Below are 42,316 nucleotides of genomic sequence, written 5' to 3'. Positions count from 1 at the left end.
ACCCCCCGCCTGGGTGCGTCCTTGGGGGCCGCCATCCCTGGTGATACGGGGGGGGGGGGGGGTGGGGGGGGGGGGGTGGGGGGGGGGGGGGGGCCGCCCCCCCCCCACTTCGCGGATCACGTGGATCGGATGAGCGGTGCGGCTCAGGCCTCGTTCTCGGGGACCACGTCGCCCGTGGGGGCTTCGGTCTCGCCCTCGGTGTCACCGAGGTCCTGGGCCTGGGGCTCGGAGACGTTGATGACCAGCAGCTCCGCGTCGGAGACCATGGTCACGCCCTCGGGCAGGCGCACGTCGGCGGCGTAGACGTGGTCGCCCACGCCATGGCCGTCGAGGTTGATGGTGACTGAGTCGGGCACGTTCAGGGCGTCGGCCTCGACGGTGAGGGTGTTCTCCTCGACGTTGTGCACGGCGGTCGGGTCGACCTCGCCGATGACGTGGACGGGGATCTCGACCTCGACGCGCTCGCCGCGGCGCACGGCGAGCAGGTCGATGTGCAGGATCTCCGGGCGGGTGGCGTGGCGCTGGATGTCCTTGACCATGACCAGCTGAGTGCTGCCCTCGACGTCGAGCTCGAGCACGGCGTTGGAGTGGCGCACGGCGAGCATGGTCTCGTGGCCGGGGATGATCACGTGCTGCGGCTCGGCGCCGTGGCCGTAGACGACCGCGGGGATCTGGTCGTTGTTGCGGATGCGGCGGGCGTAGCCCTTGCCGAAGTCGCTGCGCGTGGTGGCCGGGATGCGGATGGTGTCAGCCATGGGAACTCCTCGAAGTCGGGTCTGTCGTCTGAATGGCCAGGCGATACCGGCCGCAGACCCTCCCCCGCGTTTCGAACGCCGTGCGACGCGCCCCGAAGGGCGCCACCGCACAAGTGGGGACGGGAACGTTCAACCAGCCGTCGTCGATCACGGGATCCACAAGGATCCCCTCGCCTTGGCAACCGGACAAGGCTAGCACGACCGGTCACAGAGCTCCGTCGATCGTTGATACCGCGCGGTAGGACCAGGGCCGACACCTTCCGCGCACGACGACGCCCGGCCTCCCCCGAGGGGCCGGCGTCACCGACCGCGTCCGCTGCGCATGTCCCCCACCCGGTGGGCATCACGATCCAAGGGTCCGCCGGCGCCCTTGTCACCCGTTGTGCACCCTGTGTTTTCATCGATGTGCAGTTGTAAAGTCATCGATGGGGGCCGGAACCACGCCGGGGGGCGAAGGGAGTGTTCCGGCCCCCGCACACTCGGGGGGAGTGACCAACGTGCTCAAGAAGAACATGACCGTACGACCCGCCGCCTGGCGGGAGGCCCACATCCGGAGCCTGCGCCGCGTGGACGCGGTGGCCCTGGCCGCCACGATCGTGCTGACACAGCTGATGCGTTTCGGCCTGGAAGAGGGATCGCTGCCGTTCGGCGGAGTGCCTGTGCCGTACTGGCTGGTGGGCATCGTCCTCGGGACGGCCTGGTGGGCCTGGCTGGAGCTGCGGGGCGCCCGCGACGTGCGCCTGATCGGTTACGGGGTCGAGGAGAGCCGGCAGGTGGTCAGCGCCACCCTGGTGTTCTTCGGGTCCCTGGCCATCCTGTCCTACGTGCTCGACGTCCCGATGGCCCGCAGCTACATCGTCATGGCCCTGCCACTCGGCGCGCTCCTGCTGCTGGCGGGCCGTGGCGCGGTGCGGCGGGGCCTGACCCGCCGCCGGCTGGCCGGCGAGGCGATGTCCCGGACCCTGGTGGTCGGGCGCGTGCCGGGGGTCGTGGAGATGCTCAAGTCCCTGCAGCAGAACCCGGCCGCGGGCTTCGATCCGGTGGCGGTCTACGCGCCGTCGTCGTCCCGGGTCCTGCCGCACCACCTGGCCCGGGTGCCGATGCCCCAGAACATGCTGCCGGCCGGGGAGGCGCCCAGCGTGGAGGGGATCGTGGCCGCGTGCCGGGCCCACCGCATCGAGACCCTGGTGATGGCCGCGTCCGCGCCGCTGAGTTCGGAGGAGGTCCGGCACCTGTCCTGGTACCTGGCCGACGAGCGCATCCGCCTGGTCCTGGACACCGGGCTCACCGACATCGCCGGCCCGCGCATCCACACCCAGCAGATGGCCGGCCTGCCACTGATCCACGTCTCCACCCCGCGGCTGAGCCGGTCCCGGCGGATGCTCAAGCGCTCGGTCGACGTCATCGGGGCGCTCACCGCGCTGGTGGCCCTGTCCCCCGTGATGCTCGTGCTCGCCGCGATCGTCAAGGCCCACGACGGCGGGCCCGTGCTCTTCGCCCAGGAGCGCACCGGCCTGGACGGGACGACCTTCAGGATGCTGAAGTTCCGCTCCATGTACTCCGACGCCGAGGAGCGCAAGGCCGAGCTCATGGCCGCCAACGACGCCAAGGGCGGAGTGCTGTTCTTCATGGCCAACGACCCCCGGGTCACCACCCCGGGGCGGTGGATGCGCAAGTACAGCCTCGACGAGCTCCCGCAGTTCCTCAACGTCCTCAAGGGCGAGATGTCGCTGGTGGGCCCGCGCCCGCCGCTGCCCTCGGAGGTCGCCCAGTACGAGGAGCACGTCCACCGCCGGCTGCGGGTCAAGCCCGGCATCACCGGCCTGTGGCAGGTCTCGGGCCGGGACGACCTGGACTGGGAGCAGGCCGTGCGCCTGGACCTCTACTACGTGGAGAACTGGTCCCCGGTCCAGGACTTCGTGATCCTGCTGCGCACCGTCAAGGCCGTGGTCGCCAAGGAAGGCGCGCACTGACGTCATCCGTCAGGCCGGACCACCTCGGCGGCCGGCCTGCACGGACGGCGCCCTCCCACGACGACGGGACAGCAGGAACTGCAGCCCGTACATCACTGCGGCCATCGCCAGCAGCCCTGTCAGATAGGTGTCGTCGGCCCACGGCGCCTGCACGCCCGTGACCGTCACGCCCGAGCCCATCACCGCCGCCCCGGCCACCACTCCAGCCATGCCGGGCAGGGTGACGGTGCGCAGCGCTTCCCGCCAGCCGCGCCGCACACCGGCTACCACGCTGAAGACGGCGTAGAGCGCGGCGAACAGCCCCAGCACCGCCGGGGCCGTCGGCACGCCGACGCCTTCGAGAACGAACAGCGCAAGGACGAGACCCACCGGCACGGCGACCACGACCCACCAGGGCGGCCCGCCGAAGTAGGCGCGGGAGCCGGTGGCAGAGCGGGACATGGCACACCTCGGGAGATCGACGACGAACGAGCGGCTACCCCACCGTAGGCACCGCGGGGCCAGAACCCCAGGGACGAAAGTCTGCACCCGGGCGCCCACAGCCGGCCGCCCAGGGCCTGGCAGCGCAATCACGTCGTGGACGCGGAGCGGCCCGGGACGCAGACTCCGACGCACTCCCGTCCCCATCACGGTGCGTCGCATGAGCACCTCTTCTCCGTGCATCGAGAACGAGGAGAACGCAGCGGTCGGCAGGGGGAGACAGGCCGGCTCCCATGGGGTACGACATCAATCGAACCGCATACGTCTCGGTATTTTCGACTCGTGACGCACCTGGTGCTTGATCTTGACCGCAACTCCGAAATGGCCTCTGACCAGCGGCGTAGTCTCGACAGTGTCCACTCATTGGGGGGGAAAATGAAAAATCTGCGCGGGAGGATCGCCGCCGCCATGATGGTCGGGGCGCTCATGACCGGAGCGGTCGTTGCACCGGCTTCGGCATCGGCAGACGTTTCGGAAGCCACATCCGTCAGCGCCGCGGCCAGTCTGCCGTTCGCTGACCAGAGGGCCAACAAGAAGTACGAGAAGCATGACGAGTACATCCAGGTCAGCCACTGGAAGTACGACCACCAGTACAAGAAGTGGCACGCCGTGGAGCACTACAAGCACAGCCACCACAACTGGGCCGCGAAGTACGCCGCCGACAAGTGCCACGTCAAGTACGACTGGGCGCACAAGCACGCCAAGTACGTCGAGAAGCACGACGTGAAGCACTGGTACAAGGTCTGCCAGTACAAGAAGCACAACACCTGGTACAAGGTCCAGTACGTCGACAACAAGCACTGATCCACCGGTCAGTCCCGAGAAAGGTCCCGCCGGAACACCAGCGGGGCCTTTCTTCGCGCAGGGTCTCAGCCGGGTCCGGAGCTCACGTTCCGGCGGCGGCGCTGCGCTCGGCGCCGCGTCCTCCGCTCACGGCGGCCGGAGCCACGTCCTGCGGTGAGGTCTTCGGCAGAGTCAGGGTGAACACGGTGCCCTCGCCCAGGGTGCTGTGGCAGGTCAGGGTGCCGCGGTGCTGCTCGATGATGGCCTTGCTCAGGGCGAGCCCGATGCCCAGCCCGGGGGTGGTGCTCATCCGGGCGGTGGCGCCGCGGTAGAACTTCTCGAACACCCGGCGGACGTCCTCCGAGGACATGCCGTGGCCGTGGTCGATCACCTGCACTTGGACGGCGTCGGTCGACTGGATCCCCAGCACGAACACGGTGCTGTTGGCGGGCGAGTACTTGATGGCGTTGGAGATGAGGTTGTCCAGCACCTGGCGCATGCGCACGAGGTCGCAGTCGACCACCAGGGTGTCCGGCGCCCAGGCCTTCACGGTGATCCCGGCCCGATCGGCGTGGGGCTGGGCCGCCTCGGCGGACTGTTCGAGCAGCGCCACGAGATCCGCGGGGACGACGTGCAGATCGGCGGCGTCCCGGTGGGAGTTCAGGAGGTCGTCGACCAGACTCAGCAGCTGGTCGGCGTTGCGCTCGATCACCTCCAGACCGGTCTGCGCGGAGGCGGGCAGCCGGTCGTCCATGGCCAGCAGCTCGGTGTACCCGCGGATGGATGTCAGCGGGGTGCGCAGCTCGTGGGAGATGCCGGCCACGAACTCGTCCTTGGCCTGCAGGGCGTCCACGAGCTCGGTGACGTCGCTGAAGGACAGCACGGATCCCTCGGCCCGCCCGTGCTCGTCGCGCATGACGCGGGCGGTCACGGACAGCACCTGCTGAGCGGGCGGCTCCCCCACCCGCACCAGGTCCGCGGAGAAGGACTCGCCGGCCACCGCGCGGGCGATCGGCCGGGCCGTGGAGGACAAGGGGGCGCCCGCCCCGTCGTACAGCACGGGGAGCGCCGAGGACGACGACGTGCGCGCCAGGCGCTGCTGGGCGTGGGCGTGCAGGTGCCCGTTGTTGGTGAGCAGCGGTCGGCCGGCCTCGTCCAGAGCCAGGACCCCGACGTCCACCGAGTCCAGCACGGTGCTGAGCAGTCGCTCCCGGCGGGCGCCGGCAGCCAGCAGGTGGCGCAGCTGTGCATCCTTGGCTTCGGTGCTGTTGGTCAGGATCTGGGCCATGGTGCCGATGGCCAGCATCATCAACGGGATCAGCAGAGGATTGCCCAGGGCCGTGAGGGTGACCGGCCCGGGTCGCAGCAGCAGCGGCACCCACAGCATCGCCACGGTCAGCAGCGCCCCCAGCGGGGCGGCCGCCCGGGGAAGCTGCGCCGAGGCGACCAGCCAGAGCACGGGCAGGGCCGCCAGGAACGGCACGCCGAGCACCTGCGGGAACAGGCCCTCGAACAGGAGGCCGATCGGCACGAAGTCCATCACCGGGATCACCAGGTAGGACCGGTAGGGCAGCCGGTCCCAGGGAACCAGGGCGCACGCCAGCGTCAGGGCGAGAGTCAGTCCGCCGGCCCACCGCACCAGGGGGTCGGCCAGCAGGGGTGCCTGGACGACCGCCAGGACCAGGAAGAGCAGGAACGTGGTGACGGCCTGCGGCAGCTGGCTCACCACCACCCGCCCGCGCAGGGACAGCTCGTGGAACTGCCACGGGACCGGTGAGGGGTGGGCTGCGAGGGGGTCCACGGCAGGGCTCTTCCGACGGCGGGGGGCGCCACCCCGGGGTAGGTGACCATCGCAAATGCTAGCGCGTCGGGGCCGCCATCGGCCCGCTCAGGCGGCGGGGATCAGGGTCCCGTCGGCCGCACCGGGATTCGCTGGTTCGACCAGCACCGCTCGGCCCACCTCGTGGTCGGCCACCACGGACACGAGATCCACCCCGTGGAACCCGGTGATCCGTCCGTGGCTGATCTCCGCGTCGTGCTCGGTGTCCAGCAGGCAGGCCGGGACCAGCTCGACCGGGACCCGGTAGTCCGCCCACACGTAGGTGTGCCCGGGGAGGCGCCGGCCCTCGGTCATGGACTCCAGCACGGCCTCGAGGCCCGGGTCGTGGCCGGAGGGCAGCTGGTAGGAGAACAGGCGGGCCCACTCCACCGCCCCGGTGGGAGTGGAGGCGGTGAGGATGCTGAGGGTCACGGTCATCGTGGAGTTCCTTCCGGGACGCTGCGTGGACCGGCGGAGACACCTGCCCGGTCCCAGCCTCCGTGAGCTGAGTAACAGGGGCGTGTCCCGCACCTGCCAGCTTCCCGTGCCTTCGCCGCCCGCAGTGGGATGTCGCTCCGGCAGCCCGTTGCCTACCGTGGGAGGTAGGAACGAGCGAAAGGGATGACGGATGACCGCTTACCCGCACTTGCAGACCACCGTGCTGGACGCGACGGACGTCCGGGGGCTGGCGGAGTTCTACCGGAAGCTGCTGGGCCTGCAGTACCGGCCCGGGGACGAGCCGCCGGCGGACGGTGCCACGGACGACCACGACTGGCTGGTCCTCACGAACGCTGACGGTGCACGGCAGCTGTCGTTCCAGGCTGTCCCCGTCCTCCCCCGGGTGACGTGGCCCGACGCTTCGGGCGTCGCGCAGCAGTTGCACCTTGACCTGACCGTCCCGGACGCGGAAGCGCTCGAGCTCCAGCGAGAACGTGCCCTCGAGCTGGGCGCCGAGCAGCTGCTCGATCGCTCGGACGACCCGGACGAACCCCTGTACGTGTTCGCCGATCCCGCCGGGCACCCGTTCTGCATCTTCGTCGCCTAGACCCGCACAGCAGGCCACCGCGTCACGCGTGGCAGGAGGGGGCGACGACGACGGAGATCCGCGGTCGCGGCGAGATGCTGGGCGCGCCGAGGCGGGACACCTCCCCGGACATCCCAGCTAGTGTTCCGAGGTGTGCGGACGCAGCCTCGCCTCCTCGACGTCCAGGACGCGCTGGGCGTCGGCCAGGATCCTCGAGGGGTACTTCCCCTCCCGTCGGGCGGCGAGCAGGGCCTCGCGCTCCGAGCGGACCACGGCCAGGCGCAGCTGCCGGTACTGGTGGTGCGGGGTGGGGGCGTCCTTCTCCTCGCGGACGTGGGCCCGCTCCCAGGCGGACTCGCTGCGCAGGAAGGTGTCCTGGCGGACGCGCTCGACGACGTCGGGGTCCGCGGCCGCGCCGTCGCCCAGGACCGCACCCGGCGCGTCGAGGACCCGCAGCCCGGCGTCGGCGATCTCGTCGAAGAGAGCCGCGGACTCCCGCAGATCCGCGGTGGTGTCCACACCGCGGATGCCCAGCACCCGGATGAGGGCGGGCAGCGTGCCGCCCTGCAGCAGCAGGGTGGCGACCGCCACGGTGAAGGCGATGAGCACGAGCTGCTCCCGGTAGGGCACGGAGGCGGGCAGGGACTGGGCCGCCGCCAGGGTCACCACCCCGCGCATGCCGGACCAGCCCAGGACCACGGCACCCCGCCAGCCCAGTCCTTCGCGGCGTTCCTGCTCCAGGTCGGCCCGCCGCTGGGCGTAGAGGCGGCGGAGCAGGCGACTCCGGCGCTGCTGCCGGGGGTCGGCGGGGCGCTCGCGCACCTGCTCCAGGCGCAGCCACAGGCGCATGATCCGGCGCTCGGCGCGGCCGGCGCGCCGGCGTAGGAGGAACACCAGCGGAAAGACCCAGGCGACGCGGATCACGATGAGCACCGCCGTGACCAGCAGGCCGATCAGCGCCGTGTGGGGAATGCTCAGCAGGTCCTGGTCGATGTCGTCCACCAGGTCGTGCAGCTCCAGGCCCATGAGCAGGAACACCGCGCTCTCGAGCAGGAACTGCACGGTGCGCCAGTTCACGTCGTCGCCGATCCTGGCCTGGGCACCCAGCACGGCCACGCCGCGGTGACCGGTGCACAGTCCGGCCACCACCACGGCCAGCACCCCGGAGGCCCCGAGCTCCTCCGCGGGGATGAAGGCCAGGAACGGCACGACGAAGGACAGGGCCGTGTCCAGCACGGGGTCGTCGATCCTGGCGCGCACGGCGACGGTGACCACGCCGACGAGCAGGCCCACGGCCACGGCGACGACCACGGCGTAGCCGAAGTCGGCAACCCCGCTCCACACTCCAGACATCGTCCCTGCCGCCACGGCCAGGGCACTGCGCAGCAGCACGAGGGCGGTGGCGTCGTTGACCAGCCCCTCGCCCTCGAGCACGGTCACCAGCCGCGGCGGCAGGCCCAGCCGCTTGCCGATCGAGGTGGCCGCCACCGCGTCCGGCGGGCTGACCACGGCCCCCAGGGCGATGGCCGCGGCCAGGTTCAGGTCCGGGAGCAGGGCGTAGAGCACCAGCCCCGTGATCAGGGCGGACACCAGCACCAGGACCACGGACAGGCTGGTGATGGCTCCGAGGTTGCGGCGGAAGTCAATGACCGGGACCTTGATCGCGGCCGCGTACAGCAGCGGGGGAAGCACTCCGGTGAGGATCCACTCGTGGGGCACCTCGATGTCCGGCACCCCAGGGGCGTAGGACAGCGTCAGCCCCACCACCACCAGGAGCAGCGGCGCGGCGACACCGAGCTTTTTCGACAGGCCGGTGACCGCCACCATCAGGACGATCACCAGGACACCCACGATTGCCATTCCCATCCCCGCACTCTAGCCAGCGCCGCGAGCGCGGGCGGCGGTGCGACCAGGGCAGGGCCGTACCGGCAGGCGTCAGGATCGGGCGGCGACCTCGTCCCGGGCGAGGGAGATGTCGCCCGCTGCCGCGAGGACCTCGTCTCGGTCGACGAACGGCACCCGGCTCCCCCGCGGGCCGATCTCCATCCACTCCTCGTGCCCCCTGCCGTTGAGCACCACCGTGCCATCTGGTCCGGCCGTCTCGAGGGCGAACCGGATGGCCTCCCGCCGGGTGGGCAGCTCGACGACCTCGGGCACGGACAGACCGGCGGACCGCCGCGCCGCCACCGCACGGCGGACGCCCCGCAGCACCGCGGCGCGGATGGCGGCCGGGTCCTCCGTGCGGGGGTTGTCGTCCGTCACCAGGACCACGTCGGCGCCGGACTCCACGGCCGCCGCTCCGGCGGGTTCACGTTTGGAGGGGTCGCAGTCCCCGCCGGAGCTCGCGGTGACCACGAGCCGCCCGCGCGTGCGCGCCCGCATCGCGGCGGCGGAGGACGCGAGCGCATCCGGGGTGTGGGCGAAGTCGACGACGACGGTCGGCCACCCAGGCCCGAGGTCCACGTGCTCCATCCTGCCGGGAACGCGCACCGGCCCGTCGAGAGCGGCAGTCACCTCGGACGGCGTCATCCCGAGCTCGAGCAGCATCAGCGCGGCCACCGCGGTGTCGGTCCGGTTGTGCTCGCCGGGCAGCGGCGTCCGCAGCGACAGACTGCCGGCCGGGCCCTGGAGGAGGAACGCGTCCTCACCCCACTCCCCCATGATGTGCCACTGCGCGTCCACCCCGGGATCGTTGGCCAGGCTCACCACGGGCACCCCGCGGCGGCCGGCCATGTCGCGGAGACGGCGGCCGGCGTCGTCGTCGACCACCACCACCGCCCGGGACGCGAACTCGGGGGTGAAGAGACGCGCCTTGGCGGCGAAGTAGGACGCCATGTCCCCGTGGTAGTCCAGGTGCTCGTGGGTGAGGTTGGTGAAGGCAACCACGCTGTAGTGGATGCCGTCCACCCGGTGCTGGTCCAGGGCGTGGCTGCTGACCTCCATGACGCAGGAGTCGTTGCCCGCGTCACGCATCTGCGCCAGCAGCTCCTGCAGCCGCGGGGCGGCGGGGGTGGTGACCGCGCTGCGCCGGCGCCGGTCGCCCACCACGGTCTCCGGGGAGCTCAGCAGTCCGGGACGGCGGCCCAGGCGGACCAGGGCCGCCTCGAGGAGATAGGCGGTGGTGGTCTTCCCGTTGGTGCCCGTGATCCCCAGCATCGTCAGATCCGCGGCGGGGTGGCCCTGCAGCCGGGCCGCCACCGGGCCCAGCACGGCGCGCGGATCGTCGACGACGACCACCGGCACCTCCAGCGAGCGCCCCAGGATCTGCGCCCCACGGCCGTCGGTGAGCACCGCGACCGCACCGGCTCCGACCGCCGCCGCGGCGTGCTGAACCCCGTGACCGCGACCGCCCTGCAGCGCGACGAAGAGGTCCCCCGGGCCGGCCTCGCGGTGGTCCTCCACCACCCGGCGCACCACCGGGTCCTCGAGCACATCACATGCGGCGAGGGTCCCCCCGATCTCGCGCACCAGCTCGGCCAGGAGCACCGCTGCGGACGACGACCGCCCACCCCGCGCCCGCTCAGGAAAATTCACCGTTCCAGCGTATCCGCGCCCGGAAAGAAGTCAGTACACGTATGAATTCAGGCAGTCCCGCTGCGACGGCCAGGGTGTCTCGTGTGGCCCCCGACACACTCCGGAAACACCGCCTGGACAATCGTCTACACCGAACCACTCTCCGCATAGGAACAAGGGGCTGACAATAGACTTTTGTCCGGTCCGATGGGGACCATGTGGGGACAGAAATCGCCCCCCACTAGGGCCGTAGCCCCGATACGCTCGGAGGACCCGAAGATCCGTACCCCTCGACGGACAAGAGAGAAGCCAATGCGCACCTCCCCCCTTGCCACTGACATCCAGCACTACCTGGAGTCCTGCTCCCCCGCAGGCCTCACCCTCCTGGAGCTCGACATCGTCGAGGACGTCGCCGAGCTGACCCTGGCCTTCACCCCCGAGGCCCTCGACCGCGTGCTGCGCACCCAGCTGCGCACCGCCGGCACCCCCAGCGACTGGGACTGCCCGAAGGCGTCCATGGAGGTCGGCACCCCCACCTGGGCCTACGCCCTGGAACTGGCCGATCTCTTCAACGAGCACTACTTCGGCCACGTGGTCCTCGAGCGCCACGAGGCCGCCCTGGGCGAGATCCTCGCCGCCCACGGCCACGAGGGCACGCCCGTGGTGATCCGCCCGGCCTATGCCCCCAGCTGCCTGGCCCTGAACCTCCGCCGCCTCAAGGCCGAGCACCTCCGCACCGCCGGCCACACCGCGCCGGAGGCCCGGGCCGCCTGAGCAGTCGGCACCAATCGCCGCCGTCCCCCGAGTGGGGGACAGAAATTGGCACCGTCACCGTCGGGCCGACTTCCCCGCCCGACGACGTGATCCCCGTCACCACCAGGTACGACGCCATCCCGCGAGTTCTCGGCACAGGCAAGTGCAGGTGCAAACACCTTTCGTCATAGAGCCGGTTTCATCGATTTGCGTCACTAAACTGGCCACAAGTGCAACGCAGCGCGCGGTCCACCGTCTCCCTCACGGGCTGGGAGGAGATGCCCCAGGTGGCCGCGTGCTTTTTCGGGGAGGGAGCACCACGATGCTCAAGGTCAACGAGATCAGCCGAGCGGACGACCACCGGCGTCCGCAGCTCAGCAGCACCCGCACCACCGCTCGCGACACCGCCTCCCGTTCCGGATGGCGCTCCGCCTACCTCACCCGCATGCGCTGGGCCGACGGCCTGGCGCTCGTCGTCACCCTCATCGGCACCCAGCTTGTCCGATTCCAGCTCGAGAACGCCGGCCTGGACCTCGGACCCCTGTCGGTCCCCTACTGGATCGTGGGCATCACCCTGGCCCTGGTCTGGTGGATGCACCTGGGCGCCCGCGGCGCCCGGGACGTCCGGCTCATCGGCCACGGCCTCGAGGAGACCCGGCAGGTGGTGCACTCGAGCCTCATCCTCTTCGGCGCGATCGCGATCATCTCTTTCGGCTTCAATCTCCCCACAGCGCGTAGCTACGTCCTTTTAGCCCTGCCCCTGGGACTGGGTTTCCTGATCCTCGGGCGCTTCATCGTGCGGGACCGGCTGGTCAAGGCCCGGTACAAGGGTGAGGCGCTGTCCAGGACCATGGTGGTGGGCCGGCTGGCCGGCACGTGCGACCTCATCAAGTCCCTGCGCCAGCACCCGACCTCCGGGCTCGACGCGGCCGCCATCTACGTCCCCGAAACCCGCAAGCCGGTCCCCGCGGAGCTGCAGCGCATGAGCCTCCCGCCCAACGCGCTCGCCCCGGGTGCACGCCCCACCGTGGAGGGCATTGTCGACGCCTGCCACGAGCGCGACATCGAGACCGTCGTCCTGTCCTCCAACGTCCCCCTGAGCACCACGGAGATCCGCCACCTCAGCTGGCAGCTCGCCGACGCCCACATCCGCCTGGTCATGGACACCGGCCTCACCGACATCGCCGGCCCCCGCATCCACATGCAGCAGGTGGCCGGACTCCCCCTCATTCACGTGGCCACCCCCAAGCTGAGCCGCAGCCGGGCCATGACCAAGCGCCTCATGGACATCCTCGGCTCCGGCGCCGCCCTGCTGGTCCTCTCCCCCGTCCTGCTCGCCCTGACGCTGATCGTCAAGGCGCACGACAAGGGCCCGGCCTTCTTCGCCCAGGAGCGCATCGGCCAGGACGGCAGCCGCTTCAAGATGCTGAAGTTTCGTAGCATGCGCACCGACGCCGAACAGGTGCTCCAGCGCCTCAAGGAGCAGAACGAGGGCGCCGGCCTGTTGTTCAAGATGAAGGACGACCCCCGCGTCACCGGACCTGGCAAGTGGATGCGCCGCTACAGCCTGGACGAGCTCCCCCAGTTCCTCAACGTCCTCAAGGGCGAGATGTCCCTGGTGGGCCCCCGTCCCCCGCTCCCCGCGGAGGTGGAGCAGTACGAGGACTACGTCCACCGCCGGCTGCGCGTGAAGCCCGGCATCACCGGCCTCTGGCAGGTCTCGGGCAGGTCGAACCTGGATTGGGAGCAGTCGGTGCGCCTGGACCTCTACTACGTGGAGAACTGGTCGCCGGTACAAGACATGCTGATTCTTGGGCGGACACTTAAGGCGGTCGTGGCCAAGGAAGGCGCATATTAGACGTCAAAGGCCGACAGGCCATGAAAAACCTGACGACATAAAGGCCACTGCCATCTCGGCGTGCTGTTGACGGCAACATCTTGCCCTTGACACGAATCCAGACGTTAGACTCAATAAGTTGTGGCCGCGAGAAACTTTATGCACACTAGACGCGCTCCAGAACTTGAAGGTTAGGAACCTTTTGTCTACGCTATTTCTTTTACTGAGCACACTGCTATTGGGGTATACCGCAGTGTGATCGGCCATGGTTAACCGAATTAGAGAGACGATCGCAGTAAAGGTGTAAGAGGCCCAATCGACCCGTTCGGGGTTGGAGGGTCGACATGAGCGAGAACATCAAGACACTGGTGGACGTGAGCCCACCGACACCCGGCGAGCAGCCGGAAGAGACACCGGAGTTGTCTCCGGCCGAGCAGGACACGGTCCGGGAACTGGTCCGCGCCGCCCGCGCCAGCGGGGCGGCGTTGACCGGCCCGGGCGGGCTGCTGAAGCAGCTGACCAAAATAGTCGTCGAGGCCGCCCTGGACGAGGAGATGAACGAGCACCTCGGCCACCAGCACGTCGAGCCCGAGGGCCGCAACCAGGAACTCCCGCAACGAGAAACGGGCCAAGAAGGTCATCACCGACAACGTCGGCCCTGTGGAGATCAAGGTGCCGCGGGACCGGGAGGCGTCCTTCGAGCCGGTAATCGTCAAAAAGCGCCAGCGCCGGCCGACGGACCTGGACCAAGTCGTGCTTTCGCTCTCAGCCAAGAGCCTTACCACCGGGGAGATCAGCGCTCATCTGGGCGAGGTCTACGGTGCGGAGGTCTTCAAGGACACGGTAACGAGGATCACCGACCGGGTGATCGAGGGGATGCAGGCGTGGTGGGCCCGGCCCTCGGAGGAGGTCTACGCGGCCGTGCTCATCGACGCGATCATGGTCAGAGTCAGAGACGGGCAGGTCCGCAACCGCCCCGTGTACGCGGCGATCGGGGTGGATCTGGCCGGGCACAAGGACACCCTGGGCATGTGGGCCGGGCACGGCGACGGGGAGTCGGCGAAGTTCTGGTACGCCGTGCTGACCGACCTGATGTCCCGCGGGGTGAGAGTCATCTTCTTCGTCGTGCGCGACCGGCTCAAGGGCTTGCCCGACAGCGTGAATGCCGTGTTCCCGCTGGCCACGGTCCAGACCTGCATCATCCACCTAATCCGCGGCACCTTCCGCTACGCGGCCCGGCAGTACTGGGAGGAGTTCGCGAAGGACCTCAAGCCCCACAACACCTAGACGGTATGTAGTGACCGCCCGGGTTCGCTGGGGGTTGCGGGCCGGGGCCTCACTCACACAGATTCGTGGGTTACCGAGCAGGGGCCGCCTGCTCGGCCTATCCGACATGTGTGGGAGGCCCCGGTGTTTACAGAGCGTACGAGCGTCGGCCTGGATGTGCACGCACGATCGGTCGCCGCCGCGGCGATCGACGGGGCCACCGGGGAACTGGTCCAGGCGAGACTGACCCCGGACCACGACCACATCCGCACCTGGATCCGGGAGCTGCCCGGGCCGGTGGCGGTGGCCTACGAGGCCGGTCCAACCGGATTTGGGCTGGCCCGGGCCCTGGAATCCGACGGGGTCCGGTGCGTGGTCGCGGCCCCGTCGAAGCTGCAACGGCCCTCCGGGGACCGGATCAAGACCGACGCCCGTGATGCGGTGCACCTGGCGCGGTTGTTGCGTCTGGACGAGATCACCGCGGTGACGGTTCCTGGTGTGGAGCAGGAGGCCGCTCGGGACCTGGTGCGGGCGAGGGAGGACTGCCGCGGGGACCTGATGCGGGCCAGGCACCGGGTGTCGAAGCTGCTGCTGCGCCACGGCATCGTCTACACCGACGGGGCGGCCTGGACCGGTGCCCACCACGCGTGGCTGGCCCGCCAGCACCTGGGAACACCGGCGACCCGGATGGCGTTCGATGCCGAGCACGAGGCCGTGCTGGCCACCCTGGCCCGCCGTGACCGGTTGGATGCGGCGATCACCGCGATGGCCGCCGACTCCCAGTTCACTCCCGTCGTGCACCGGTTGTGCTGTCTGCGCGGGATATCTACGCTGACCGGGTTCGGGCTGGCGGTCGAGATCGGTGACTGGGACCGCTTCACCGGCAACACCATCGGCGCGTTTGTTGGGCTGGTGCCCAGTGAGCACTCCTCCGGAGCGAGTCGGGTGCAGGGGCCGATCACCAAGACCGGCAACACCCATGCCCGCCGGTTGCTGGTCGAGGCCGCTTGGCACCACCGGCCCCAGTACCGGATCGGGGTCACCATGCGCGCCCGCTGGGACAACGCCCCGGCCGCGGCCCGGGCCCGCGGGGATGCCGGCAACCGCCGGCTGCACGAGCGCTGGGTGCGGATGCTCGAGCGCAAGAAGCGGCCCACCGTGGCCAATGTGGCCATCGCCCGGGAACTGGCCGGATGGTGCTGGTCCTTGGCGGTGATGGAGGACTGATCGGCCACCCTTGAGCTGGTCCCTCGACGCTTGATCCGTAGGCAGCGCGTGGAGCGATCCGCGATACACCTATGAGCAGCCCCGCAGTGCCCTGTCGCGGTGCGACGCTCGATGCTAGACACGCGGTCCGCTCCAGCCGAACACCGTCCTGCGGTACCCAACCCGCGCATATCAGTCTGACCGCGCGTCGCCACCGACACGCTTGCCGGACCAGTGTCGAGACGGACCAAAAGAGGCGCCGTCCGGAAGCCATCCGGACGGCGCCTCACCCTGCCCTCTTGACAGGAAACCCCTACATATCAGATGTGATGTCCAGGGAGGGGGTGAGGCGCTTCCGGGCAGGGAGTTGAAGGCTGTCAGCTTCTGATTGCATGTGGGGCAAGCCGGGCCTCGCCGAACCGGAACAGCCAGGAAACCGGGGCCAGCCTGGCAGCAGCAAGAGCCATCGCAGTGGAGGCCACGAACGCGATGACGATGCCGACGCAAAATGTGACCAGGTCGGGCACCCCGGGCATCGTCTGCCGCAGGGCGACGAACGACACGAGGATCACCGGCCAGTGGACGACGTAGTAGATCAGGGATTCCCTGCCTACGTACCGCAGGTGATGCAGAGCTTGAGGGCTGCCGAGAGCGCGGCCCGCAATGCAGGCGGCCACCACGCAGACGAGTACAAGCGGTATGACGGCGGGCTCGTAACGGAGTTCACCGATCTGCGTCGAGATGCGGAGCAGGACGAGGAACATCACGGTGCCGGCCCATGCCCATGCGGTCTGGTTCAAGATGCGTTCCCACCGGTCACCATGGCGGGCCGCGGTGATCCCAAGCATGAAGAAGCACAACAGCACCCAGAAGCGCGGCCATTCCCCACCGAGGGGTATGAACGCGATCAGGCCAGCCGGCACGGCGACGAGCAGCGGCTCCATGCTCTTCGTCGCCAGCGCGACGGCGTAGAAGACTAGGAGGTAGGCGATGAACCACAGGTGTTCGATCGGCCAGTAGAACACCCGGAGGATCAGGGCAGTGTCGAACGGCCGGCCGATCAGGACGCTGGCCGCGGCGAGAATCAGGATCATAATGGCCGACCACACCAGGTAAGGGTGCAGGACGTTTTTTAGTTTGCCGGCTGCGTATCGGCGTGTGCTCTTCCTCAGCGACAGTGGGACGAGTAACCCAGAGAGGAACACCATGAGCGGCATCCTCAAGGGCGAGAACGCCGAGTTGAAGGCCACCAGCCAGGCGGGTGCCGAGGCCAGGTCCTCGTAGGTGAACACGAACGAGTGGTTGATCACGACCAGGACGATCGACAGTCCCCGGAGGGTGTCCATCCACTCCATCCGCGTCTTCGACGATCGGATGGCAGGCGCGACAACGTTTCGTGTACCCATGCGATGGACTGTAGTTCACGGTCCGGCGCACGAGGCCATATGACCACCCGGGCTGTTTCGCCGTCGTGTCATGTAGGCGGTTCGGGGGACGGTGGCCGGTAGTCTTTAGCGCATGCACAGCACCCCCCGCTCTGCTGGTACGCGCCAGGAGAAGAAGCCCACGCCCAGGAACAAGAAGCTCGCCAACGTTGCCATTATCGGCGCGGTTATGCTCCTCGTCGTGGGGTTGGGCGCAACCTTCGTGAGGGCTGAACAGGCACAAGCGCGCAGTGTCGCTGCAGCGGAGAACTACGTTGCGCCGACCTACACCCCTCCGACCGACGACCGGCCCGTCGCGGCGTTCCTGGGTGACTCCTTCACGGCCGGCACGGGGGCCGGGTCACAGAGCAAGCGGTGGACCACTCTGGTTGCCGCGTCGCAGGGGTGGCGGGAACTCAACTACGGCTCCGGCGGAACGAACTACGGAACCGACGGGCCCACCTCAACTGCACAGTCATACGCAGAACGCCTCACCAGCTTGACCATGTCGGCGCCTGACATCGTGATCGTGTCATCGGCTGGGAACTCCATGAACCAGGAGCAGCAAGAAGGCATCACCACCACCTTTGAATCTCTTCGCGAGAAGTTGCCCGACGCACAGATCCTAGCCACCTCGCCTTACACCAGGTCAGGGGTGTTCCCCGAGCACCTCGAGGAGTTCGGGGAGCAGATCGAAGAAGCAGTGGAGTCCGTCAATGGTCGGTACCTGGACATTGACCACCCGTTGGGGGACCGTCCCGGGGTCATGTCTGACGACGGGGTGCACCCCAACGCCGAGGGCTACCAGCTAATCGCCGATGCCGTCGAGGCGGCGCTCTAGGTGTCGACCGCCCAGACATCGCCGGTAGGGCGACAGAACTTGTGGATCATCTCCGCACTGGTGCTGTGCATCGTCATACCCCTGTTGCTGCACAACGCCACGGGGGGACCGTCGAACCAACGCAACCCCTGGTGGGCCACGGCAATTATTGTGACCTCCGGACTCGCCTATTCCGCAGTGATCGCTTCCCGGGGGCGACAGCTGTTCGGCATGGTGCTCTGGCTGTTCACGTACATCTTCATGGGCATGGCCCCCTACGTGCAGTTCCGACTCGATGTCCTGCCCGGCACCACCCCAGAGGTCGACCAGGACCTGTACCCCGCGGCCGGGGCACTCGTGATCGTGGCATCGCTAGCCGTGATGGCAGGTGCCATTCTGGCCCGCAGGCGCCCCGCCGGGACCAGCATGCGGCAGCTGCGCGTCGACCCGACGCGAGCCAACATCCTGACACTGTTCGCTCTGGCCGTTTTCGCGTACTACGGGTCCACCATCGGGTTCGGCTCCTTCCTTCTTAGTCGGTCCGAGCTATCAGCGATTCGCGAATCAGCCTGGGGAGCTTCTCCGCTACGCGTCATCCTCACGGGTGGGCAGAATATGCTCCTGCTCGTGGGCTTCATCGCGCAAATGACCGTCCGCCAGCAAGCGAAACTCGCGGGCCGGAAGCCGCAGTGGTTGTTGCCGCTGATTAACGGCGTGGTGCTGATCTACGCCGTCAATCCGGTCAGTAGCGCCCGGTACGTCGTCGGCACCGTCATCCTCGCCATGCTCGCCACCTTCGGCGCCTACGCCACCCTCCAACGATTCCGAATGATGGCCGTAGCATCTGTGGCGGGGATGCTGTTCATATTTCCCTTGGCCGACCTCTTCCGGCGCAGCACCGACGTGTCGGTGCAGGTCGAAGGGCCGATCCGGGCGCTAACGTCCGGGGACTTCGACGCGTTCGCGCAACTCACCAACACGCTGTCATACGTCGGTAGCAACGGCTTGTCCTGGGGCGGGCAGATCCTCGGGGCACTACTATTCTGGGTCCCTCGTTCGATCTGGCCGAGCAAACCGCAGGACACCGGTGTGGTACTGGCCGAGGCGATGGGCTACCGATTCACGAACCTGTCCTCCCCAATTTGGTCCGAACTGTTCATCGACTTCGGATGGGTCGGCGTGATCCTGGGGATGGGCGTCTTGGGTTACCTGTTCATGCGGTGGGACGTCCGAACAGATCTGTATTTGGCCACGTCTCGTGTGCCCCCGGTGGTGGTATCAGCGACGGCCTTCTACCTGTTGATCGTGCTCCGCGGTTCCCTGCTGAACGCGGTCTCTTACCTGCTGGTCATTCTGCTTGCGGCGTGGTTCGTGACACCCCGAGTGGGCAAGGCTTCACGAACCACGGCCGGCATCAAACGGCCACAGCATTCACCGCGCCTCCCACTACAGACAGCCGGTACACGGACCCACCAATCACGGTGAGTGTCCCATGACGGGACGATCCTATAGACCGTCAAGGACTGCGAGGTCGTGGCGAAGGTCGTTGAAGACTTCTCGGGCGATGAAGCGTTTGAGGCAGCGCAGGACATCTTTCTTGGGCAGGCCTTCGGCCAGTCGACGTGTTGCAGAGTCGCGGGTCCGCCGATCGTGGGGCAATCGGCAGACAGCGATGAGAGACGGGGATCGGGGCGACCCCGCGGTGACAAGCGAAGGCGGCCTCGGATGTAAGCCGGTCGATGTTCTGCCCGGCGGTAACGAGAAGTTGTGATGGGTGGACGGTGCCGATTCCGACTCTCCTGGTCAGCCGGGGAGCTTCTGCTCGGACCATGGCACCGAGGTGGGCGTCGATGTCGGTGATCTCGGACTCGAGCTGGTCGACCCGCCGGGCCAGGGTGCGTAGCGTCATCTTCGCGGCCTGGGTCGGCTCGGTCAGCCGCGAGACATCGGGGCGGAGCTTGGCACATTGGGTGGCCATTCGGGACTGATGCACGACGTGGTGACAGGTTGGGTCAGGTAGCCTGACGGGTTGGTGTGGTCATGATGGTCCCGTACTCGATGGGGGGTAATTTCCCGAGCGCGGCTTGGCGTCGTCTCCGGTGGTAGGTGCGTTCGATCCACACCACGATCGCCATCCGCAGCTCCTGGCGAGTGGCCCGGCGACGGCGGTCCAGGACGTTCTTCTGCAGTAGTGCGAAGAAGCTCTCCATGGCCGCGTTGTCGCCGGCGGCGCCGACGCGACCCATCGAGCCGACCATGTCGTGTCCGTGCAGAACCCGGACGAACTTCCTGGATTTGAATCGAGGTCCGCGGTCGGTGTGCAGGTTGCAGCCAGCGGTCTGACCTCGCCTCGCGACAGCGCTGCGCAAGGCGTCGACGGCCAGGCAGGACTTCATCGAAGGAGTCGATGGAGTAACCCACGATCCGGTTGGAGTGCACGTCCTTGATGGCGCAGAGGTAGAGCTTGCCTTCGGCGGTCTTGTGCTCGGTGATGTCGGCCAGCCACAGCTGGTTGGGCGCATCAGCCGTGAAGTCGCGCTCGACGAGGTCATCGTGGACCGGCGGACCTGGCCGACCGTTCTTGCCGCGTTTCTTGCCGCGTTACTTGCCGAACGCCGACCACCAGCCATTGGCGGAGCAGATCCGCCACACGGTGCGGTCACAGGTGGTGTGGCCGGCGTCGCGGGCCTCGTCGGCCAGGTAGCGGTAGCCGAATTTCGGGTCGTCGCGGTGGGCGTCGAACAGGGCGTTGGCCAGGTAGGCCGCCTCGAGTTCGGCGTCGGTCACCGGGCCGGCCAGCCAGCGGTAGTAGGGCTGCCGGGCGATCCTGAGCACCCGGCACGTCACCGCGACGGGGATCCCGTCGGCGGCCAGCTCGCGGACGAGCGGGTACATCATTTTCCCGGCAGGTTGGCCTGCGACAGGTAGGCGGCCGCGCGGCGCAGGACCTCGTTCTCCTGCTCGAGCAGACGGATCCGTTTCTTCGCCTCTCGCAGCTCCGCGTTCTCGACGGCCGTGGTTCCGGGTATGAGGCCGTCCTCGACGTCGGCTTGGCGCATCCAGTTGCGCAGACAGGACTCCACGATGCCGAAGTCGGCAGCGATCTGCTTGATCGTCTGCCCGGGTTCACGGCTGCGCGCGACGTTCACGACGTCGTCGCGGAACTCCTTGGGATAGGGCTTGGGCGCGGTGTACATCCTTCCATCGACGCCTCTCAGCGCCACAGATTAGGTGACCCATTCGTGCACCGGTCCCGTTCTGCAGTAGGTGATGTCAGCAACCCACAGCCGATCCGGGGCGGCGGCGGTGAAGGACCGCTCCACCAGGTCCGGGCGGGTCTACGGGCCGGTGCCGCCCACCGTGGCGCGAGGCCCCTAACCCCAATGAACCCGCGCAGACCCGCAGCCCTTATCAGTCGGTGAATGGTGCACCGGGCCACCCGACGGCCGTTCCGGCGCGGTTCCGCGTGGACCTTGGTCACCCCGTACGCCCCGTCATTGTCCTCGTGCACCTTAGCGATGACCGCGGTCGTGGCCGCGTCGCTGACCGACCGCGCCGAGGGTGGCCGGTTCTTGGCCCCGTAGTAGGTGCTCGGGGCGATCTGCACACCGGCGTCCCGGAGGACCCGGCAGATCGGCTCGAACCCGAACTCACCCTTGTGGGCGTCGATGTAGGCCACTACCTGTTGTGTGGGTAGAACGAGCTCACGCCGCGAAGAAAGTTAAGGCCGACCGCAGGATGGCGTTAGCCCTGCGGAGCTACCTGGCTTCTTTCTCCCGCTGGCCATCCGATGGGCGTCATCGGTGGTGGTTCCCGGCAGGTATCCCTTATCGACCTCAGCCCGTCTGACCCAGTTCCGCAGCGTCTTTGGATTATTCCCCAGCTGCTGCCCGATTCTCGCCAGCGACCCGGCCTTCGTCGCCGGATCCCGCCGGGCCTCCACCGCCATCCGAGTGGCGCGCTCACGCAACTCGTCCGGATACTTCCTCGGTGCTCCCATGACTCTCATCCTTCCGTGGGATGAAAAGCTCCAACAGACCCGTCACGGGACAAACGTCGCGACCTCGCAGGTGCCCTTCCGGCACCGGAAGATTCGTTTGCGCCAGACCATACGCACGGCCACCCCGGCACATGGCAGATCGTACAGACGGACCGGGCGGCGGCCGTGACCGGCGGCGAGCACCCCGCAAGCCGGGCAGCCCGCCGACGACGACGCGATTTCCGCCACCACCGTGAACGAGCGTGACCCGCGTTCTACCGCCGGGACGTGGACGTCGAACACGTCAAAAAGCGCGCACGCGGGCGCGCAGAGAGCATAAGACGTCGAGACCGGCATGGATCAGGTTGCTTGGTCGATACCCATCCTGAAGGCCTCAACCTCTACGCAGGCTTCACAACAAGCGCTGCGGAATGTCCCCGCGTACCCTCACCCATGCCCATCTGTGCAGCGCCCGAAAACCAACAATCCAATTGCGTGGCAACTCTGAAAAGTAACCGCCGACGCATAATGACTCAAACTTGCTAGTGGCCATTCTGACGCCAGCGACTCACGCACAATTTTGTAAACAACAGAGATTGTATGGCAAATGAGCTAATCATTCCAACGGCAGCTCCTGCAGAACCCGCAAAAAACGTTCCAAAAATTATTGCAGGAATACACACTACGGATGCCAGGACCGAAGTCTGCGCCACATACCGTTGGTCGCCCGTCGCCTGTAGACAAGCACCCAGCAAGGAAGCCGTGGCACCAAGAGAGAGTCCGACGCAAGTAATTTGGACCGCCGTTAATGCGGGCTCGTAACTGGACCCAAACAAAAATGGAACCCAATATATGGCTGTTGCAGCCAGCGCCACATAAAAAATGGTCAATGCCGCCAATATGCCAAGGAGCAGACCCGCCAGACGACGCGTAATACCTTCCTTGACAACAACCGGAATCAGGACTGGAGCAATGCTCGTGGGCACCATGCGCAAGGGTCCCGACAGCTTACTCGCCACACCATAAAAGCCAGCTACAAGAGGAGACGCTACCATTGCAACAATCAAAGTATCCAAGTTTCTAACCTGTGTCGCAAATGAATGCACCCAAAATGGGCGAGCCATCCGCAAAATCTCGCGATTCGAAACAAAACCACCAGACATATTTCTGCTGACGATTGGCCACACAACACGGTGGGCATAAAATACTGATGCTATTGCGCCAAATGCCACACCCAAAGAATAAGACAAAGTTCCATTATCAGTCACTGACATAAGCAATGCCATTATCACTAATGATAGCAATCGTCTTCCAACCAAATTGAATGTATTGTATTCCGCACGGCCGGCGGAGATTGCCACGCACAACCACGTATCAGCATTTTTTTCGCCAGCTGCCCAAAACACGAGGGGCAGCAAAAACCAGAAAAATGGGTTCCAAGACAGCGCAAGAATAATAACGATTAGAGACGAAAGGACCCCGAAACCCAGAGTGATGTGATTATTCAATTGCAAAGCGGATTTAACCTCGACTCCTCGCGATCCCAAAGCCCACGTCTTCAATACATGAGTTGAAATCCCAAAATCGAGAAAAGCTATAATTACCGCCGAAGTACCTAAAACCGAAGCAATAATTCCGAATTCTGCCGGGGCGACCCAATTTACAAGTAGCGCAAAACCCGCAAACTGCAACAACGCCGCCGCGATACGGCCTAAAAACATCCAGCTAAATTGTCTTATCACGGCAATTACTACTCAATCTCCAGTCTAATTCATTGGAGTTTAAGGGCCCATTACGCTCAGCCAATTGTCGACCGAACGCGTTTCACAACATTGTCGAGGTCGATCGAAGCTCGATCAATGCGCCGTCGAATTAAATCCCGGCTCCCTAAAGCATTATCTATGATTGCATTCGCCCCGATAGCTACGGCTTCCTCTACTGAAAATGAAATATCATGTACCTCAATCTGCCCGAAATGCTCCCGAACCTTCCCACTGGGAACATCCACAATCTCCAGAGGAATTGCCCCAGTTAAAGCCCCTAGAATAAGTACATGCAGTCGATCGCTAACAATAAGCGAAGAACGCTTATACAGGCCCTGGAGCCTAGCTTCATGGTCTAATTCAGTGCATTCTCCCCACACAAAATGCTCGCTACCTAGTAGCTTAGCGATTTCAGCAGCTCGCTCCTCATCTTCGCGAACCTGTGCAAAAACGACAGGGGTCAGTTTGTGTTCTCCTACAATTTGCTGGATAAGGGAAAACCAAGCTTCGCTGGGGAGCGCGTTTTTTCCACGCAGGCTTATCCCAAGATACCGTCTATCCGAATCGTCAATTCCTCGCCAATGCTTTGGCTCCTGGAAGGCCGTGTCAGGGCAAATTTCACCGACGCGAATTAAGTCAAAACTACGCCGGGTGCGCCAAAGTGTAATATTTGAAGCTCTTGCTCCTAAGCGATGAAATAGAACGGTTAACCAGTACCCCTGCTTAACTCCTCGCGGCGGGCGAATAACTACCCCGCCTCTTATTCGGACCAGTAACGTAAGAATTAGATAAACGAATTCGGCCGGAAGAGCCGAACGGTCCAAAGGGATAGCGCCTGGGTCGAAAACTAGTGCGCGTACTTTCTTTTTCTTCAGTGGCAGAAGTAACCATCTGAATTTGTATTTAGCTGAATATAGAGTCGCCGAACTCTCAACGTTGAGTTGCTGCAACCATTCCTGATCGCCATTCCCCACATAGACGTGCATTTGGCCAAGACCGCGCGCCCATGAAATCACCCTTCGTCGTATTACAGCATCGCCTATATTCCCGTAAGCGCCCGTGGCGACTACCATCAGAAGGTCATCCGCGGCATGTGCTGCCATTTATTTATTCGCCTTCTTGAATCGAAAGAATATTTTCAATAGCGCGTCGTGGCGAGCGAGCCACACGAGCATTCTTGTCAGGGTACCCTACCGCAATTAGCGCAATCACATTCTCATTATCTGGGATGGATGCCTCCGCTCTAAGGAAGCGACTGGCCTTATTCCGCTTAGACCAATTGAGCATGCACGTTCCAACACCTAATCCGTGAAGGGCCAGCACCAAGGACATGGCAAAAAGACCGCCATCTATCCACGATTGATTCCTTTCTCCCGAACCACCAAACATCTGCATGTCGCTGGTCACGACAAAAATACCTTGTGCCGTGTGGCCGAAGCCTCTATTACCAGCTTGATGCTTCAGGATTCGATCGATATTTCTCCGGCCTGCGAAATAGTATGTTTTGCAGCTTTGACGATTGCATACTGACGGAGACAGCCCCGCAAGACGTGTGGCTTCTCGGATGACCTCTGTGGGAATTGAGGCGCTGGGGTCGAAGTTCCTAACGCTTCGCCGAGTTTCAAAGAACGTAGCAACATCCTGGTGAGAGAGATTGGGTGAGCCAATGTCTTCGAGTTTCGGACTAACTAAATCATCTATTTCAGCAGTCGAATTGAACCTACTCAGTGATTCCATGGCATCATGAGCAAATCGGGTGTAGTCATCCTCAGGTTGCGTACGTGATAACGACTTGTTTGACAAAGCGAGTTTTAGCCTAGACGTAGCGTCAGCACCAAATGGTCTTTTCGGACTTGGGAGACTAAGGCCTTTTTCGATACGATGATAATCCTTAGTTATTTGCGCTTCAAGATTCTTTCCAGCAATGGAGCGAAGCATCTCCCGACGGAGGGGTGTCGAGTATTTAATATATCGGATTGAGTCTTTAAAATACTCTTCAACTACACGCATGGCACTAATTTGCATCCAAAGGCAGTTAGGTATTTTCATCAGCTATTTCCATATCTTTTGAGCTTTAGCACGCCGCCAGGGGCCGGCGGAATCCTGCGATAGGATTTTTTTTACACTGCAAGCAGTTTTTCGACGCCGATTGCATAATTTGTGACCATGCTGGCCAAGCTCGGATACGTCCAAGCCCCCTCTTCAGGGACTTTCGATGGCACTTCGTCGGTTGCGGCAATTAACCCTCTCACATACTCGGTTGTCGAATCTTGTGTGGTAAAGCGGCTTATTCCTTCGGTCAAATATTCAACTTCTGGTGCATGGTAAGGCCAGTCTGTCGTGATTATTGGTGTTCGACCTAAAAGCGCGTCCACGGCCACGAGACCGATCCGGCCAGGCATAGCCACTGCCCTCGACGCAGACATCACGAGGGCCTTTTGGTCCGTGTCAAGATAACCCAGGTCTATTGCTTGACCGCGCTCGAACGCAAGCTTCAACAGCTTCTTTTGGGGCCCCTCGCCGCCGACCAGTAGGCGAATGGATTGATCCCGATGCCAAAGAAGTTCGAGAGCATCCGCCAAAAATTGGATTCTTTTGCTTGCATCGAGTCCTCCAATAAAGCATAGAGTCCTTGCGGGATCAATTTTTAGGTGGGTGGCATATTCTGCAACATGCCGATCGGTTAACTTTTTCTGTGCCTGTTCCAATGCGGACGTATCCACCGAGTTCATGACGGTGGTTATCTTGTGTGGATCGATTCCAGCATCAACTGCGTATTCTCTTCCGCCCGGTGTGTAGGCGAAAACGTGATCCGATAATCGCATTTGCTGGAGCTCGAGCCAAAGATCTAGTTGGTTACCTGATGCGACGTACGGGCGAACATGGCCCCAAAGGCCTACGCGAACATCCTTTATTTGTCGGGTTAGTAATGCCCGATAGACAGGTAACGCCGATCCCTCAAGTCCGAGAATCACTGCATCTGTATGCTTCCACGGTGCGGGCCTAATTCCGGCGTTTATGGAGCGGTTACCCAGAGTCAAACCCAGTTGCCTCACAGGAACCAACCAATCAGGCTGGACCCCATCACCTCTGGCCGCTTGGGTGCCACGGGGTACGCCCGCAGCGACAATACATTCGACATCGACCTCAGCGAGACGTTGCCTTAATCCCTCGAAGAAGGCCAGACGATAACCGGGCAGATACGGTTGAACAATGACTACTCTAGCCATCACTTATTTGCCCCTTGCGGTTTATAGGCTTTTTCATACTCGTATAGTAAATTTTTGGCCACCCTGGTTATGGAATGCAGTTCTTTGACTGCGCGGCGTGCGTTGGACCCCATGACGACGCGACGCTCGGGTTGTCTCAACAGCTCTTCAACGGCCTTTGAGAAATTTTTCGGAGTTTGATCACAAACTACGCCGGCGGAGTTTTCCGTGATCATGGGCGCAAGTCCACAGCCATCCGTGACAATCACGGGCAATCCCACTGACATGGCTTCGAGTACCGACATGGGAAAGACCTCAGCACTCGATGGAAGCGCGTATACACTCGCTTGGCACATCCTGGATAGCGTCTCTTCCGGTGGCAAGGGACCTGCCCAGTGCACCCGGTTTTCCTGCTTTGAACTGTGAATAAGTGCGCTGACATGCGACGCTTCGCCCTCGTCGGGACCGACCAATGTAAATTGGGTCGAGGGAAATGCCTTTTCTAGGTCACGGGCTGCATTGACCATGAGGGAGGGTCTTTTAATGCTATGCAACCGAGCCAAGAACAACACCTCAGGATTCTGCTGTGGTCCTTCACCCTGTTCGATGGCTGCAGATGTCGGCACATCAACACCATTAGGTAGATATCTGAGATTGTGTAATTTGCCGGCCACGTCCGTAAGGCTTTGCCGTTCTCGTTCGGTTAGGTAGAACACGCTGCGGGCTGCCTTTAGGACCGGTTTGGTAAGATGTCGGTCAAGTGGTCCGGCTAGTTTTTTTTGCGTAGGGTCGATCATCCCGTGGGTCTGCACCACAAAGGGCACCTTCAATTGAAGGGACAGGGCCGCGGCAGGAAGCGTGACAAGGTCGCGGGCAAGATGAACATGCAGCACGTCGAAGTCTTTTAGGTTCGCGGCCAACCACCGCAGGAGGCCCGGAGACGAGAGGCCTGCGAAGCCGGTTCTCGGAAGCACTTTTCGAGCCTGGAAAAGACGGACTGGGAAGCCGTCGGACTCAACAGGCAGTGGACCTTGGAAACCGCCGGCCGCGGCTGCGATCACCACCTCGTGACCCAGTTTGGATAGGGCCTTCGCTTGGTTGAGTGCCACTCGCACGGGTCCGCCGTAGGCCCCGTCCGGGCTGATGTAGGTGACAACCTGCAAAATCTTCATGATCGTCCGGCCTGATGGTTGGCCGCGAAGCGGCTCGCCTTGACTTCCGCCGCGGGGGGTCCCAAGACGACATTCTGATCGACGTCCCGATTAACTAGCGTCAATGGTTGCACTAACGCTGAGCGCCCCACGGTCACTCCTCCGGTCACCACGCAGCGCGAGGTGACCCACGCGCCGTCGTCGATTGTGACTGGGCGGGTGATGAGGCCCATGTCTTTGCGGTGGGCGTGGCTGCCTGTGGTGATGAAGGTTTCCTGCGACACGACCGCGTCGTGGCCGATGATGACCTGGTCTTGGTTGTGGATCCACACGCCCTCACCTATCCAGGAGCGGTCGCCAATCTCCAGGTTCCAGGGAAACTTGATGCGGGTACGGGGCCTAATAATGACGCCGTCGCCGATCTTGGCGCCGAAAGCGCGGAGCACTTTCGTCCTCAGGCCGGAGCTGATCTGCCATGGGTTGGTGACGAAGACGAGCTCGGTGGCTGACCACAGGTAGATCATCCACTTGGGCCGGTTCCAGGCTTCGCCCTCGCCAGGCGCCTTCGAGAGGTCGATGATGGGAACGTCGGAGTCGGCAGGGCTGCGCTCAGCGGCGGTGGCCATGAATACCTCTGCGTGTGGGGGGCGGGGAGGTTATGTGAGCTGAACCACGGGCCGACGTGGGGCGTCGTCCCGGAGCTGAATGCGCTCACATGTATCGTCTGATTTATACCTCATCCCCTCCGGTGGGCCGCTGATTCCCCTCGGCGTTGCTCCCAGTGTGACGAAAGCACCCCCATGCGCCCTCGTTTGACGATCATCGGCATCAACTACGCCCCCGAGACCAGCGGCAACGCCCCCTACACCACGGCCCTCGCCGAAGGCATGGCCGATTGCGGATGGGACGTCCGGGTCATCACCGGCTTCCCGCACTATCCCCAGTGGCAGGTTTATGACGGCTACGACGGCCGGACGTTGGAGGAGGATCACAACGGCGTCCATGTCCTTCGCCTTCGCCACTACGTGCCCGCGGAGCCGAAGCTGTTCAATCGGCTCCTGATGGAGGTCCACTTCGGTCTTCGCGCCGCGGTGGCGAACTGGGGCCGCCCGGACGTGGTGCTCTTCGTGAACCCGGGGCTGTTCTCATCGGGTGTGGCGGCTCTCCGCGCCAAGCTCAGCCGGCGCCGTCCCGGGACGGCGATCTGGATCCAGGACCTGTACTCCCGTGGGCTCGAGGAGGTGCACACGTCCGCCGCCGCGCTGGCTCCTGTCATGCGTAAGGTCGAAGGATTCGTCCTCCGCGGCATGGACCGCGTGATCGTCATCCACGACCGCTTCCGCCGCCACGCGGTCAACGAACTGGGGGTGGCTCCGGAGCGAGCGCTCATCCACCGGAACTGGTCGCACATCACCCCGCAGCACACGATTAACACCGCGGCGGTCCGTGCTCGTCGGGGTTGGTCCGAGGACGAAGTGGTGGTCCTCCACGCCGGCAACATGGGCGTGAAGCAGTACCTCGAGAACGTGGTGGACGCCGCCCGGCTTGCCGATGAGAAGAATTCCCGTGTCCGGTTCGTCCTGCTCGGTGCAGGCAGCCAGCTGCAGCGGCTCAAGGAGCTTGCCGCCAGTGTGGAAAGCCTGGAGTTCGTCGACCCCCTGCCTGACGAGGAGTACACTGCGGCCTTGGCCGCAGCGGATGTCCTGCTCGTCAACGAGAAGCCCGAGCTCCGAGAGATGTGCGTGCCGAGCAAGCTCACGTCTTACTTCGCCACTGGTCGCCCTGTCCTGGCTGCGGTGGACGACGAGAGCTCGTCCGCCGGCGAGATCGAGTCCTCTGGGGCTGGGCGCGTTGTTCTCTCCGGCGATCCCGCCGCCTTACTGCAGGCCGCCGAGGAGCTCGGCGGCGACCGGGCGCTGGCCTCGGAGATCGGCGGACGCGGTCCCGGATACGTCGCGGAGCACCTCGCCGCGGACGCCGCGATGCGCCGCTGGGACGAGGTGCTCCGATCTTTGACGCAACATGTCCGGACCTGATCACCGGCTTTGCCCATTCATTCACTAGCATAAAGCTGTCCCCTCAACGGCCCACGCCCTCTCCCTCGAAGGACGATCATGCACGCCACCCCCAAGAAGGCTTTCATCACCGGGATCACCGGTCAGGACGGCTCCTACCTGGCGGAGCTGCTGCTCGCCAAGGGCTACGAGGTCCACGGGCTGATCCGCCGCGCCTCGACCTTCAACACCCACCGGATCGACCACCTCTACACGGACCCGCACGAGGCCGACGCAAAGCTGTTCCTGCACTACGGCGACCTCTCCGACGGCTCCCGGCTGGTGACGCTGATGGCGCAGATCCGTCCGGACGAGGTCTACAACCTCGCCGCCCAGTCCCACGTGAAGGTCTCCTTCGAAGAACCCGAGCACACCGGGGACACCACCGGCCTGGGCACCGTGCGCCTGCTCGAGGCGATGCGCCTGGCCAACGTGGACGCCCGCTACTATCAGGCCTCCACCTCCGAGCTGTACGGCGCCACCCCGCCCCCGCAGCACGAGGACACCCCCTTCTACCCCCGCTCCCCCTACGGCGCGGCGAAGATCTACTCCTACTGGATCACCAAGAACTACCGCGAGGCCTACGACATGTACGCCGTCAACGGGATCCTCTTCAACCACGAGTCCCCCCGCCGCGGCGAGACCTTCGTGACTAGGAAGATCACCCGGGCTGTGGCCGCGATCAAGGCCGGTACCCAGGAGAAGCTCTACATGGGCAACCTCCAGGCCATCCGCGACTGGGGCTACGCCGCCGAGTACGTCGAAGGCATGTGGCGGATGCTCCAGGCCGACGAGCCCGAGGACTTCGTGCTCGCCACCGGCCACCCGTGCACGGTGCGGGAGTTCCTGGAGCTCTCCTTCGACCACGCCGGCCTGGACTGGCGCGAGCACGTGGAGTTCGACGAGCGCTACCTGCGCCCCACCGAGGTCGACGCCCTGATCGGGGACCCCGCCAAGGCCAAGGACAAGCTCGGCTGGGAAGCCACCGTCAAGGCCCCCGAACTCGCGAAGCTGATGGTCGACGCCGACATCGCCCTGCTCGAAAACGACGCCTGGATCGACACCGTCGACCTCGCCTCCTGGGCCAAGTGACCCAGGAAGCGACAGGAAAAGCACCCATGACACAGACACCCACCACCACGGCCCCCGCCGACACCACCACCGGATTCGTCCCGGGCCCGCTGGATCGCACGGCCCCGTTCTACGTAGCCGGCCACCGAGGCCTGGTCGGCTCCGCGATCTGGCGCCGGCTCCAGTCCGAGGGCTTCACCGACCTCATCGGGGCCACCTCCGCCGAGCTGGACCTGAAGGACCGCGAGGCGGTGTTCGCGTTCTTCGCCCGCACCAAGCCCCGGTACGTGGTGCTGGCCGCGGCGAAGGTCGGCGGGATCCTCGCCAACAACACCTACCCCGTGGACTTCCTCTCCGAGAACCTGCGGATCCAGGTCAACGTCCTCGACGCCGCCCTGGCCCACGGGGTGGAGCGGGTGCTGTTCCTGGGGTCCTCCTGCATCTACCCGAAGCTGGCGCCCCAGCCGCTGAAGGAGGAATACCTCCTCACCGGGCACCTGGAACCCACCAACGACGCCTACGCGATCGCCAAGATCGCCGGCATCCTCCAGATCCAGGCCGTCCGCCGCCAGTACGGGCTGCCCTGGATCTCCGCGATGCCCACCAACCTCTACGGGCCCGGGGACAACTTCTCCCCCACCGGCTCCCATGTCCTTCCCGCGATGATCCGCCGCTACGAAGATGCCCGCATCGCCGGGGCGGAGTCGGTGACCAACTGGGGCACCGGCTCCCCGCTGCGGGAGTTCCTGCACGTCGACGACATGGCCGAGGCCTGCCTTCACCTGCTCGAGCACTACGACGGAGCCGAGCACGTCAACGTGGGCACCGGCACCGACCTCACCATCAAGGAACTCGCCGGCCTCGTCGCAGAGGCCGTGGGCTACGAGGGCCGCATCGAGTGGGACACCACCAAGCCCGACGGCACCCCCCGCAAGCTCATGGACGTCACCAAGCTCGCCGACGCCGGCTGGACCGCCCGCATCTCCCTCACCGAGGGCCTCCGGTCCACCGTCGACTGGTACCGCGAACACCAGGACGGCATCCGCGAGTGACTTCTACCCATCCCCCCACCCCCGAGCCGATCCCGAGGAGAACCATGGAGCACCTTGACGCAGAGCGGGAAGCCCCCGCTCTCGATGCACGGGATCTCCTCCGGCTCGTGCGCACGCACTGGCGGGCCATCACGCTGATCACGCTGCTGTGCACTCTGCTGGCACTGGGCTGGACACTGATCCAGCCGAAGATCTACTCGGCCACGGCGTCCGGCCTGGTCGTCGCCACCGGTGAGCAGGACCTGGCCAGCGCGCTGGCCGGCAACAACCTGGCCCAGTCCAAGGCGGTGTCCTACGAGTCGCTGGCCACGTCCCGGCCGGTCGCCGAGTCGGTGATCGACGAGCTCGATCTCGACGCCACGCCGGAGGAGGTGCTGCCGCGCATCACCACGGACGTCCCCGTGGACACCCCGGAGCTGCGCATCACCGCCGACGCCGAGGACCCGACGGAGGCGGCCGACTTGGCCAACGCCTGGGTCGTGGCGCTGGCCGGCCAGGTGCAGGAGCTGGAGAGCCAGGGCGACGAGGACGCGATCAACCGCGTGGCCGTCCAGCCGCTGAGCAACGCCTCCCTGCCGCTGGCGCCGTCCTCGCCGAACTTGAGGCTCAACCTGGCCCTCGGCTTTGTGGGCGGTCTCGGTCTGGGTCTGCTCTATGCCTTCGCCCGGTACAAGATGGACCGCCGCATCAAGTCGGTCGAGGAGATCCGCGACGGCTTCGGTGTCTCCGTCCTCGGTGTCATTCCCACCGACGACCGGCTGTCCGACCACCGCGCGATCGTCGAGACCGGCATCTCCGCCGGTCGCGGGCACCACGAGTTCGCCGAGGCCCTGCGCGAGCTGCGCACGAACCTCAGCTTCGTCTCGGTGGACAACCCGCCGCGGATGATCGTGGTGACCTCGTCCCTGCCGGGTGAGGGCAAGTCCTCGATCACGGCGAACCTGGCGGTGGCCATCGCCTCGACGGGGCGCAACGTCGTCGTCGTGGACGGCGATCTCCGCCGCCCGGTCATGACCGATCTCTTCGGGCTCGTGGCCGGCGTGGGCGTCACCGACGTACTGACTGGGCAGGTGCAGGTGGAGGAGGTCCTCCAGACCTACGACACGTTCCCGAACCTGCAGGTGCTCGGCGCCGGGAAGACCGCGCCGAACCCCACGGAGCTGCTGTCCTCGAAGGCCATGCACAACATGCTCGAGACCCTCGCCGAGGACGCGCTGGTCCTGGTGGACGCTCCCCCGCTGCTGCCGGTCACCGACGCCGCGCTGCTCACGGCCTCGGCCGACGGTGCGCTCATCGTGGCCACCGCCCAGCGGACCACCACGGACGAGCTGTCCAAGGCTTTGGAGAACCTGCGCCAGGTCCGCGGCAACGTGCTGGGCGTGGTGCTCAACCGGGTGCCCACCACCGGTGCGGACGCTGGATACTATGGATATTACGGCAAGTCCTATTACGCGAACTCGGACGAGAAGGCGGCGCCGAAAACTGGCGCGCAGCCGGTCGTCCCCGCGCCGGTCGGCAAGCACCAGCCATGGGGCACCGAGCTGCGACCGGAGCCCGCTGAGTCCCAGCCGCCGGCCACGCCGCGGACGCAGCAGGAGCCCACGGCTCCTGCGGCCGAAGACGCGGCGCCCGCGCCGACGCGTGCCGATCAGCCGGATGTCCCGGGCTCTGCCGAGCACGAGACCTTCGGGCTCGAGGCCTGGGGCCGGTCCGGCTCGTCCACCGGGTCCACGTCGACGGGGCACTGACCCCAGCCGGACGCCGGCTCGAACGCCGAAGGGGCGCCTCCTGCAGGAGACGCCCCTTCGGCGTTGTCCGGACCGTGCCGCACCTACTGCCCGGCCACCGCCGGGTCATTCAGGTGCGCGATCTGGATGAGGTTGCCACAGGTGTCGTCGAGCACCGCGGTGGTGACCGGGCCCATCGCGGTGGGCTCCTGCACGAAGCGCACGCCCAAGGCGGTGAGCCGCTCGTACTCGGCCTGCACGTCCTCGACCCCGAAGCTGTTGAACGGGATGCCGTCGGCCACCAGGGCCTCCTTGAACGGGTGGACGGCCGGGTGCTCGGAGGGCTCCAGCAGCAGCTGCACCCCGTCCGGGGCCTGGGGCGAGACGACGGTCAGCCACCGGTAGGGGCCGGTCGGCACGTCGACCTTGAGCTGGAAGCCGAGCGTGTCGGTGTAGAACTCCAGGGCCTTCTGCTGGTCGTCCACGAAGACGGAGGCGTAGGTGATGATCACGGCGTGTCCTTCGGCGGGGGCGGCAGGGAGTCCATCCATTGCCGCGCGTCGGTGAGCGGGGAGGTGTCCAGGTGGTGCACCGTGGTGCGCCCCTGCACGGTGGACGTCACCAGGCCGGCCTCGCGCAGCACGGCCAGGTGCTTGGTCACGGCCTGGCGGGTCATGGCCAGGCCGTGGTCGTTGATGAGCCGCACGGTGAGCTCGAAGAGGCTCTGGTCATCCCGTGCGGCGAGCTCCTCGAGGAGGATCCGCCGCGCGGGATGGGCCAGGGCCTGGAACACGATGTCCACGCCACCAGATTAGGCAACCTATTGGTTGCCGGTCAAGGTCACGGCCGGGTGCCGACCGCCACCAGGTACTCCATCTCGAAGCGTGCCCGTTCCGGGGCGCCCTGGTTCCACTCGTCGCAGAGCTGGTCGAGCGCCTCGTCGAACTCCGCGGCCCGGCCCTCGCGCTCGGCGTTCTTCCGCACGGCGATGGTGGGGCCGTAGTTGGCCTTGAAGTGCTCACCGAAGTCGCGGGCCCGCTCGAACGCCGTGACCTCGAGGACGTCCCGGAGGACCCGGTGGAACTGCACTCGTCCGCCGAAGAGCCCCCGCAGGTGCTCCTCGCTCCCCCACAGCGGCGGGGGCTGCACGCCCGGCGGCGGGGTGGGGGCGAAGGGCTTCATGGTGCGGAAGAGCTCGCCCACCAATCCTTCGGGCGTCCAGCTCAGGAGGGCGAGGGTCCCGCCGGGGCGGGTCACGCGCACCAGCTCGTCGGCCGTCTGCTGGTGGTGGGGGGCGAACATGGCGCCGATCGAGGACATCACCACGTCGTAGGAGGCGTCCGCGAACGGGAGGTGCTCGGCGTCGGCCTCGACCCACTCGAGGTCGAGTCCAGCGACCGCGGCGCGCCGTCGTCCGTCGTCGAGCAGTTCGGGGGTGAGGTCGCCGGCGGTGACGCGGGCGCCCGTGGCGGCGGCGGGGAGGGAGGCGTTGCCGTTGCCGGCGCCGACGTCGAGGACGCGCTGGCCGGCGGTGACGCCGGCCGCCCCGACCAGGCGCGGGCCCAGCGGGAGCAGGAACGTCTCCACCATGGTCGGGTAGTCGCCCGAGGCCCAGATGGCGCGGTGCTTGGCCTTGAGCTCGTGGTCCGCGGACGAGGTGCCGGCTGCGGGAGTGCTGATGGTCTGTGACATGACGGGGTCTCCTGGTCGAGGGGTCGGGTACCTCGGGTCGAGGTCTGCTGCTGGGGTGCTGTGAAGCTGTGCCACGCGTTCCAGCATCCGCCGATCGACCGGGCCGAACATCGGGAGAACTCCCTATTCGTTCCCTACCCTCTCCCCACTCCTCCTCTACCCCTTTCCCCTGCCCGCCGCGTGCGCGGCAGCCTCCGCGCGGTTGTGCACCCCGAGCTTCATGAGGATCCTGCTCACGTGGTGCCCGGCGGTCTTTTCGCTGATGCTCAGGACTCTCGCGATCCGCGCGTTGGACATCCCGAGAGCGATCAGGTCCAGCACCTCGTGCTCGCGCGAGGTCAGCTCGCCCCCGTTCCGGGGCCTTGGGCCCGTGCCGCCGCCCAGCTCGCGCAGGAGCCGGGCCGCGGCGTCCAGCTCCCGGGAGGCTCCCAGGTCGCGGAAGACGCCCTGGGCGGCCAGCACCTCCTCCCGCGCCAGGTCGGGCGATCCGTGCATGACCGACTGGGCCAGGTCGAGCCGGGCCAGGGCCGCGTCCAGCGGCATGGCCATGGCGCCGAAGGCGCGCAGCGCCCGCCGGGCGAGCTCGGCGGCCGTGCCCCGGTCACCGGTGGCCAGGGCGAGCCGGGCCGAGGCGAGATCGGCGCGGGCCGAGCCGAGGCGCATCTCGGACTCCCCGGCGATCCGGTGCAGGCTCTCGCTGGCGGCCTCGGCGGCTCCGAGGTCCCCGGCCGCCAGGGTGGCGTCGACGAGCGCGGCCAGCAGCTGCGTGGTGCGCGCCGCGTGCCCCTCCGTCTCGGACAGGCCGCGCTCGAGCAGGGAGACCGCCACGTGCGGTCTCCCCTCGGCGACGTGGAGCAGGGCCAGCGCGCGCAGCGACGACGGGTGCTCCTCCCGCCCGGACAGCAGCTGCTCCGCCTCGCGCAGGCGGCCCTGGTGGATCCGCAGCTCCGCCAGCGTGGCGAGCGCCGGGACGCTGAGCTCCGGGATGGCCCGGGCGTGGGAGGCGAGGGCGGACTCCAGCGCCTCCTCGGCCTCGGACCAGTGGCCCGTGGCCACCAGGACGTCGGCGTGCACGGTCCGGCAGACCCCCAGCAGCGGCGCCGCCCGGTGGGTCTGCGCGAAGTTCTCGACGTGCTCGCACCACTCCCTCGCCCGCTCCCACTCCTCCGCCTCAGCGCAGGCCATCACCAGGTGGCAGTAGGCCGAGCCCATGGTGTGGATGTTGCGGATCCGGCCGGCCGTGGCCGCGACCATGGCCTCCTCGAGCAGGCGCAGGCCCGGCTCCCGGTGGCCGGCGGTCAGCTCCGCCTGGCCGAGCAGGCTCAGCGCGAGGATCTCGAGGTCCTCCGCCCCGGTCTCCCGGCCGATCCGGTGGGCCTGCTCCGCCTGGGCCGCCTGCTCCTCGACGGACCCGGCCTGCTGGGCCCGCCCGACCGCCACCCACCCGTGGCCCTCGCTCACGGGGGTGCCGTCGATGATCCGCTCGGCCCGGGCCAGCCAGCCCCGGGCCGCGGACGGTCGCCCGGCGAGCTGGTGCTGCTCGGACACCCAGACCGCCACCCGGGCGGCGTCGCCGAACCGGCGCTGCGCGACGTATCCGGCGACGGCTCGTTCGCGCCAGGCGATGCCCTGCGCGACCTGGCCCTCGAACCACAGGGCGAGCCCGAGGCCCTCGGCGGCCACCGCCTCGCCGGGGGATCCGCCGCCGTCCAGGACGTGCTCGAAGGCCCGGCGCGCGCCGGCCCAGTCGGCCCGCTCGAGCGCCTCCGTGCCCTCGTGGAGCTGGTCGCCCACCTGCGGCGAATCCATGCGGCCAGTATCCCACCGCGCCCGCGGCGTGGACAGGACACCGTGCTCCGCTCACAGCAGACGACGCGCCCGCCGGCGCCCGTACGGACCTAGCATGGGGTCATGAAGGACGTGATCCGCCCCACATCGGCCTCGTCGCCGGCCTGGCTCCCGTCGCCCGCGCCGCGGGAGCGTGCCGCGCCGCGAGCGCCCGTAGACCCGCTGTGGCGGTCCGTGCTGGGGATGTTCCTGCGCCGCCACCGCCTGGCGCAGGGGCTGACGCTGGCGCAGGTGGCCCGCGTCTCCGGGGTCTCCACGCAGTACCTCTCCGAGATCGAGCGCGGGGTGAAGGACCCCTCCTCGGAGATCATCGCCGCGGTGGTCGGTGCCCTGGGACTGAACCTGCTCGATCTCACCGAGGGGACCACCGGGGTGCTGCTCGACAGCGTTCCGGCCGCCCGTGCCGTCCCGGGCGGTCCGGTCTGCCTGGCCGGGCCGGTGGCCCTGGCCGTCTGAGCCATCTGCCCGGTCACGCGCTTGTTACCGGGCCCGGGCCTCCCGCGGGGTCACGACCCGGTCGGCCACCCCGTAGGCCACCGCCTCCTCGGCGGTGAGCACCAGGTCCCGGTCGGTGTCCTCGCGGATCTGCTCCGGGGTGCGCCTGGTGTGCCGGGCGAGCACCTGCTCCAGCTGCGCCCGGGTGCGGGCGATCTCCTCGGCCTCGAGGATGAGGTCCGGGATGGTGCCCTGGCCCTGCGCGGCCGGCTGGTGCAGCACCACCCGGGCGTGGGGCAGCACCGAGCGCCGCCCCGGGGCACCGGCCGCCAGCAGCACCGCGGCGGCCGAGGCCGCCTGGCCCACGCAGGTGGTCTCCACGGGCGCGGCCACGTGCTGCATGGCGTCGTAGACGGCGAGCATCGCCGTGGTGGAGCCGCCCGGGGAGTTGATGTAGAAGCCGATCGGCTGATCGGAGCCGTAGGAGTCCAGGTAGAGCAGCTGGGCGATCAGGACGTTGGCGACCCCGTCGTCGATCTCGGTGCCGAGGTAGACGATCCGCTCCACCAGCAGCCGGCTGAAGACGTCCATGCTGCGCTCGCCGTTGGGCGTGCGTTCGACGACGTAGGGCACGGCGTAGCCGCTCATGACCCCACCCCCGCGGCGGCCGTGGTGGCGGAGCGGGGCCGCACGTCGTCGAGCCCGGCGATGACCCGGTCCACGAAGCCGTAGGCGAGGGCCTCCTCGGCGGTGAACCAGCGGTCCCGCTGGGAGTCGGCCACGATCCGCTCGAGCGGCTGACCGGTGTGCTCGGCGATGAGCCCGAGCACGGTGTCCCGGGTGTGGCGCAGGTCCTCGGCCTGGATGGCGATGTCCACGGCCGTGCCGCCGATCCCGGCCGAGCCCTGGTGCAGCAGGATCCGGGCGTGCGGCAGGGCACTGCGCTTGCCCGGGGTGCCGGCCGAGAGCAGGAACTGCCCAGCGCTGCAGGCCAGCCCCATGGCGAGCGTGGACACGTCGTTGGGGATGATCCGCATGACGTCCATGATCGCGAGCATGGCCGGGACGGAGCCGCCCGGGGAGTTGATCCAGAGGGAGATGTCCCGCCGCGGGTCCTGGGCGGAGAGCAGCAGCAGCTGCGTGCACAGCCGGTTGCCGGTGGCCTGGTCCAGCTCGGCGCCCAGCACGATGATGCGCTGCTCCAGCAGCCGGGAGGCGAGCTCGTCGTCGATCGGGGTCCGGGGTGGTGCGGTGGTGGTGTTCATGGGCCCAGCGTGGACCCGGGCTCCCTCGCGCGGAACCCTTTTCTGCTGTGCGCGGCTCTGCCCTGAGCGGCTCTGCTCTCGGCTGCGCTGGATCCTCGAGCGGCGGGCGGACCGGACGTATGCTCGGAGGCGGTCGGATCGAACCGGGCCGCGGCGTCGGGAGTCCTGACGCCGGCGCCCCAGGGATGGAGACACGATGAGCACGCCCCCGAGCCAGGACCCGCACTCCCCGGTGCCTTCCCCCGAGCCGCACGTGGCCGACAGCCACGACCTGATCCGCGTCCAGGGCGCCCGCGAGAACAACCTCCGGGACATCAGCGTGGAGCTCCCCAAGCGCCGGCTCACCGTGTTCACCGGGATCTCCGGCTCCGGCAAGAGCTCCCTGGTGTTCGGCACGATCGCCGCGGAGTCGCAGCGGCTGATCAACGAGACCTACAGCACCTTCGTGCAGGGCTTCATGCCCACCCAGGCCCGGCCCGACGTCGACGTCCTCGACGGGCTCACCACCGCGATCATCGTGGACCAGGAGCGGATGGGCGCCAACGCCCGCTCCACCGTGGGCACCGCCACCGACGCGGACGCGATGCTGCGGATCCTCTTCAGCCGGCTCGGGCACCCGCACATCGGCACGGCGAAGGCGTTCTCCTTCAACGTCGCCTCGATGAGCGGCGCCGGGGCCGTCACCATGGAGCGCGGCGGGAAGACCGTCAAGGAGCGGCGCAGCTTCTCCGTCACCGGCGGGATGTGCCCGCGCTGCGAGGGCATGGGGCAGGTCAACGACTTCGACCTGACCCAGCTCTACGACGCCTCCAAGTCCCTCAACGAAGGGGCGCTGACGATCCCCGGCTACAGCGCGGACGGCTGGTACGGCCGGATCTACGGCGGCTCCGGGTTCCTCGACCCGGACAAGCCGATCCGCGAGTACACCGAGACCGAGCTGCACGACCTGCTGCACCGGGAGCCGACCAAGATCAAGGTCGACAACATCAACCTCACCTACGAGGGCCTGATCCCCCGGATGCAGAAGTCCTTCCTGTCCAAGGACGTGGCCGCGCTCCAGCCGCACATCCGCGCCTTCGTGGAGCGGGCCGTGACGTTCACCGCGTGCCCCGAGTGCGGCGGCACCCGGCTCAGCGCGGCCGCCCGCTCCTCCAAGATCCGGGGCATCAACATCGCCGACGCCTGCGCGATGCAGATCAGCGACCTCGCCGCGTGGGTGCGCGCCCTGGACGAGCCGTCCGTGGCGCCGCTGCTCACGGCGCTCGGCGAGACCCTCGACTCGTTCGTGGAGATCGGGCTGGGCTACCTCTCGCTGAGCCGGTCCTCGGGCACGCTCTCCGGCGGCGAGTCCCAGCGCACCAAGATGATCCGCCACCTCGGCTCCTCGCTCACCGACGTCACCTACGTCTTCGACGAGCCGACCATCGGGCTGCACCCGCACGACATACAGCGGATGAACCAGCTGCTGCTGCGGCTGCGGGACAAGGGCAACACCGTGCTGGTCGTGGAGCACAAGCCGGAGACCATCGCGATCGCCGACCACGTGGTCGACCTCGGGCCTGGCGCCGGCACGGCCGGCGGCACCGTCTGCTACGAGGGCACCGTGGCGGGGCTGCGCGCCGGCGACACCCTCACCGGGCGGCACCTGGACGACCGCGCCGCCCTGAAGACCACCGTGCGCACCCCCACCGGAGTCCTGGAGGTGCGCGGCGCCGACACCCACAACCTGCGGTCCGTCGACGTCGACATCCCGCTCGGCGTGCTCACCGTGCTGACCGGGGTGGCCGGCTCCGGCAAGAGCTCGCTGATCACCGGCTCCGTGCTCGGGCGAGAGGACGTGGTCTCGATCGACCAGGGCGCCATCCGCGGCTCCCGCCGCAGCAACCCGGCCACCTACACCGGCCTGCTGGACCCGATCCGCAAGGCCTTCGCCAAGGCCAACGGAGTGAAGCCGGCGCTGTTCAGCGCCAACTCGGAGGGCGCCTGCCCGGCCTGCAACGGCGCCGGCGTCATCTACACCGACCTGGTGATGATGGCCGGGGTGGCCACCACGTGCGAGGAGTGCGAGGGCCGGCGGTTCCAGGCCGCGGTCCTCGAGTACACCCTGGGCGGGCGCAACATCGCCGACGTGCTCGCGATGCCGGTCGAGGAGGCCGAGGCGTTCTTCGGCGCCGGCGACGCGCGCACCCCGGCCGCCCACGCCATCGTGCACCGGCTGGCGGACGTGGGGCTGGGCTATGTGAGCCTCGGCCAGCCGCTCACCACGCTCTCCGGCGGCGAGCGCCAGCGGCTCAAGCTGGCCACCCACCTGGGCAAGAAGGGCGGCGTCTACGTCCTCGACGAGCCGACCACGGGCCTGCACCTCGCCGACGTGCAGCAGCTGCTCGGCCTGCTCGACCGGCTGGTCGACTCCGGCAAGTCGGTCATCGTGATCGAGCACCACCAGGCGGTCATGGCCCACGCGGACCGGATCATCGACCTCGGCCCCGGCGCCGGCCACGACGGCGGCCGGATCGTCTTCGAGGGCACCCCCGCCGAGCTCGTCGCCGCCCGCTCCACCCTCACGGGCGAGCACCTCGCGGCCTACGTGGGGGCCTGAGCCGGACGCGCCTGCCGAGCTCGTCTGCTGATTGCCCGTTGATCGCGGGTGCTTGCCTCGCGGCGCCCGCGGGCGGTCCCGTCCGCTACGGTCCTTCCGGTACCGGCTCAGGCCCGCCCGAGGGCCTGGACGAGGTAGGCGACGTTCATCCGCAGGATCTCGAGGGCGAGGTCGTGGTCGACGTGCTCCAGGGTGTCGCCGGCGGTGTGGATGCGGTCGTTGGCGCCGTCGGCCCCCTCGATCGTGAGCACGGCGGGGATGCCGGCGTCGAGGAACGGCACGTGATCGCTGTTGAAGGGCAGCAGACTGGTCTGCACGGTCAGGCCGGTGTGCGCCTGCGCCGCGACGGCCAGCTCCTCCAGCACGACCTGCGACGCGGCGGCGCCCTCGAGCAGCACCGTGGGCGCGGACGTGTTCCGGCACGCGATCATGTCCATGTTGACCACCGAGTGGATGCGGTCGCGGGCCGTCTGGTCCAGCTCCGCGACGTAGTGGCGGCTGCCGAACAGGCCCTGCTCCTCGCCCCCGAACAGGATCAGCCGCAGGTCGCGGGCGCCGGGGTGGTCCCGCAGGGCCCGGGCGACGGCGAGCACCCCGGCGGCGCCGGAGCCGTTGTCGTCGGCGCCCGGTGCGGGGGCGGATGCGCCGTCCCGGACGTTGATCGAGTCGAGGTGCGCGGTGACGAGCACCGCCCGGCCGTCGCCGCCGCGACCCGGCCGCTCGGCGACGAGGTTCTGGGTGCTTCCGCCGTGGAGAGCCACCGTCTGGGTCCGGGTCGCGAAGCCCAGTCCGCTCAGTACGCCGGCGGCCCAGTCGAG

The 42,316-nt window shown here is 66.9% G+C and carries 36 protein-coding genes and 2 pseudogenes (1 of these 38 running past the window's edge); 15 read left to right on the top strand and 23 right to left on the bottom strand.

Features of this window, described 5'->3' with window-relative positions:
- Positions 1–143: 143 nt before the first annotated feature.
- Positions 144–755 carry a 50S ribosomal protein L25/general stress protein Ctc gene (locus ACP7CD_RS13840; protein WP_368797063.1) on the bottom strand — a complete coding sequence of 204 codons (612 nt, stop codon included), beginning with the start codon at positions 753–755 and terminating at the stop codon, positions 144–146.
- Between the two features lie 512 nt (positions 756–1,267).
- On the opposite strand from ACP7CD_RS13840, the gene ACP7CD_RS13835 reads away from it, so the two are divergent.
- Positions 1,268–2,728: a sugar transferase gene (locus ACP7CD_RS13835; RefSeq protein ID WP_426120440.1), complete on the top strand. Its 1,461-nt coding sequence runs from the start codon at positions 1,268–1,270 to the stop codon at positions 2,726–2,728.
- A 9-nt stretch (positions 2,729–2,737) separates the two neighbouring features.
- Here the strand turns inward: ACP7CD_RS13835 and ACP7CD_RS13830 are convergent, their stop codons facing one another.
- Positions 2,738–3,169: a hypothetical protein gene (locus ACP7CD_RS13830; protein ID WP_426120439.1), complete on the bottom strand. Its 432-nt coding sequence runs from the start codon at positions 3,167–3,169 to the stop codon at positions 2,738–2,740.
- A gap of 414 nt (positions 3,170–3,583) precedes the next feature.
- On the opposite strand from ACP7CD_RS13830, the gene ACP7CD_RS13825 reads away from it, so the two are divergent.
- Positions 3,584–4,012 (top strand): hypothetical protein, encoded by a 429-nt coding sequence (locus ACP7CD_RS13825; RefSeq protein WP_426120438.1) that lies wholly within the window; start codon positions 3,584–3,586, stop codon positions 4,010–4,012.
- Between the two features lie 82 nt (positions 4,013–4,094).
- Here ACP7CD_RS13825 and ACP7CD_RS13820 read toward each other — a convergent pair whose 3' ends face one another.
- Both ACP7CD_RS13820 and ACP7CD_RS13815 read right to left on the bottom strand, forming a co-directional pair.
- Complete coding sequence (locus ACP7CD_RS13820) at positions 4,095–5,792, bottom strand: sensor histidine kinase (protein ID WP_426120437.1); 1,698 nt, start codon at positions 5,790–5,792, stop codon at positions 4,095–4,097.
- 87 nt (positions 5,793–5,879) lie between these two features.
- Positions 5,880–6,248, bottom strand: coding sequence for a hypothetical protein (locus tag ACP7CD_RS13815; RefSeq protein WP_426120436.1), 369 nt, complete (start codon positions 6,246–6,248; stop codon positions 5,880–5,882).
- Positions 6,249–6,438: 190 nt separating this feature from the next.
- On the opposite strand from ACP7CD_RS13815, the gene ACP7CD_RS13810 reads away from it, so the two are divergent.
- A complete protein-coding gene (locus ACP7CD_RS13810) occupies positions 6,439–6,855 on the top strand; it encodes a VOC family protein (protein ID WP_426120435.1) in 417 nt (138 codons plus the stop codon).
- A 117-nt stretch (positions 6,856–6,972) separates the two neighbouring features.
- Here ACP7CD_RS13810 and ACP7CD_RS13805 read toward each other — a convergent pair whose 3' ends face one another.
- Together ACP7CD_RS13805 and ACP7CD_RS13800 are read right to left on the bottom strand one after the other, a co-directional pair.
- Complete coding sequence (locus tag ACP7CD_RS13805; protein WP_426120434.1) at positions 6,973–8,694, bottom strand: cation:proton antiporter; 1,722 nt, start codon at positions 8,692–8,694, stop codon at positions 6,973–6,975.
- Between the two features lie 75 nt (positions 8,695–8,769).
- Positions 8,770–10,368 (bottom strand): Mur ligase family protein, encoded by a 1,599-nt coding sequence (locus ACP7CD_RS13800; protein WP_426120433.1) that lies wholly within the window; start codon positions 10,366–10,368, stop codon positions 8,770–8,772.
- A 291-nt stretch (positions 10,369–10,659) separates the two neighbouring features.
- Here ACP7CD_RS13800 and ACP7CD_RS13795 point away from each other — a divergent pair, with 291 nt between their 5' ends.
- The 4 genes and pseudogenes from ACP7CD_RS13795 to ACP7CD_RS13780 all read left to right on the top strand — a co-directional run bounded on the left by ACP7CD_RS13795 (position 10,660) and on the right by ACP7CD_RS13780 (position 15,430).
- Positions 10,660–11,121, top strand: coding sequence for a hypothetical protein (locus tag ACP7CD_RS13795; RefSeq protein WP_426120432.1), 462 nt, complete (start codon positions 10,660–10,662; stop codon positions 11,119–11,121).
- Between the two features lie 301 nt (positions 11,122–11,422).
- The gene (locus ACP7CD_RS13790; protein ID WP_426120431.1) at positions 11,423–12,958 is read left to right on the top strand and encodes a sugar transferase; all 1,536 of its coding nucleotides are present in this window, start codon (positions 11,423–11,425) and stop codon (positions 12,956–12,958) included.
- A 323-nt stretch (positions 12,959–13,281) separates the two neighbouring features.
- A pseudogene (locus tag ACP7CD_RS13785) lies at positions 13,282–14,212 on the top strand (IS256 family transposase); the annotation flags it as partial.
- Positions 14,213–14,347: 135 nt separating this feature from the next.
- Positions 14,348–15,430 (top strand): IS110 family transposase, encoded by a 1,083-nt coding sequence (locus ACP7CD_RS13780; protein ID WP_426120430.1) that lies wholly within the window; start codon positions 14,348–14,350, stop codon positions 15,428–15,430.
- Positions 15,431–15,786: 356 nt separating this feature from the next.
- On the opposite strand, the gene ACP7CD_RS13775 is transcribed toward ACP7CD_RS13780, so the two are convergent.
- Positions 15,787–16,755 carry an acyltransferase family protein gene (locus ACP7CD_RS13775; RefSeq protein ID WP_426120429.1) on the bottom strand — a complete coding sequence of 323 codons (969 nt, stop codon included), beginning with the start codon at positions 16,753–16,755 and terminating at the stop codon, positions 15,787–15,789.
- 172 nt (positions 16,756–16,927) lie between these two features.
- On the opposite strand from ACP7CD_RS13775, the gene ACP7CD_RS13770 reads away from it, so the two are divergent.
- Positions 16,928–17,674, top strand: a complete 747-nt coding sequence (locus ACP7CD_RS13770) for an SGNH/GDSL hydrolase family protein (RefSeq protein WP_426120428.1) — start codon at positions 16,928–16,930, stop codon at positions 17,672–17,674.
- 39 nt (positions 17,675–17,713) lie between these two features.
- The gene (locus ACP7CD_RS13765; protein WP_426120427.1) at positions 17,714–19,138 is read left to right on the top strand and encodes an O-antigen polymerase; all 1,425 of its coding nucleotides are present in this window, start codon (positions 17,714–17,716) and stop codon (positions 19,136–19,138) included.
- Between the two features lie 527 nt (positions 19,139–19,665).
- On the opposite strand, the pseudogene ACP7CD_RS13760 reads toward ACP7CD_RS13765, so the two are convergent.
- From ACP7CD_RS13760 to ACP7CD_RS13720, 9 genes and pseudogenes are all read right to left on the bottom strand, one after another.
- A pseudogene (locus ACP7CD_RS13760) lies at positions 19,666–20,850 on the bottom strand (IS3 family transposase).
- Between the two features lie 17 nt (positions 20,851–20,867).
- A complete protein-coding gene (locus ACP7CD_RS13755; protein WP_426120444.1) occupies positions 20,868–21,260 on the bottom strand; it encodes an IS3 family transposase in 393 nt (130 codons plus the stop codon).
- A gap of 435 nt (positions 21,261–21,695) precedes the next feature.
- Positions 21,696–21,989 (bottom strand): transposase family protein, encoded by a 294-nt coding sequence (locus ACP7CD_RS13750; RefSeq protein WP_426120426.1) that lies wholly within the window; start codon positions 21,987–21,989, stop codon positions 21,696–21,698.
- A 185-nt stretch (positions 21,990–22,174) separates the two neighbouring features.
- A complete protein-coding gene (locus ACP7CD_RS13745) occupies positions 22,175–23,374 on the bottom strand; it encodes a lipopolysaccharide biosynthesis protein (protein ID WP_426120425.1) in 1,200 nt (399 codons plus the stop codon).
- 56 nt (positions 23,375–23,430) lie between these two features.
- Complete coding sequence (locus tag ACP7CD_RS13740) at positions 23,431–24,468, bottom strand: hypothetical protein (protein ID WP_426120424.1); 1,038 nt, start codon at positions 24,466–24,468, stop codon at positions 23,431–23,433.
- A 34-nt stretch (positions 24,469–24,502) separates the two neighbouring features.
- Entirely contained in the window at positions 24,503–25,444 is a 942-nt protein-coding gene (locus ACP7CD_RS13735) for a nitroreductase family protein (protein WP_426120422.1), read from the bottom strand.
- Between the two features lie 71 nt (positions 25,445–25,515).
- The gene (locus ACP7CD_RS13730; RefSeq protein WP_426120421.1) at positions 25,516–26,127 is read right to left on the bottom strand and encodes a glycosyltransferase; all 612 of its coding nucleotides are present in this window, start codon (positions 26,125–26,127) and stop codon (positions 25,516–25,518) included.
- A gap of 497 nt (positions 26,128–26,624) precedes the next feature.
- Positions 26,625–27,776 (bottom strand): glycosyltransferase, encoded by a 1,152-nt coding sequence (locus ACP7CD_RS13725; protein ID WP_426120420.1) that lies wholly within the window; start codon positions 27,774–27,776, stop codon positions 26,625–26,627.
- A complete protein-coding gene (locus ACP7CD_RS13720) occupies positions 27,773–28,381 on the bottom strand; it encodes an acetyltransferase (RefSeq protein ID WP_426120419.1) in 609 nt (202 codons plus the stop codon). The genes ACP7CD_RS13725 and ACP7CD_RS13720 overlap by 4 nt, the downstream gene beginning before the upstream one ends.
- 174 nt (positions 28,382–28,555) lie before the next feature.
- Here ACP7CD_RS13720 and ACP7CD_RS13715 point away from each other — a divergent pair, with 174 nt between their 5' ends.
- From ACP7CD_RS13715 to ACP7CD_RS13700, 4 genes are all read left to right on the top strand, one after another.
- Positions 28,556–29,791 (top strand): glycosyltransferase family 4 protein, encoded by a 1,236-nt coding sequence (locus tag ACP7CD_RS13715; RefSeq protein WP_426120418.1) that lies wholly within the window; start codon positions 28,556–28,558, stop codon positions 29,789–29,791.
- Between the two features lie 78 nt (positions 29,792–29,869).
- Positions 29,870–30,901: a GDP-mannose 4,6-dehydratase gene (gene gmd / locus ACP7CD_RS13710; protein ID WP_426120417.1), complete on the top strand. Its 1,032-nt coding sequence runs from the start codon at positions 29,870–29,872 to the stop codon at positions 30,899–30,901.
- A 26-nt stretch (positions 30,902–30,927) separates the two neighbouring features.
- Positions 30,928–31,932: a GDP-L-fucose synthase family protein gene (locus ACP7CD_RS13705; RefSeq protein WP_426120416.1), complete on the top strand. Its 1,005-nt coding sequence runs from the start codon at positions 30,928–30,930 to the stop codon at positions 31,930–31,932.
- Between the two features lie 44 nt (positions 31,933–31,976).
- Positions 31,977–33,680, top strand: a complete 1,704-nt coding sequence (locus ACP7CD_RS13700) for a polysaccharide biosynthesis tyrosine autokinase (RefSeq protein ID WP_426120415.1) — start codon at positions 31,977–31,979, stop codon at positions 33,678–33,680.
- An 83-nt stretch (positions 33,681–33,763) separates the two neighbouring features.
- Here ACP7CD_RS13700 and ACP7CD_RS13695 read toward each other — a convergent pair whose 3' ends face one another.
- The 4 genes from ACP7CD_RS13695 to ACP7CD_RS13680 form a co-directional block, all read right to left on the bottom strand.
- Entirely contained in the window at positions 33,764–34,171 is a 408-nt protein-coding gene (locus ACP7CD_RS13695) for a VOC family protein (protein WP_426120414.1), read from the bottom strand.
- A complete protein-coding gene (locus ACP7CD_RS13690) occupies positions 34,168–34,461 on the bottom strand; it encodes an ArsR/SmtB family transcription factor (protein WP_109222818.1) in 294 nt (97 codons plus the stop codon). The genes ACP7CD_RS13695 and ACP7CD_RS13690 overlap by 4 nt, the downstream gene beginning before the upstream one ends.
- Before the next feature lie 38 nt (positions 34,462–34,499).
- On the bottom strand, positions 34,500–35,351 hold the full coding sequence (locus ACP7CD_RS13685; RefSeq protein WP_426120413.1) for a class I SAM-dependent methyltransferase: 852 nt from the start codon (positions 35,349–35,351) through the stop codon (positions 34,500–34,502).
- Between the two features lie 156 nt (positions 35,352–35,507).
- On the bottom strand, positions 35,508–37,160 hold the full coding sequence (locus ACP7CD_RS13680) for a LuxR C-terminal-related transcriptional regulator (protein ID WP_426120412.1): 1,653 nt from the start codon (positions 37,158–37,160) through the stop codon (positions 35,508–35,510).
- A gap of 102 nt (positions 37,161–37,262) precedes the next feature.
- Between ACP7CD_RS13680 and ACP7CD_RS13675 the strand changes: the two genes are divergently transcribed.
- Positions 37,263–37,655: a helix-turn-helix domain-containing protein gene (locus ACP7CD_RS13675; RefSeq protein ID WP_284562546.1), complete on the top strand. Its 393-nt coding sequence runs from the start codon at positions 37,263–37,265 to the stop codon at positions 37,653–37,655.
- Between the two features lie 24 nt (positions 37,656–37,679).
- Here the strand turns inward: ACP7CD_RS13675 and ACP7CD_RS13670 are convergent, their stop codons facing one another.
- Together ACP7CD_RS13670 and ACP7CD_RS13665 are read right to left on the bottom strand one after the other, a co-directional pair.
- Entirely contained in the window at positions 37,680–38,282 is a 603-nt protein-coding gene (locus ACP7CD_RS13670) for a ClpP family protease (RefSeq protein WP_284562547.1), read from the bottom strand.
- Complete coding sequence (locus tag ACP7CD_RS13665) at positions 38,279–38,899, bottom strand: ClpP family protease (protein ID WP_017832348.1); 621 nt, start codon at positions 38,897–38,899, stop codon at positions 38,279–38,281. The genes ACP7CD_RS13670 and ACP7CD_RS13665 overlap by 4 nt, the downstream gene beginning before the upstream one ends.
- Positions 38,900–39,095: 196 nt before the next feature.
- Here ACP7CD_RS13665 and ACP7CD_RS13660 point away from each other — a divergent pair, with 196 nt between their 5' ends.
- The gene (locus tag ACP7CD_RS13660) at positions 39,096–41,498 is read left to right on the top strand and encodes an ATP-binding cassette domain-containing protein (protein WP_426120411.1); all 2,403 of its coding nucleotides are present in this window, start codon (positions 39,096–39,098) and stop codon (positions 41,496–41,498) included.
- A 107-nt stretch (positions 41,499–41,605) separates the two neighbouring features.
- Here the strand turns inward: ACP7CD_RS13660 and ACP7CD_RS13655 are convergent, their stop codons facing one another.
- Positions 41,606–42,316: the 3' portion of a M28 family metallopeptidase gene (locus ACP7CD_RS13655; protein WP_426120410.1), read on the bottom strand. Its footprint extends 570 nt past the window's final position; only the last 711 of its 1,281 coding nucleotides appear in the window; the start codon falls outside the window, past its right edge — the gene reads right to left on this strand; it ends in the stop codon at positions 41,606–41,608.

This window comes from Kocuria sp. LHG3120, assembly GCF_049897445.1.
GTDB lineage: Bacteria > Actinomycetota > Actinomycetes > Actinomycetales > Micrococcaceae > Kocuria > Kocuria rosea.
This window is presented reverse-complemented; position numbering and strand designations above follow the sequence as displayed.

Bases quoted from the DNA above. Each gene is read 5' to 3' on its own strand.
- ACP7CD_RS13840 (WP_368797063.1), bottom strand. From the start codon at position 755: ATGGCTGACACCATCCGCATCCCGGCCACCACGCGCAGCGACTTCGGC.
- ACP7CD_RS13835 (WP_426120440.1), top strand. From the start codon at position 1,268: ATGACCGTACGACCCGCCGCCTGGCGGGAGGCCCACATCCGGAGCCTG.
- ACP7CD_RS13830 (WP_426120439.1), bottom strand. From the start codon at position 3,169: ATGTCCCGCTCTGCCACCGGCTCCCGCGCCTACTTCGGCGGGCCGCCC.
- ACP7CD_RS13825 (WP_426120438.1), top strand. From the start codon at position 3,584: ATGAAAAATCTGCGCGGGAGGATCGCCGCCGCCATGATGGTCGGGGCG.
- ACP7CD_RS13815 (WP_426120436.1), bottom strand. From the start codon at position 6,248: ATGACCGTGACCCTCAGCATCCTCACCGCCTCCACTCCCACCGGGGCG.
- ACP7CD_RS13810 (WP_426120435.1), top strand. From the start codon at position 6,439: ATGACCGCTTACCCGCACTTGCAGACCACCGTGCTGGACGCGACGGAC.
- ACP7CD_RS13805 (WP_426120434.1), bottom strand. From the start codon at position 8,694: ATGGCAATCGTGGGTGTCCTGGTGATCGTCCTGATGGTGGCGGTCACC.
- ACP7CD_RS13795 (WP_426120432.1), top strand. From the start codon at position 10,660: ATGCGCACCTCCCCCCTTGCCACTGACATCCAGCACTACCTGGAGTCC.
- ACP7CD_RS13790 (WP_426120431.1), top strand. From the start codon at position 11,423: ATGCTCAAGGTCAACGAGATCAGCCGAGCGGACGACCACCGGCGTCCG.
- ACP7CD_RS13775 (WP_426120429.1), bottom strand. From the start codon at position 16,755: ATGGACACCCTCCGGGGACTGTCGATCGTCCTGGTCGTGATCAACCAC.
- ACP7CD_RS13770 (WP_426120428.1), top strand. From the start codon at position 16,928: ATGCACAGCACCCCCCGCTCTGCTGGTACGCGCCAGGAGAAGAAGCCC.
- ACP7CD_RS13750 (WP_426120426.1), bottom strand. From the start codon at position 21,989: ATGCCGGTCTCGACGTCTTATGCTCTCTGCGCGCCCGCGTGCGCGCTT.
- ACP7CD_RS13740 (WP_426120424.1), bottom strand. From the start codon at position 24,468: ATGGTAGTCGCCACGGGCGCTTACGGGAATATAGGCGATGCTGTAATA.
- ACP7CD_RS13735 (WP_426120422.1), bottom strand. From the start codon at position 25,444: ATGAAAATACCTAACTGCCTTTGGATGCAAATTAGTGCCATGCGTGTA.
- ACP7CD_RS13730 (WP_426120421.1), bottom strand. From the start codon at position 26,127: ATGAACTCGGTGGATACGTCCGCATTGGAACAGGCACAGAAAAAGTTA.
- ACP7CD_RS13725 (WP_426120420.1), bottom strand. From the start codon at position 27,776: ATGAAGATTTTGCAGGTTGTCACCTACATCAGCCCGGACGGGGCCTAC.
- ACP7CD_RS13720 (WP_426120419.1), bottom strand. From the start codon at position 28,381: ATGGCCACCGCCGCTGAGCGCAGCCCTGCCGACTCCGACGTTCCCATC.
- ACP7CD_RS13715 (WP_426120418.1), top strand. From the start codon at position 28,556: ATGCGCCCTCGTTTGACGATCATCGGCATCAACTACGCCCCCGAGACC.
- gmd (WP_426120417.1), top strand. From the start codon at position 29,870: ATGCACGCCACCCCCAAGAAGGCTTTCATCACCGGGATCACCGGTCAG.
- ACP7CD_RS13705 (WP_426120416.1), top strand. From the start codon at position 30,928: ATGACACAGACACCCACCACCACGGCCCCCGCCGACACCACCACCGGA.
- ACP7CD_RS13700 (WP_426120415.1), top strand. From the start codon at position 31,977: ATGGAGCACCTTGACGCAGAGCGGGAAGCCCCCGCTCTCGATGCACGG.
- ACP7CD_RS13685 (WP_426120413.1), bottom strand. From the start codon at position 35,351: ATGTCACAGACCATCAGCACTCCCGCAGCCGGCACCTCGTCCGCGGAC.
- ACP7CD_RS13680 (WP_426120412.1), bottom strand. From the start codon at position 37,160: ATGGATTCGCCGCAGGTGGGCGACCAGCTCCACGAGGGCACGGAGGCG.
- ACP7CD_RS13675 (WP_284562546.1), top strand. From the start codon at position 37,263: ATGAAGGACGTGATCCGCCCCACATCGGCCTCGTCGCCGGCCTGGCTC.
- ACP7CD_RS13670 (WP_284562547.1), bottom strand. From the start codon at position 38,282: ATGAGCGGCTACGCCGTGCCCTACGTCGTCGAACGCACGCCCAACGGC.
- ACP7CD_RS13665 (WP_017832348.1), bottom strand. From the start codon at position 38,899: ATGAACACCACCACCGCACCACCCCGGACCCCGATCGACGACGAGCTC.
- ACP7CD_RS13660 (WP_426120411.1), top strand. From the start codon at position 39,096: ATGAGCACGCCCCCGAGCCAGGACCCGCACTCCCCGGTGCCTTCCCCC.